General features: G+C 40.8%; 49 protein-coding genes and 1 tRNA gene (1 of these 50 running past the window's edge). 20 read left to right on the top strand and 30 right to left on the bottom strand.

What is annotated here, in order from left to right; translation table 11 throughout:
• The 3 genes from HMPREF9449_RS16755 to HMPREF9449_RS14830 all read left to right on the top strand — a co-directional run.
• On the top strand, window positions 1–249 hold a 249-nt coding region (locus HMPREF9449_RS16755), incomplete at its 5' end, for a hypothetical protein (protein ID WP_009138081.1).
• Window positions 250–309: 60 nt separating this feature from the next.
• Window positions 310–594, top strand: a complete 285-nt coding sequence (locus HMPREF9449_RS14825; RefSeq protein WP_009138082.1) for a class I lanthipeptide — start codon at window positions 310–312, stop codon at window positions 592–594.
• Between the two features lie 54 nt (window positions 595–648).
• Entirely contained in the window at window positions 649–951 is a 303-nt protein-coding gene (locus HMPREF9449_RS14830; protein WP_009138083.1) for a class I lanthipeptide, read from the top strand.
• A gap of 231 nt (window positions 952–1,182) precedes the next feature.
• On the opposite strand, the gene HMPREF9449_RS14835 is transcribed toward HMPREF9449_RS14830, so the two are convergent.
• On the bottom strand, window positions 1,183–3,714 hold the full coding sequence (locus tag HMPREF9449_RS14835) for a COR domain-containing protein (protein WP_009138084.1): 2,532 nt from the start codon (window positions 3,712–3,714) through the stop codon (window positions 1,183–1,185).
• A gap of 617 nt (window positions 3,715–4,331) precedes the next feature.
• Here HMPREF9449_RS14835 and idi point away from each other — a divergent pair.
• The 3 genes from idi to HMPREF9449_RS16635 all read left to right on the top strand — a co-directional run bounded on the left by idi (window position 4,332) and on the right by HMPREF9449_RS16635 (window position 6,145).
• The gene (gene idi, locus HMPREF9449_RS14840; protein WP_009138085.1) at window positions 4,332–4,871 is read left to right on the top strand and encodes an isopentenyl-diphosphate Delta-isomerase; all 540 of its coding nucleotides are present in this window, start codon (window positions 4,332–4,334) and stop codon (window positions 4,869–4,871) included.
• Window positions 4,872–5,099: 228 nt separating this feature from the next.
• Window positions 5,100–5,687: a hypothetical protein gene (locus HMPREF9449_RS14845; protein ID WP_009138086.1), complete on the top strand. Its 588-nt coding sequence runs from the start codon at window positions 5,100–5,102 to the stop codon at window positions 5,685–5,687.
• Between the two features lie 302 nt (window positions 5,688–5,989).
• Window positions 5,990–6,145 (top strand): hypothetical protein, encoded by a 156-nt coding sequence (locus HMPREF9449_RS16635; RefSeq protein ID WP_009138087.1) that lies wholly within the window; start codon window positions 5,990–5,992, stop codon window positions 6,143–6,145.
• A gap of 334 nt (window positions 6,146–6,479) precedes the next feature.
• Here HMPREF9449_RS16635 and HMPREF9449_RS14850 read toward each other — a convergent pair whose 3' ends face one another.
• Complete coding sequence (locus tag HMPREF9449_RS14850) at window positions 6,480–6,950, bottom strand: GNAT family N-acetyltransferase (RefSeq protein ID WP_083833181.1); 471 nt, start codon at window positions 6,948–6,950, stop codon at window positions 6,480–6,482.
• Window positions 6,951–7,183: 233 nt separating this feature from the next.
• Here HMPREF9449_RS14850 and HMPREF9449_RS14855 point away from each other — a divergent pair, with 233 nt between their 5' ends.
• Complete coding sequence (locus HMPREF9449_RS14855) at window positions 7,184–8,086, top strand: SDR family oxidoreductase (protein WP_009138090.1); 903 nt, start codon at window positions 7,184–7,186, stop codon at window positions 8,084–8,086.
• An 89-nt stretch (window positions 8,087–8,175) separates the two neighbouring features.
• Here the strand turns inward: HMPREF9449_RS14855 and HMPREF9449_RS16020 are convergent, their stop codons facing one another.
• Window positions 8,176–8,760 (bottom strand): lipocalin-like domain-containing protein, encoded by a 585-nt coding sequence (locus tag HMPREF9449_RS16020; protein ID WP_009138091.1) that lies wholly within the window; start codon window positions 8,758–8,760, stop codon window positions 8,176–8,178.
• Between the two features lie 410 nt (window positions 8,761–9,170).
• Here HMPREF9449_RS16020 and HMPREF9449_RS14865 point away from each other — a divergent pair, with 410 nt between their 5' ends.
• Together HMPREF9449_RS14865 and HMPREF9449_RS14870 are read left to right on the top strand one after the other, a co-directional pair.
• A complete protein-coding gene (locus tag HMPREF9449_RS14865; RefSeq protein ID WP_009138092.1) occupies window positions 9,171–10,313 on the top strand; it encodes a hypothetical protein in 1,143 nt (380 codons plus the stop codon).
• 21 nt (window positions 10,314–10,334) lie between these two features.
• Complete coding sequence (locus HMPREF9449_RS14870; protein ID WP_009138093.1) at window positions 10,335–11,450, top strand: serine protease; 1,116 nt, start codon at window positions 10,335–10,337, stop codon at window positions 11,448–11,450.
• A gap of 34 nt (window positions 11,451–11,484) precedes the next feature.
• Here the strand turns inward: HMPREF9449_RS14870 and msrB are convergent, their stop codons facing one another.
• On the bottom strand, window positions 11,485–12,600 hold the full coding sequence (gene msrB, locus HMPREF9449_RS14875; protein ID WP_009138094.1) for a peptide-methionine (R)-S-oxide reductase MsrB: 1,116 nt from the start codon (window positions 12,598–12,600) through the stop codon (window positions 11,485–11,487).
• A gap of 490 nt (window positions 12,601–13,090) precedes the next feature.
• Here msrB and HMPREF9449_RS16640 point away from each other — a divergent pair, with 490 nt between their 5' ends.
• The 3 genes from HMPREF9449_RS16640 to HMPREF9449_RS14885 all read left to right on the top strand — a co-directional run bounded on the left by HMPREF9449_RS16640 (window position 13,091) and on the right by HMPREF9449_RS14885 (window position 18,032).
• On the top strand, window positions 13,091–13,243 hold the full coding sequence (locus tag HMPREF9449_RS16640) for a hypothetical protein (protein WP_156793298.1): 153 nt from the start codon (window positions 13,091–13,093) through the stop codon (window positions 13,241–13,243).
• Window positions 13,244–13,696: 453 nt separating this feature from the next.
• Complete coding sequence (locus HMPREF9449_RS14880; protein ID WP_009138095.1) at window positions 13,697–16,279, top strand: leucine-rich repeat protein; 2,583 nt, start codon at window positions 13,697–13,699, stop codon at window positions 16,277–16,279.
• Between the two features lie 871 nt (window positions 16,280–17,150).
• Window positions 17,151–18,032, top strand: a complete 882-nt coding sequence (locus tag HMPREF9449_RS14885) for a DMT family transporter (RefSeq protein ID WP_009138096.1) — start codon at window positions 17,151–17,153, stop codon at window positions 18,030–18,032.
• Window positions 18,033–18,084: 52 nt separating this feature from the next.
• On the opposite strand, the gene HMPREF9449_RS14890 is transcribed toward HMPREF9449_RS14885, so the two are convergent.
• From HMPREF9449_RS14890 to HMPREF9449_RS15000, 23 genes are all read right to left on the bottom strand, one after another.
• Window positions 18,085–20,883, bottom strand: coding sequence for an FAD-binding and (Fe-S)-binding domain-containing protein (locus tag HMPREF9449_RS14890; protein WP_009138097.1), 2,799 nt, complete (start codon window positions 20,881–20,883; stop codon window positions 18,085–18,087).
• 180 nt (window positions 20,884–21,063) lie between these two features.
• Window positions 21,064–22,515 (bottom strand): hypothetical protein, encoded by a 1,452-nt coding sequence (locus tag HMPREF9449_RS14895; protein WP_009138098.1) that lies wholly within the window; start codon window positions 22,513–22,515, stop codon window positions 21,064–21,066.
• 31 nt (window positions 22,516–22,546) lie between these two features.
• Window positions 22,547–25,192: a BACON domain-containing protein gene (locus HMPREF9449_RS14900; protein WP_009138099.1), complete on the bottom strand. Its 2,646-nt coding sequence runs from the start codon at window positions 25,190–25,192 to the stop codon at window positions 22,547–22,549.
• Window positions 25,193–25,225: 33 nt separating this feature from the next.
• Window positions 25,226–26,386: a BACON domain-containing protein gene (locus HMPREF9449_RS14905; protein WP_009138100.1), complete on the bottom strand. Its 1,161-nt coding sequence runs from the start codon at window positions 26,384–26,386 to the stop codon at window positions 25,226–25,228.
• A 370-nt stretch (window positions 26,387–26,756) separates the two neighbouring features.
• Window positions 26,757–27,071, bottom strand: a complete 315-nt coding sequence (locus HMPREF9449_RS14910; RefSeq protein WP_009138101.1) for a DUF3467 domain-containing protein — start codon at window positions 27,069–27,071, stop codon at window positions 26,757–26,759.
• A 261-nt stretch (window positions 27,072–27,332) separates the two neighbouring features.
• Complete coding sequence (rpoC, locus tag HMPREF9449_RS14915; RefSeq protein ID WP_009138102.1) at window positions 27,333–31,586, bottom strand: DNA-directed RNA polymerase subunit beta'; 4,254 nt, start codon at window positions 31,584–31,586, stop codon at window positions 27,333–27,335.
• Between the two features lie 85 nt (window positions 31,587–31,671).
• Window positions 31,672–35,484 (bottom strand): DNA-directed RNA polymerase subunit beta, encoded by a 3,813-nt coding sequence (rpoB, locus tag HMPREF9449_RS14920; protein ID WP_040612094.1) that lies wholly within the window; start codon window positions 35,482–35,484, stop codon window positions 31,672–31,674.
• 92 nt (window positions 35,485–35,576) lie between these two features.
• Window positions 35,577–35,954, bottom strand: coding sequence for a 50S ribosomal protein L7/L12 (rplL, locus tag HMPREF9449_RS14925; RefSeq protein WP_009138104.1), 378 nt, complete (start codon window positions 35,952–35,954; stop codon window positions 35,577–35,579).
• A 44-nt stretch (window positions 35,955–35,998) separates the two neighbouring features.
• Complete coding sequence (gene rplJ / locus HMPREF9449_RS14930) at window positions 35,999–36,517, bottom strand: 50S ribosomal protein L10 (RefSeq protein ID WP_009138105.1); 519 nt, start codon at window positions 36,515–36,517, stop codon at window positions 35,999–36,001.
• 29 nt (window positions 36,518–36,546) lie between these two features.
• Complete coding sequence (rplA, locus tag HMPREF9449_RS14935) at window positions 36,547–37,242, bottom strand: 50S ribosomal protein L1 (RefSeq protein WP_009138106.1); 696 nt, start codon at window positions 37,240–37,242, stop codon at window positions 36,547–36,549.
• Window positions 37,243–37,266: 24 nt separating this feature from the next.
• Window positions 37,267–37,704: a 50S ribosomal protein L11 gene (rplK, locus tag HMPREF9449_RS14940; protein ID WP_009138107.1), complete on the bottom strand. Its 438-nt coding sequence runs from the start codon at window positions 37,702–37,704 to the stop codon at window positions 37,267–37,269.
• 25 nt (window positions 37,705–37,729) lie between these two features.
• Window positions 37,730–38,278, bottom strand: coding sequence for a transcription termination/antitermination protein NusG (nusG, locus tag HMPREF9449_RS14945; protein WP_009138108.1), 549 nt, complete (start codon window positions 38,276–38,278; stop codon window positions 37,730–37,732).
• Window positions 38,279–38,295: 17 nt separating this feature from the next.
• Window positions 38,296–38,487, bottom strand: coding sequence for a preprotein translocase subunit SecE (secE, locus tag HMPREF9449_RS14950; RefSeq protein ID WP_009138109.1), 192 nt, complete (start codon window positions 38,485–38,487; stop codon window positions 38,296–38,298).
• Between the two features lie 72 nt (window positions 38,488–38,559).
• A tRNA-Trp gene (locus HMPREF9449_RS14955) sits at window positions 38,560–38,632 on the bottom strand.
• 44 nt (window positions 38,633–38,676) lie between these two features.
• The gene (gene tuf / locus HMPREF9449_RS14960) at window positions 38,677–39,864 is read right to left on the bottom strand and encodes an elongation factor Tu (RefSeq protein WP_009138110.1); all 1,188 of its coding nucleotides are present in this window, start codon (window positions 39,862–39,864) and stop codon (window positions 38,677–38,679) included.
• 227 nt (window positions 39,865–40,091) lie between these two features.
• The gene (gene hpf / locus HMPREF9449_RS14965; RefSeq protein ID WP_009138111.1) at window positions 40,092–40,391 is read right to left on the bottom strand and encodes a ribosome hibernation-promoting factor, HPF/YfiA family; all 300 of its coding nucleotides are present in this window, start codon (window positions 40,389–40,391) and stop codon (window positions 40,092–40,094) included.
• Window positions 40,392–40,410: 19 nt separating this feature from the next.
• Entirely contained in the window at window positions 40,411–41,292 is an 882-nt protein-coding gene (locus HMPREF9449_RS14970) for a tyrosine-type recombinase/integrase (RefSeq protein WP_009138112.1), read from the bottom strand.
• A gap of 142 nt (window positions 41,293–41,434) precedes the next feature.
• Window positions 41,435–41,626 carry a 30S ribosomal protein S21 gene (gene rpsU, locus HMPREF9449_RS14975; protein ID WP_009138113.1) on the bottom strand — a complete coding sequence of 64 codons (192 nt, stop codon included), beginning with the start codon at window positions 41,624–41,626 and terminating at the stop codon, window positions 41,435–41,437.
• A 336-nt stretch (window positions 41,627–41,962) separates the two neighbouring features.
• A complete protein-coding gene (locus HMPREF9449_RS14980) occupies window positions 41,963–42,460 on the bottom strand; it encodes a hypothetical protein (protein ID WP_009138114.1) in 498 nt (165 codons plus the stop codon).
• Window positions 42,461–43,338: 878 nt separating this feature from the next.
• Complete coding sequence (locus tag HMPREF9449_RS14985; protein ID WP_009138115.1) at window positions 43,339–43,737, bottom strand: DUF3244 domain-containing protein; 399 nt, start codon at window positions 43,735–43,737, stop codon at window positions 43,339–43,341.
• Between the two features lie 159 nt (window positions 43,738–43,896).
• Window positions 43,897–45,480, bottom strand: a complete 1,584-nt coding sequence (locus HMPREF9449_RS14990; protein ID WP_187118609.1) for a tetratricopeptide repeat protein — start codon at window positions 45,478–45,480, stop codon at window positions 43,897–43,899.
• A 167-nt stretch (window positions 45,481–45,647) separates the two neighbouring features.
• Entirely contained in the window at window positions 45,648–45,914 is a 267-nt protein-coding gene (locus tag HMPREF9449_RS14995; RefSeq protein WP_009138117.1) for a tetratricopeptide repeat protein, read from the bottom strand.
• A gap of 91 nt (window positions 45,915–46,005) precedes the next feature.
• The gene (locus HMPREF9449_RS15000; protein WP_009138118.1) at window positions 46,006–47,643 is read right to left on the bottom strand and encodes a M23 family metallopeptidase; all 1,638 of its coding nucleotides are present in this window, start codon (window positions 47,641–47,643) and stop codon (window positions 46,006–46,008) included.
• Between the two features lie 162 nt (window positions 47,644–47,805).
• On the opposite strand from HMPREF9449_RS15000, the gene HMPREF9449_RS15005 reads away from it, so the two are divergent.
• The 3 genes from HMPREF9449_RS15005 to rny all read left to right on the top strand — a co-directional run bounded on the left by HMPREF9449_RS15005 (window position 47,806) and on the right by rny (window position 50,263).
• Window positions 47,806–48,099 carry a hypothetical protein gene (locus HMPREF9449_RS15005; protein ID WP_009138119.1) on the top strand — a complete coding sequence of 98 codons (294 nt, stop codon included), beginning with the start codon at window positions 47,806–47,808 and terminating at the stop codon, window positions 48,097–48,099.
• A gap of 1 nt (window position 48,100) precedes the next feature.
• Complete coding sequence (locus HMPREF9449_RS15010; protein WP_009138120.1) at window positions 48,101–48,403, top strand: cell division protein ZapA; 303 nt, start codon at window positions 48,101–48,103, stop codon at window positions 48,401–48,403.
• A 324-nt stretch (window positions 48,404–48,727) separates the two neighbouring features.
• Complete coding sequence (rny, locus tag HMPREF9449_RS15015; protein WP_009138121.1) at window positions 48,728–50,263, top strand: ribonuclease Y; 1,536 nt, start codon at window positions 48,728–48,730, stop codon at window positions 50,261–50,263.
• Between the two features lie 193 nt (window positions 50,264–50,456).
• Here the strand turns inward: rny and HMPREF9449_RS15020 are convergent, their stop codons facing one another.
• The 3 genes from HMPREF9449_RS15020 to HMPREF9449_RS15030 are packed head-to-tail and all read right to left on the bottom strand — an operon-like array spanning window position 50,457 to window position 52,685.
• Window positions 50,457–50,996, bottom strand: a complete 540-nt coding sequence (locus HMPREF9449_RS15020; RefSeq protein ID WP_009138122.1) for an IbrB-like domain-containing protein — start codon at window positions 50,994–50,996, stop codon at window positions 50,457–50,459.
• Window positions 50,980–52,278 carry a DUF3440 domain-containing protein gene (locus HMPREF9449_RS15025; protein WP_040612100.1) on the bottom strand — a complete coding sequence of 433 codons (1,299 nt, stop codon included), beginning with the start codon at window positions 52,276–52,278 and terminating at the stop codon, window positions 50,980–50,982. Before HMPREF9449_RS15025 ends, HMPREF9449_RS15020 begins: the two co-directional genes overlap by 17 nt.
• A complete protein-coding gene (locus HMPREF9449_RS15030) occupies window positions 52,266–52,685 on the bottom strand; it encodes a glycosyltransferase family protein (protein ID WP_009138124.1) in 420 nt (139 codons plus the stop codon). The genes HMPREF9449_RS15025 and HMPREF9449_RS15030 overlap by 13 nt, the downstream gene beginning before the upstream one ends.
• Before the next feature lie 263 nt (window positions 52,686–52,948).
• Here HMPREF9449_RS15030 and HMPREF9449_RS15035 point away from each other — a divergent pair, with 263 nt between their 5' ends.
• The 5 genes from HMPREF9449_RS15035 to HMPREF9449_RS15055 form a co-directional block, all read left to right on the top strand.
• Complete coding sequence (locus HMPREF9449_RS15035; RefSeq protein WP_009138125.1) at window positions 52,949–53,824, top strand: nucleoside phosphorylase; 876 nt, start codon at window positions 52,949–52,951, stop codon at window positions 53,822–53,824.
• 102 nt (window positions 53,825–53,926) lie between these two features.
• Window positions 53,927–54,400 carry a DUF4293 domain-containing protein gene (locus HMPREF9449_RS15040; protein ID WP_009138126.1) on the top strand — a complete coding sequence of 158 codons (474 nt, stop codon included), beginning with the start codon at window positions 53,927–53,929 and terminating at the stop codon, window positions 54,398–54,400.
• 41 nt (window positions 54,401–54,441) lie between these two features.
• Window positions 54,442–56,139 carry a C69 family dipeptidase gene (locus tag HMPREF9449_RS15045; RefSeq protein WP_009138127.1) on the top strand — a complete coding sequence of 566 codons (1,698 nt, stop codon included), beginning with the start codon at window positions 54,442–54,444 and terminating at the stop codon, window positions 56,137–56,139.
• A gap of 228 nt (window positions 56,140–56,367) precedes the next feature.
• The gene (gene rplS, locus HMPREF9449_RS15050) at window positions 56,368–56,721 is read left to right on the top strand and encodes a 50S ribosomal protein L19 (RefSeq protein WP_009138128.1); all 354 of its coding nucleotides are present in this window, start codon (window positions 56,368–56,370) and stop codon (window positions 56,719–56,721) included.
• 197 nt (window positions 56,722–56,918) lie between these two features.
• On the top strand, window positions 56,919–57,671 hold the 5' portion of the coding sequence (locus HMPREF9449_RS15055) for a phospho-sugar mutase (protein WP_009138129.1). Its footprint extends 993 nt past the window's final position; the window shows 753 of its 1,746 coding nt (coding positions 1–753); the start codon lies at window positions 56,919–56,921; its stop codon lies off the right edge, out of view.

The raw sequence follows: 57,671 nt of genomic DNA on the forward strand, positions 1-57,671 counted from the left end.
GGAGGGAATACAGCCTTCTCTTACAACAGTTGTCCAACCGTAGATGGTCCGTGCGGAGCGACAAATCAATGTACCGATCAGAATAGTATACAAGAAAAGTGTTTCAGTGACTTAGCCTGTGGAGGAGGCTCGACAGACCCCGTCGAGAGCCGCTATACCGACGCTATTCCTATTGTCGAAGATTCTTGTGGTTGTGCCACTTACGAAAGATGTGCAACCATTTTTACGCCCTGTGAAGTTCAGCTATAATCACACAAAACTTTATTCGGATTCCTATATACCCTTATAAATCTAACTAAAAATCAAGTTATGAAAAAAATCAAATTAGAATTCCGGAAAGAAGTAATATCCACTTTAAATGAAAGCGAACTGGCAAGAATACAGGGAGGAAATACAGCTTTTTCCTATAACAGCTGTCCGACAGTAGACGGCCCTTGTACAGCAACAAGCGAATGTACCGATCAGGATAGCTGGCAAGGTAAATGTTTTAGTGATCTGGCTTGTGGTAGTAGAAATACAGATCCCGTACTAGATCATGCAATGGATAAGCACCCTAGCGATTACTGTCTTTTAGTTTCCGACGACGATCATTAATATAAAGTAAAAGAAATAAGTATTTTACTTTTATTTACTTTAATATTCTAAAATATGAAAAAAATCAAATTAGAATTCCATAAAGAGGTGATATCTTCTTTGTCGGGCAACGAGCTTTCAAAAATCCGGGGAGGCATGACAGCTTCTTGTTATGGCAAATGTCCAACGGAAGATTATGCTTGTGCAGATTCCGGTAATTGTGATACCTGGCTGGAATGTACGATGGAACCCATATCAAAAGAATGTGAATCTGAAAAATGTGTAGAACCGCCGCATCCACCCGTAGGCCCTGTAATAAGTTGCGGTTGTGCCACTTTCGATTGCTCATCCTTTGGTGTTGCTTGTCAAGTTCAGTGAGCCTTCTATACAAGCTTACCTCAAAAGTCAAAATTTCGACTTTTTGAAAAGAAATGTTCCTGAAGGAATAAATTAGAGAAAGGCGGATTGGCGGAACGAAAGTCCTTGATGGATGTCTATTTATCAGAACTTTTGGTTCGCCAATCAAACGGTTAGATCTTGTCCCTCAGATTTGAAATGTCGTTTTCCTGTCTCCAAAAATTTTTTTAATTTTTCGTTCTCTCTGCATTTTTAGTCTAAACCCACCCAACGAGCCAAATCATTATAACCTTTTACAATGTCGCGGACAATATCCAATCCGGCTTTTACCCCACCGACTATTTTAGACAAATGAGAATCCGGATTCCCCAGCTCTTCTATCAAACGCTTCAACCGATTTAAAACACCTTTTTTCTTCATCTCTTCTGGCGTTTTGTATTGTTCCGCTTTTTCCAATATCCCCGCCAACGCCTCAAATTCCCGGGCTTCTTCTTTTTTCCCTTTTTCATTCAACAACTGGGCCAAATCGTTTAAACATCCTTGTACGCGAATATTACAATCATAAAAATTAAAATTATTCCGTACAGATTTATTGATCAATACTCCTTTTCCTCCGATAATATTTTCAGCGTTAATATTATAATTCACAACATATTTATCCATATCAATATTCTGCTGTCTGATATCATCATAATAAGGTACTTTATCCTGCGCATGATTGAATATTTTTTTATCCGTAAGCCATAAAATGTTGTTTTCTTTTCCGGAAATTTCTCCAAATATCTTAATTGCATACCGCAATTCGGGTTGCCGGGTTTTGTAAGAACTAAATATTTCATTTAAGGTTTTCCGGAGTGCAGTCAGATAAGCCGTTTTCTGGAATCCTTTTACGGAAACGCTAATTGTCCGGTCCTCTTCCCTCACCAAAGCAATCGTACCACTCCCGTCTTCTAAAATAGCCCCATACCTCCAAACCTGGTAAAATCCTTTTTCCTGTTTAATTTCCCGGTTATGTCTGACAATAAAACGCGAAACGGTATCGGGAGGCAAAGGTTGTTCTGAACGATACTGCAACATAAGACTATTTCCGATAGGAAAATCAGGCAAATGAGCAGGACGGTCTTCCTGTAAAAGATGAGGAATAATTAAACATCCTCCTTCTTTGGTTTCATAAGCCAACTCGTAAAATATCATCAATTTAAAAATAAACGAATGTTTTTCTATCGGATAACGGTCTGTCTCTTCCCGGAATACTTTTTCAAAATCTTTCAAAGTCAAAGAATACCGCTGTTCCTGATGTACCCAGTTGATAACTTTATACACCCCTTGACTGATCCATTCCGGATTCAGTACCAAGGTATCAAACTCTTCCATATCCTTGTACCACAGACTAATTCCCAAGGCATGTAAATTTTTCAATAATATCTCTGTATTCTGTACATTGTATTTCCTGGCAATTGCTTTAAACTCACTTTTGGTAATATGCTCCTTTTTCTTAACCGGATCACTTGGAATAAAATATTCCTCCAGCTCTTCTTTTACCTTATAATAATTCTGTGGAATTTCCTGATTGTTCCAGGAAGGATGACTATTGATATAATTAACGACAAATTCCCGAAAATCAGTCAAACCTGCCACATTATCCCGAATAGAAAAAGAGTAAAAAGCAGCTATCGGATATTGCTCTTTTAAAGAATTAATGGGAATATCTACTCTGTGCCGATCCCGTTCGTTCACCAATATAATTGCCTCCGAATCCTCTCCGTAATTTGTCATATGATTTAACCAATACTCGAGACGGTTTCTTCCTTCTGTACGTCCGTCATAAACGATAATATACAAACAATGCTCTGAAAGAAAAAATTGATGTACTGCATGAGTGACTGTATGACCAGCAAAATCCCAAATGTGTACATTTACATTTTGTTTTTCAATTTCCCACAGCAAGGTATCCACTCCAGCCGTACTTTCATTCTCTTCCGTCATGGGAGCCTTCGGGTCAATCAAGCGCCTGGCCAAACTGGTTTTTCCAGCCCCTTTATCTCCTAGAATGATAATACGGGCTTCGTTGAATTGGATTGCTCCTTGTTTTTCCAGTTCTTCCAGATAATGTCCGACGGCAGCAGCTCCCTGTTCCCGGATTTCTTTAGGGACACTCAAACGCCGTTTTAAAGCTTCAGGATCAAACGTAAATCCATTTCGATAAATATTCCGGTACAAACGTCCCCAATAAGCGCAATCTTCGTCCTGCAAGGCCTTCTCCCAAGTCACCCACAGTTTGTCATACCGCTTTTGTAATTCCTGTACTTTTACCGTCCCCGGAATTTTCAACCCCCTCAAATCCCGTAAAAGCAAAGAAGTAAAATCCGGTTGCATTCCCCAATAATTCTCAGCTGCATATATTAAATCGGTCGCAGCATAAACAGCATAATACCTATCCAATAAAGAATAAACAGCATCCGCAACGGCAAAAACAGCATAAGCAACCGTATTTCGGTGCACAGTAAAAGCTAATCCCTCTGTATCTTCTACAGCAATATCAGATAAATCCGAAAAACCTTCTTCCTTCCTCTGTAGAATAGCCCATATGTTTTTATCCAGAGTAGAAAAAATAGTATATAAAAATTGCTGCCGCTCTTGTTTTTCCCAATATGCAAAACTCCCCTCCACACTTAAAAAAGGCAAAGCCCGGACAGCACAATGCCAAGCAAAATACAAGACTTGCTCTTCTTTCGATTTTTTCAAATATTGACTTATTCTCTTTTCAAAAGCCTCCACATCCATAACGGTACGGTTTATCATTATCAAATACAGACACCCTTCCCCATAGAAAACAGAAGCAGATAAACACTTCTATTATTTCTTTCTATCGGAACACACCCGCTCCTACGATAAACCCATACTTATTCGATCACCTATGCTGCAAATTTATCTATTTCACTCTTTCTTTGCTCCTAAAAAGAATGCTATATTATGTTATTAAATCGAAAATAACTGTGAAAAAATGTTACAAATTCACGTTTGATAACTTTTAAGTCTTTTTAGAATTTGCTTATTATTTAAAATTATTCTTTCAAAAAATACGCTTATTCTCTAAAGGAGGTAACCAACTATCTTTCAATTCCGTAAACTACCTTTGGAGAGTAGATCTGCAGCAGAAAGGAGACATAGGAATAAAATAGGGAATCTATATGCTTATCCTCCTAAAAACGGAATCCTATTTTTATTCTTTCTGATCTTTCATCAGATAACTGTTATTTATCTTTCAGCTAAGGACTGTCGCTCGGCACAAGGATATCCATCGGATACGTTCCGACAGAGACATAGAAAAGATAGAAAAATAATTCACAAGGCATTATTGTCTTCCGAAATAGTGTTGAGGAATAAAATGTTGAATAATTATGGAATACAATACCCCTAACACCACGCAGGTTATACTGGTCGACACGAACGATCATCCCCTAGGTATTACAGACAAATTAGAAGCTCACCGACAGGGTCTTCTCCACCGGGCCATACTCGTCTTTATCTTTAATCATAAAGGAGAATGGCTTTTACAAAGGCGCACGGCTTTCAAATATCACTCTGGAGGACTATGGTCCAATACGTGCTGTACGCATGCTCATCCGGGAGAAATTCCACTGGAAGCAGCACAGCGGAAACTAAAAGAAGAAATGGGACTAAAATGCCCGCTTGAAAAATCATTCTGCTTTACCTACAAGGCAAAACTGGATCATGGAGTTACTGAACATGAATACGAACATGTATTTACAGGCTATACGGAATATATGCCGGACGTAAACCCTCTCGAAGTTTGGGATTGGAAGTATTTATCTTCAGACATTATCCGGTTGGACGAACGTCTTCACCCGGAAAGATACACGGTATGGTTCCGGCAAGTCTACCAAAAAGTACTTCAATATCAAAAACAAAAAGTGTAAATCCTTCCTTCCCGGCTTATACAACAGCCAAAGGAGGTCTTTACAGTTTATTCTTCCTACTGATGCCAGGGTAAAAACTTTCCTCCCGTTTCAGTAGAAACAGCCGGAACAAGACGAAAGCCCTTCTTTAACTATGTCAGCAAATTCATCTGCTTGCTTTGAAATCCCTTCTCTTTTTAATCGAGCATAATGGAAATATAGTTACCTTTACGCCCTCAAAAAACAACAATGAACGACATTTTAAGGCTGGCCCTTCAAAATCAGGAAAAAGCTCGGAAAATTATTGAAGAGCTCCAGCTAATTCCCATTTGGAAATCTGTCGGAGCTGACCCTCATTTAGTGGGTTCACTACGTATGGGTTTACTCATGAAACACCGTGATATCGATTTTCATATCTATTCAGATCCATTGGAGGTTTCCCAAAGTTTTGCTGCCATCCAAAAAATGGCGAAAAACCCTGCTATCCGACAAATCGAATACAAAAACCTTTCCGATACAGAGGAGAAATGTATCGAATGGCATGCCTGGTATACGGATCATACGAACGAATTGTGGCAAATAGACATGATTCACATTCTAAAAGGTTCTTTTTATGACGGATATTTCGAAAAAATGGCCGATCGCATTGTCGCCCTATTGACTCCCGAAACCAAACAGCTTATTCTGCAACTGAAAAATGATACCCCTGAAAGCGAAAAAATTATGGGAGTGGAATATTATCAAGCTGTACTCCGGGATGGAATCCGGAATTACGCCGATTTTGAAAAATGGAGAATACACCACCCCGTCAACGGTATTCTCCATTGGATTCCGTAATATTTAAGGTCATTTCTTCTTAGAATCACCGGAAAATCAGATATTCTGTTTTTACACTGTCGCTCAAAACATTTGGTTAAAAACGGCGAAAGGTTTTTCTCTTTTTGTCATTTTTCAGACTTTCCTCTTCCCTTCCGAAACGAAAATGCTTCCGAAAGAGAAACCCAATGGACTGAAAATTTTCCGGGAATTTACCCCAACTAAAATTTTCGGTTCTCTTCCAGAAAACACAACAACAGCAAATCTTTTTGCGTTATAAATACAGTCAATCTTATTTCTAACCGCGCAAATAAAAAAGAAATATGAACAAGAAAAAATATAGCGTAACAGCCTTTGCTATCGTTGCCGCCATTTGTGTTTTATTAATCATCATAATTTTATACAGAACAAGAAATGTAAAAGAAAATGAACTTGATTTAGGGGCAGTACCCGCTGAAGTCGAACAAGGTACCCCTTGATTTTGCACGTTTACGTATTATATTCCTCCTTTAAAAGCAGCTGCAAACAGCCCGGTCTTTCTGACGGACTCCCTGTTGAGGATTAATCCTCCGGATTTGGTAGACGAAACTTCCTTCCTGGAAAACGCCAAACCGGCTATCAAATGGAAAATTATTGCCTCCATGCAGAAGCTGGCCGTACCCAGCATTTTGATAAATTGATTTATATTTTAAAATACCTCACCTCCTACCTGAACAGAAAATCTACTAAGACTCTGTATCATCTCGAAATATCCCGTAATCACTTTGATTTTAGTGTCAAAACATTCTTGTTGTTTTACAGCAAAAGAAAAAATCAGAGCTGTTTTTCCATAGTGTAATTAATCATTGTCGTATTTTCAAAACTCACTTTATTTTCCCTTTTCAGGCAAAACCCCTGTTTCTCAAAAAAAGGAAGAGCCGTAATACTCACCTCAGCACTTAAAACGGTAGCACCATATCTACGTGCATATTCTTCTGCTTTAGTCAGTAATAAACGGGCAATTCCTTGCCGTTGATAACGGTAATCGACAAACATTGAATGGAGATAACCTTGGGAATTGATGGAAGTAAAACCGACAATTTTCTGATCCTCTGTTTCAGCTACCATAAATTGTAAAGAACTGGCAAATAATTCTTCCCAACGGGACTTATCCGCTTTTCGTCCCCAAGCCTCGATTTGTTGGGGGGTATAATCTCTGCTGTTCACCCGAAGCAATGTTTCCTGAAAAAGCCGGGTTAAAACGGCGAGTTCTTTATTTTCTGCATTCCGAATCCGATACATCATCTTTTCAAATAAAAGCTACATTTATGTCTTTCCTCTCCCAAAGAAAACATTTATTTGCTGTTTGGTCTTTAGGGAAATTTAAAAATAACTGTTTTATAAAAATCAAACAAGACCTTCCTTTATCCTTTCAAAAGTAAGAAATTATTTAAAATCCGAAGCATGCGTTAAACCTCTGAACAAAGCTTTCTCTCCTTGCGTTTCACTAGAAAGATCAATCCTTAAAATTTCTACATATGGAAAAGAAAAACACAAAAGAGCAATTAAAAAATCCGCTGACGGGTTATTATACCGGCGGATATAAAGAACAACCCCAGCCCTCTCCGGGTATACAACAAAAAATGCAACCCCGACCGGACTGCGGAGAAGAGAGTTACGAAGGGCATCAACGTCTGGCCGGACGTAAGGCATTAATTACGGGTGGAGACTCCGGCATAGGCCGGGCCGCAGCGATAGCCTATGCCCGGGAGGGAGCAGACATTGTCCTGAATTATTTACCGGAAGAACAGTGCGATGCAGAAGAAGTTGCCAGCTATATCGAGAAAGCCGGCCGAAAAGTATTCCTGATTCCCGGCAATTTGGAAGACGAAAACTTTTGTTGTCAATTGGTAGAAGAAGCCAATAAAAAATTAGGAGGTTTGGATATCCTAACCTTAGTTGCCGGCTACCAGAAATCGGTAGATGACATTGAAAAAATAAAAACGGAGGATATAAAAAAGACCTTTACGACCAATGTATTCAGTCTGTTTTGGCTCATCAAAGCCGCCATTCCGTATTTACCGGCTGGTTCTTCCATTATAACGACAAGTTCGATCCAGGCATTTCAACCTAATCCGGATTTACTCGATTATGCAGCAACCAAAGCAGCCATTATTGCTTTTACCCGGGGGTTAGGTAAACAACTGGCTTCAAAAGGAATACGCGTAAACTCCGTAGCCCCCGGTCCCATCTGGACTCCTTTACAGGTAACCGAAGCCCAGCCCAAAGGTAAACTGGCTCATTTTGGGCAATCAACCCCTTTGCAAAGAGCCGGGCAACCGGTAGAATTGGCCGGGACTTATGTATTGTTGGCCTCTAACGAATCGAGCTATACAACTGCAGAAGTATACGGGGTTACCGGTGGACATCATACGAATTAAATCCCTTTGAACAGAACCGGAGGTTCGTTCTTCAGCAGCTTAACAGGCACGCATCCGGCACAACCCACGTTTGCCAAAATAGAACGGACTTACCGGTTTTCTGTTTCCCGATGATATCTTATTGTATAGCCTCCAGCCGAAAGTATCAAAGAATCAGCCGAAAGGGTTTCAATATGTAAGGTGTCTGTAAAAATTATAGTTTGCCCATTCCCTAAACTCTTTCCTTTTAGCAACAATTTATTTCCTTCCTTTTGCCAATGTTCATACACCAGGGTAGCCATATTCACCGACTCTGCTATCCCTCCGTTTTCTATCCGGATCCCTTGCATTACTCCGGGCATTCCCTTAACAGCCTCCAACCAGGTTCCTATTATTTCCGGACACTCCCTTTGTCCCGGCACTACAATAATCTTGGTTGCCCTGATTATCCCCCCTTCCGGCTTTTCCGCATAATATATCGTCGCCGTATCTCCCAGCAAAATTCCCTCTTTCACCACTTTTTCTGCATCTGCAGTACTTATGGTCACGACATCTCCCCCAGCTGTCTTTATCATCAGAGTATTCATCGAAGCCTCGGTAATCACTCCTTTTAAAGATTGCTCTTTATGGGTTTGACAAGCACTCCATAAAAAAATCACCCCTATTATCCCCAATAGTAATTTTCCTTTTTTCATTGTCATCTGTTTTTAACTGTATTTCACAAATTTACACTCATCCGAATCCTATGTCGGCATTCCATATTTTCTCAAAATACTTACCAAATCCGTTTTCTCTTTTACAATCTTTCCTAATCTCTATTCCCCTAGTTTTTGAGCTATTCTACAAAACCGTTTTCAAAAGAAGCAATAAATTTCCATACTCCCAAACAAATTCTATCCGAATAAAAACACATTTTATTTTTCCTTTTTTATCTTATCCCCAAACATGCCCAGCCCTCAAATCTAAAGTTTACTTAATCAATTTTAAAGCAACTAATATATACATAAAAATACTAAAAACCAGATAGTTACATTTGCAAAATCTTTAGCGCTGATGTATTTTTGTATACGTGCTAAACATAAAATCTAAATAACAGTTTTATTACATGAAACAAACATTTACTTTTTATCCTTCTCTCATAGCCTCTACAGCTAGTACTGCTAATGCTGAAATCTTTGACTTAAGTATAGAAGCCTTTGAACAGGGAGAATATTTAAAATCTCTCCATTTATTACTGGATTCCATCAACAAAGATTTGAGAACTAGTTACAGTAATCCGCAAGGGAACGAATTTCACATTCCTCACGGCCCCCTTTTTATCCGCTTAAAGGAGGACGAGGAACAATTACATATTACGGCTCCGTTTTTAATTCTACCGGAGAAAAACCAAATTGCTATGCTAAGACAAGTGAGCAGCCTCAACTTCAACGATCTCGACTTGGCTCATCTGGTCCTAAAAGGGAATCAATTTTACTTTGAATACCACTGTCCTCTTTCTTTCAGTCATCCCCGTAAAATCCACTATGTTCTGAAAGAAATTTGTACCATAGGGAACAAATACGACTACGAATTTCAGGATTTGTTCGCAGTTCAAAGAATAAACCGGCCTTTCTTTACACCTTATACTCCGGAGGAAGTAGAATATGTATATGAAGCGATACAACAAAGTTGTAAAGAATGCCTGCAAGGTTTGAGGTATTTTGAGTCCTCCCGGAAATTCGGAGATATGTGGGATATTCTTTCGGCTACTTTCCTGAAAATAATGTACGTAGCTCATCCACAAGGTAGTTTGCGCGATACACTGGAAAAAGCCATCCGGGATATGAACCGGAATATTCCTTTGGCAGCCATCGTCACCAACGGCAGGCAGACGCTGGAAGAGATACAAGCTCTTTCTCCGGAAGAATTAGCTAAAAGCCTCTATTTTACAGCAACATTCATCTCTGACAAGCAGCGCTCTAATATGCAAAAGATACGGGAAGATTATGAGAAATGCTATAAGCAAGTTTCAGCTTGTCTGGAAGCCGGTGATTATAGAACAGTTTGTCTCCGGATTACACACAAATTTTATGAAACTTACTATCAAAATCACATGCAGGAAGATTTGAATTGCATTCTGGTAAAAGCTTTAACCCAAGCTTCGGCTTGTTCCTGGAGCAAAGCTGCTCCTATTTTGTATCAGACATTGGAAGCCATTATGCAAGGTCCGCAGAAAAATACCAAGTTTCAGAATCCGATTGCAGCCTAAACAAAATATAAAACATACGCTATGCAAGAATTGATTTACCATTCTATATATAAAGTCAGTCAAGCCCGGGGATCCGGCAGTTGCTTTTATTTAAAAGATTACAATTTGTTCGTTACGAACAGCCATGTCGTAGAAGGCTTTCGGCAGGTTGCCCTGGAAGATCACCACCGCAACCGTTATCCGGCACGGGTCATATTAGCCCATCCGGCCTTAGACGTAGCTTTTCTTAAAGCAGAATCCGATTTTTCCTTTTTGCCTGATTTACCGCTTGCAAAGGAAGAAGCAGCTATCGGCAGTAAAATCCGGGTAGCCGGCTACCCTTTCGGCATGCCGTTTACCCTTACGGAAGGTACTGTTTCCTCTCCCCATCAATACATGGACGGTTACTACCAGCTCCAAACGGATGCCGCTGTTAATCCAGGCAACAGTGGAGGTCCTATGCTAAACGAAAAAGGGGAAGTCATTGCCATTACGACCAGTAAATTCACGAATGCAGATAACATGGGATTCGGTATTCCTATTCATACCTTGTTTCCTTTACTGGAAAAAAGCCGTAATTTAAATTTAGAATACTTAAGTATTCAATGTAGTTGCTGCGATGAAATCATTACAGAAGAGGAGGATTATTGTCCCTGCTGTGGAAATAAAATTCCTTTCTATTTATTTCACGAACGCCCCCTAACCGATATTGCCGTATACTGTGAAAAAGCGATCGAAGATATGGGGGTCAATCCGCTCTTGACCCGTATAGGACAGGAAAATTGGACGTTCCATTCAGGCAAGTCTGAAATCCGTATGTTTATCTATCAGCAATCCTTCTTGTTTTGCACTTCTCCGATTAACACTTTACCCAAAAAAAATTTCGGACCTTTATTACATTATTTGTTGACGGTTCCTGACTTGGCTCCTTACCAAATCGGATTAAATGGGAATCAGATTTTCCTATCTTATCGGATCCATCTTTCTGATGTTTTATCGGACACAGACCGTATTATTCAGAAAAATATTACCCAAATGGCAGCCCGGGCAGACGAGTTGGCAGATTACTTGGCCGAAACCTATGGATGCGGATTTCCCCCTTGTACCCGTATTGATCAGCCGGTTAATAACTCCTCTTTTTCTATAAAAACGGAGTAAAACACGGAGGATAAATAGGTAAAACGGCCAATCTCTACTTTTCTAACAAAGGAAGATATTCCCCGTATCCTTGTGCTTCCATATCTTCTTTGGGTATAAATCGTAAAGCCGCACTGTTGATACAATATCGCAAACCTCCCTGTTCTCTGGGTCCATCATTAAAAACATGTCCGAGGTGGGCGTTCCCGGTCTTACTACGTACTTCAACTCTTCTCATTCCATGCGAGGTATCCATTCGCTCTTCGATCAATCCTTTTTGAATGGGTTTTGAAAAACTAGGCCAGCCGCATCCGGAATCGAATTTATCGGTAGAGATAAATAAAGGTTCCCCAGTCGTAATATCGACATAAATTCCTTCCCTGTATTCATTCCAATACTCATTCCGGAAAGGTGGCTCTGTTGCATTTTTTTGGGTGACAGCATATTGCTCCGGCGATAAACGGGCTTTCAAACGGGCATCGTCCGGTTTACGATAGACCGGATCTCCCGTCTTATCGGTTTTTACAGCTTCGGAAGGCTCTATTTCTTTCTTCTGCTCCGGATGTGCTTTCCGGGCCATTTCGAATAGTTCCGGAGAAATGTGACAATAACCTCCCGGATTTTTATCCAGGTAATCCTGATGATAACCTTCCGCAACATAAAAATTGGTCAACGGTTTTATTTCTATCGCCAACGGCTTCTTATATTCACGGGCCAAAGCGTAAACGGCCTTTTCTATCACAGGAAGATCGGCCTTGTCGGTATAATAAATACCCGTCCTGTACTGCGTCCCCCGGTCATTGCCCTGACGATTTAAACTCGTAGGATCTATCGTTTTAAAATACAATTCCAACAAAAACGGTAAATCCACTTCCTGCGAATCATATACGACTTTCACGGTTTCGGCAAAACCGGTATTCCCACGACATACCTGCTGATAAGTGGGATTGACGATATTTCCATTGGCATAACCGACCTGTGTATTTTTTACTCCCTGAATCTGTTTCATAAAATGCTCTGTTCCCCAAAAACAACCACCGGCTAAATAAATTTCTCTCTGATGATCCATGACATTCTTTTGCTTAGTTTCAATAGCAGGTATATTCCCTCCGGTCCGTCCAGAGAAATGACCCGCTATTAACAATGTAATTACAATAATTATACTTTTCATTTTTTCTCCGTCTTTTCTATTAATCGTAAATCCTTTCCTAAAAGTTATGTGTTTACGTTTTCTCTCCTTCTCTTTAACTTTTTTGTGTTCCCCCTAAACAAAAATACTTGAATATATGAACTTTCTGAACATTTATACCTCTTAATTTTTTTAATATTCTACCTATTACCAAAAGATAACTATTTATTATATTTATATATTTCGCTTGATTTGAGTTAGTCCATAGTCTGCAATTTATTGAAGATTTCAGAAATAGAAGTGCCTCAGGTTTCCATTTGTCAGCATGGGGATAGAAAACTGATTTTAGATTAACTATTATATTTTAAAAGCTTATGAAAACCCTTTTCAGGAAGTCTGCAATGCTCTTATTCCATCGCTATGTTTATTTGCCTGCGATAACGATGGCGAAACACCTGTCACCACTTTAAAACTTGATCCCGCAGAATGTACGATTAAAAACTGGAACTTCTCTTGCCTTAAAGGTGCTAAATTGGCTTCGACATGGTACAACAATGTCAACGGATATACCGAAACGCAAACCGTAAAAGCCTGCATTATGAATATCGGGCAGACTGGTCCCGCCGAGTGCATGACCGAATGGTATAAGGGCAACTGTATAGCCCGTCCTATTCTGGCATTTTAATGCTGTAACCGAAAAATAAAAAGCTGTACAAAAAGTTCTTTTGTATAGCTTTTTTAGTTTCTCCTATCAATTTGTTCTTTTTCCTTCCCCGCCTTCTTATAGATAAAATTAAAATATTTTTTCAATTCTTCTTAAAATTAACTAAAAAAAATGCATTCTATATAAATATAATTGTATTTTTATGCAGTTATAATTTCAATTTAAAATATTCTAGGGTATTATATGAATCAAATCCTTCCTTTTTTTTCTTTTTGAAAAAATCCGAACAAAAGAATTGCATAAATATACAAAACGCTATCCTACTGAAATAATCGTTAATTGATTTTATAAAAAGAAAAACTTATGAAAAACAACATAAGATCTAGGGGAAGATTTCTTCCCTGGATTATCCTTCTTATGTGAATATCTATCAATTTCCTGCTGGAGGATGGCAGGGCTTATAATCTCATTGGGATGAAAAAAATTTATTTATTGTGGGTGATTTCAATTTTTGCGATTTCAACATTTTCATGTAAAGACGACGATGACAACAAGGTTGTTCCGCCTCCTGTAGAAAAAGGAGCTGTCGTTATCAATGCTGTAATCGGTCTGGAAGGCAGAGCAAATCCAGAGGATGCACAAGGAACAAAATGGGCGGCAGGCGATCAGATCTGTGTTTTGACAAACGACAGTAGTTTTCTTTATCGTTATACGAATAATACGTGGGCAGCTACAGACACCAGTATGTATTTAGTATGGGGAGAAGAAAGTCTGGAATTAAGTGGTTATTATCCAGGAACAAGCGGCGTATCCATGAAAACCTTTTCACTGCCGGTCGATCAGAAAGAGCAGAAGAATCTGGCAGCTGCAGATTATATGATTTGCGATCCCTTTATGCTATCGGAATGTCCGGCCGATAAAACAGCCACGCTTCATTTTTCCCGTCTGACGACAAAAGTTACTTTCCGTATCCCAGCATATGAAGGCGTCATTACGGACGTGAAAATCACTTCTCCTTGTAAAGGAATTACCAATGGTACTCCTGTAGAAGAAGCGGTTACGATCCTTCCCTATCAAACCGGAGAAAACCAGTCTGCTATTTATTCTGCACTGCTTATCACCGGCGAAAAAGAGGTTTCTACTGAAAATTTTATCACTTTTATGGCCGACGATAAGGAAATGATGTTGCAGGGAATTCCAGCCATGACAGCCGGTTATGCTTATCAATATACGTTGAGTATAGAAGGGGAATCCGTTATTGTCACTCGGGTAGAAATCGGAGAATGGGGAGATTCCGGCAAAGACGAACCTCTGCCTGTAGACACTATACTTACTATTGAAGGCCAAGCCTTAGCGACATATTCAGAAGTGACCGCTCCTTATATCAAAGAATTGATTGTCACCGGAGAAATGAGTCCGGAAGCCTGGACAGCTCTGCTGAAATTCCCGCGTATTTCTTCCATTACCATTCAGGATTATACAGGAACCCTCCCGGAAAATTGTTTTTACAATCTGGACACCAAAAAAACAACTTTACCGACTTCTCTGACAACTTTTAAAGCATTAAAGGTAACAGCTATCGGAGAAAGTGCTTTTAGGGCCTGTCAATCGCTGCAAACGATAGAATTTCCAGAAGCACGAATTGTCGGTGACCATACTTTCTACAATTGCTACAATTTATCCACTATATCCTGCGAAAAAGTCGAAAAACTGGAAGCTTATGCTTTCGCCAACTGTAAAGCTGTCGTCTCCATAAACTTTCCGGTTTTACAGGAAGCCGGAAAATCTTCTCTCTATACCTGTTCTGCTTTACAGAATGTATCTCTTCCTCAAGTTAAGAAATTAGATTATGGCACTTTCTATTATTGTAAGGCCCTGACTTCTATTACCCTTCCGGAAGTCACAGAATTCGATGATTATACGTTTGCCCATTGTACGGCACTTGTCTCAGCAGAATTTCCGAAATTAAAAAAAACCGGAACTTATACGTTTGCCCAATGTACGGCTTTTGAAACTTTATCCGCCCCGGTTTTAAAGGAGATTACCGACTTTATGTTTACGAACACAGCCATAAAGAAAATCCCGGATTGCCTTCAAAACGTCACAAAGGTCGGACAAAAAGCATTTTATACCTGTAAGGAGTTGACAGAAGTAACTTTAACTGAAATTGACACAGTAGGCGTAGGCGCTTTTTATCAATGTGCAGCCTTGAAGCAGGTTACCCTGGAATCAACCCGCTATATAGATGCAGATGCATTCCGCTCCTGCGCAGCCTTGGAAAGGCTGTCTTTACCTAAAGTGGAATTCATCGGCAATTTTGCTTTCAACAGTTGTACTAAATTAGAATCCATCGATTTACCTCAGGCTTTGTCAATAGGAAACTATACTTTTGCCAAATGTGAAAATATAAAAGAGGTGTCTGTGCCCAAAGTAGAATGGTTAGGCATGGAATGCTTCGAATATTGTTCTTCGCTGAAAAGTTTCAAATCTACTACCGTAAAGACAATTGATCCCCGTTGCTTTGCCGATTGCAGCGCGATGACAGAAGTGGACCTCCCGCTTCTCACCAATCTCTCCAGCTATATGTTTTATCGTTGCTATGCCCTGACTCAGGTAAATTTACCAAATGTAAAACGAGTAGGAAATTTTGTCTTCCATACCAATAAAGCACTCGAATCTATCTCCTTACCGGAAGTGACTTTCTTTGGGACAAATACGTTTAACGGATGTGCCAACCTACGGGAAGTAAATATCCCGAAAGCTGATACATTGGGATTTCAAATGTTTTCGTCTTGTACAAATTTATCTGAAATTTCCCTCCCAAGGGTCAACTATATCGATTCTAAAGCATTCCTGAAATGTTCCGGCCTAAACACCGTCAAATTCGGAGCCACCGGCGAAATTAAATTCAATGGTGCCGAGGTATTTTCAGAAGCTTCTTATTCAACTTGCGACCTCTATCTGAATGCAAACGGTATCGAAATACAAAACGTAACCGGTACCAGTTGGAAAGATTATGTCTGGAAATCAGTCACTCCTTACCAACCTGAAAATTAATTCAAAATGGTGACAAAAGGACGGTTCTTTTGTCACCATTTTCATTTTCTCTCCTTCCCCACAACCAGCATACAAAACCACAAAAAGTCCACGGGCTTATTAAAAGAATCAACACAAATAATGTGGATAGATTCACATTTAGGACCTTTCCTCCTTATCTATTTTTCCATTTGTTTTTCATTTCTCTTTCGTTCCTCTTTCTTTCTCTTCGCTGATTATACCAGTAACATACAAGCCCCGGAATCAAAAAGACGACTATACTCATGATGATTGTTTCCATATGATTATATTGATTTTTTGTTCTACTTATCCTCCCTAGCAAATATGGCGCCCAACATAATTATCCTTCCGATGTCGGTGGTGTTAAATTAAATATTGGCCGTTAAAGTAACAAATATAACTAATAAGAGGGACACAGTAATGATTGTCAATTTAAAAAAATTTCATAGAGTTGGGGGTATATGCCATAGCGGCTCCTTTGGGTCTATTCAATCAAAGAGAAGTGCAGGGAGCCAATGTGTTTATCGAATAGAAAGTTGTAGGGAATCCGAATCGGCTAAACGATACAAAAACCCCACCTTGATAGGTAAAGGGTACAGATACATGGGATATGTACCTTTATTCTATGCTAACAAGAAAGGAGTGCTGCTCGTTGTCTTTGATTCAGCAGAAAATACTCCTTTTATCCCCTGTAAAACAAGTATAAGTTACCCGGCAGGAAAGATAGTTTTATAATCGGTAATAAAAGAAACGTCCCCTATCCCCTTTTTACTATCTTTGCAACAAGGGTAAAAGTGTAAAAAACAAATCCGGTTCTCTGCTTCTCTGATGGAAGTAACAGCAACCGATTCCTTCCTAGGACTATAAATACATGAAAGAAGCATTTATTAAATTACATATTTCCATTTTACTGGCAGGAATTACCGGTTTATTTGGAAAATTGATCAGTCTCAATGAAGGACTATTGGTATGGTATCGAATGATGTTCGCCTCCCTTCTTTTTATATCCTTTCTTGCTCTGCAAAAAAGGTTAAAACTCCCCCCGCTGAAAGAAATTTTAAAAATAAGCGGTATCGGTTTACTTTTAGGACTACACTGGATATTTTTTTACGGGAGCATTAAAGCCTCCAATATATCTATAGGGGTAGTCTGTTTTTCACTTACCGGCTTTTTCACTGCTTTCTTAGAACCGCTCTTGAATCGTCATTCCGTTTCCTTTAAGGAAGTATTGTTCAGTTTATTGACATTAGCCGGAATTATCCTGATCTTTCATTTCGACACCCGATATCGTCTCGGAATCGGTTTAGGTATTATCTCCTCTGCTTTAGCCGCTCTATTCACCATCACCAACAAAAAAATAAGGGGACGGGAGGATGCCAATACGTTGTTATTATTCGAGATGGGAGGTGGCTTTATCGGCTTGAGTTTTATTTTACCGTTTTATCTCTATTATTTTCCTGTGCATACCATTTTTCCGGACAGATCCGATTTTATATATTTACTTTTCTTGGCTTCCTTCTGTACGATCGGGCTCTATCTTTTACAAATACAGGTATTGAACAGAATTTCCGCTTTTACAGTCAACCTCAGTTATAATCTGGAACCTCTTTACAGTATTTTATTGGCAATGCTCTTTTTTCACGAAGCCCAGGAATTAAACACAAGTTTTTATCTAGGTTTAGGGTTGATTCTGCTTTCTGTACTTTTGCAGACCTATCACGTTCTGCACACCAATCGTTCCGGGGCACTATAAACAATTTCCCGCATCCTTTTTCCAGGATATTTTCTATCATTAAAAGCTTCCCTTAAAAGATAGCGGTTTCGTCTACCAGATAGGCTATCGACTCATAAGGCTGCTTCATATGGTCCTGCATAACGATTTCACAGGTACGAGCTAAAGAGTAACAGCCATCAAATTTTTGAGAAGTAATTTCGTGACTTTCTTCCCGGGTAGCAGACTCCGAAAGTTCGGGGAAAATAAATCCCCTGTCGCCGGAAGCCCCGCAACATCCCCAATTTTCCGGTAACACGACGTCTTTAGCACATTGATGGGCAATTTCCAGCATAGCCGGTACCAATTCCATAATCCGGCAAGCACAAGTCGGGTGTAAAAGGATTCTGTTTTTGGGACGTATCTGTTCGGCTTTCGGTAAGATATAATCTTTCAACCATTCGGTAATATCCAGTATTTTCAACTTTTGGTATTTCTCAAAATTTCCAGGTGTCAGTATTTTTTCTCCGGTCTCATATAAGAGCGTATGAGTACAGGAAGTAGTGTCGCAAAAAACAGGGATCCGTCCCTGATCTGTCCATTTGTAAAAAGATTCAATTGTACAGTTTGCCATCCATTTTTGTCCTTCCGGATTCCCTTTATGTCCCCAGATCTGCGAACAACACAGGCCCTGGACTTTTTCCGGCAGTCGGACTTTTATACCGGCCTTATCGGCAAGTCTCAGAATAACGGATATTAAATCTTCTTTTTTCAAGGTAGAAGCTCCGAATATACGGGTGACGCAGGAAGGGAAATAAATAAAATCCGGTTCGGCTTCTTCCCGGAAAGATAATTTCCGGGGCATAGGAAAATGTTCTGACCAATGGGGAAATTGCTGAATAAGTTTATGCAAAAAGTCGGTAGCCCAAATGAAAGGATAGGGAGACAATACCTTCTCCGTACCGACGGCCAATTTTAAAGCTCCCCGTATTTCTTTTTCCGTAGCTTCGAAATGTTCCGCTGCATACAGCATTATTTTAGTCTCTTCTTTTCCGGCTTTCTTTACCCTCAGCGCATCCGTTACAATCCCTGTATTGATTCCCATAGGGCAAGGCAGCTGGCACATTCCGTCCACGGCACAAGTCTTCTCTCCGATATAATCGTATTGTTTTTCCAGTTCCTTATCTCCTTCCCGCTTGATAATCCGACGGGCTTGTAAACGCTGCCGCGGAGTAAGAGTGACATTTCTGGAAGGGCAAACATGTTCACAGTATCCACATTCAATACAAGTATCTGCTTTTTCGTAATCAAAATCTGCCCCGAAAAGTGTCATCTCTTTTAAGGGATGCAAATGGGCTTCCGGATCGGAATTTATAATTACCCCTTTGTTCAAAATTCCTTGGGGGTCAGCCAGTTTTTTCAATCGTTGCATCATCCCATATATTTCGCTTCCCCATTCCCTTTCCACAAAAGGCGCAACGGCACGGCCGGTTCCATGTTCTCCCTTGAGCGAACCGTTTAATGATAACACCAGCTCCACCATCCCCTCCATAAAATAAGCAAAATTTCCCACTTCTTTCCGATCCCGCATCCCGGAAGTAATCAGGGGATGCAAATTTCCATCGCGGGCATGCCCGAATACGGCCCCTTCGTAACCGTATTTCCGAAACAATTGTTGTAATCCGTCTACCAATAAATCCAAACGATCGACAGGAGCAGCCACATCTTCCAGAATAACAGCATCTCCCGGAATGCGAGCACCTGCTACACATGGAAATATCCCATCCCGAATTTCCCATAAACGCTCCCGCTCTGCCACCGTATGGGTAAAATCTTTCATTTGTACCATTCCTTTCAACCGGCGAAGAGCCGGATTCAATTCTGCGATTTTACCCCGCATTTCTTCTGAACCGGAAGCCCCATAGTCGATTAAAAGAGCTGTTGTGCCGCTCGGGAAATCCATTTTTCCAGGCCCCAGGCTTGCCAGAGAAGCATAATCCATCATCTCGACGGCTACGGCTCCACTATCCCCGATAAGCGGGGCTGCCGCCGCCGCCAAGGTCGCGTTTTCAAAATACAACATAGCCGAGCTGTATACCGGTAATAAAGGCAACGTATTCAATTCTGCAGAAATAATAAACCCCAAAGTACCTTCGGCTCCAATCAGCAGATGGGCAAAAATATCCATAGGGTGTTCGAAATCGACAAAAGCATTGACACTATAGCCTGTTACATTCTTAATTTTGTATTTTTCCACAATACGATTCCGGAGGACTTCTTTATTTAATATTTCCCTCCGGATTTCTGTCAATCCCTGACAAAGTTCCCGTTCCGTTTCTTCAAATCTCGTCCGGTCCTCTACCGACCCGCTATTATACCAATGTCCGTTTGCCAGCATAAATTCAATAGAATTCAAGGTATGATAAGCGTTATAACGCGTGCCCGTCTGCATCCCGCTGCTGTTATTCGACAGGATTCCTCCCATCATGGCGGCAACGGCAGAAGCCGGATCCGGCCCTATTTTCGTCTGATAAGTACGTAACAACTTATTTACCTGAGCAGCCGTCAATCCCGGTTCAAACCAAATCTTCTTTCCGTTTTCCCTTACTTCGTTTCTTTTCCAAGCCGTACGTAATTCACAGATAATTCCGTCATTCACGGTTTGCCCGGAAAGAGAAGTTCCCCCCGTCCGGAAGGTTATACCCACTTGATGAGAACGGGCAATTGCTAACAATTGCTGTACCTCTGCAGCATTCTCCGGACGTACAATCACTTCCGGCTTTATGTTGAAATAGGAACCATCCCTGGAGTAGATCTCCCGATATAAATCGGATGTCAGTATCTGGTTTTTCTCAAATACTTTCGACAGATCTTGTATCAACCGCTCTTTCATAATTTTCCTTGTTAAAGCCTCTCTAAAAATTTCAGTCTATCTTTTGCCTAAAGGTTAAACAACAAGCCTATTAATTTTGTTTCGAAAAGGATTTAAAAAGTTATGTCTTCTTCTTTTTAAAGTAAAAAGACCGTCAAAAGTAATTTCTGACGGTCTTTACAGGTCTCTATTTCTAAAAATTTATTCTTTTACACAACGTACATTACATCCGTAGGCATGTCCTGCCCGGAATATGGCGGCGCGCCCTGATGCCAGATAGAGATTCCGGCTGTAAACGTCATCGGGTACCATTGTCGTCGTCCAATAATAAGCGCGCGTGCCCGTATCATTGATTCCGTCGAAAATAAAAATCATACCCGAGAACGGAAAGAAATCGCCATTTCCTCCGGTCCAATAGCGGCCGAAAGATTCGGCTTTGCCCCAATTAGCAGCATATTCGGTTTCCGTTTGGTTGAGATCGCCGAAGGCTTGAGCCGGAGGCACTCTATACCCTACAGGACAAGGATCAAAAATACTTTTCCGTCTACCTTCGGCATTTTCATCCTTACCCCAGAGATCGTTATTGCACGCCAAACTATTTTTAATAGCCATATACCAGGAATAAACCCCCGAAGTATACGAGCCGAAAAAGGTCATAGGATGTTGAATCGAATGAGGGATATTGCCCGGCGCAGTAGACACAGGAAGAGGGGCTTGCCCTTCAACTATCCATTTTCCACTACCATCCCCTACCTGACGGTTCGCTTCATTCTGTTTCGATGCGTAAGAAGAACCGGAAGGCAGGAAAGGATCTTTCCGGCCCCATTGGTACAACAATCCCCGGTTATTGACATCCCCCGGTGTATTATTCAACGCTCCCAGGTTACGATCCATAAATTCATAACCATTGGCCGCCGAAGCCTCTATGGGTTCGTTGCAAACCCAGATATGCCAACTCCAGAGGATATTGCCCGCGCCATCTTTAAGAGCAATGACAGCATTCCCCTGATAGGTACCAGTTGAAAAATAGATATTCCCATTGTCATAATAGGGGATATCCTGAATCACATTGGCACAAGACGAGCGATTGAACTCAAAAGTACTTTCCCACAACAGGTCGGCATAAGCAGCTTTCAACGTATCGATTTGTAAACCGCAGGTTTCAATATAACCTGAAGTGCCGTCTCCCAACTCATTACCATTGCCCTTGACTGTTGCATCAAATCGATAAGTGTTACCTGTCGATACGATATAACAATTGGCCGTACCGTCAGCCGAAAGGTTTTGCGCATTATAAGGAGCCTGAGCGAGAAGGATATGTTCCTCCACGGCATTCCCTTCTTGTTGTGCGACAACAGTAAGCGTAGCCGTGAGTATCTCAGAAACAGCGTTCGCCTCTGCCCGAATAATGAGTACATCTCCCTCCCGGGTCACCGTTGCCCAGGAGCCGGTTGTCTCATACGTCCAATCTTCCGTATTGGACAGGACGATGATCTCTTTTCGACCGCCATCGGGACCAAATATCACCTTTACAGAAGATACCGATAGTGCCGGCGCCATCACAGGACCTTCTCCATATATGTCTTTGTTCTCGGTGCAAGCTGTCATTGCAAATAACAGCAAAACCAAAACCGAATAAATTATCTTTTTCATTTTCGAATTGTTTTAAATCGTCGTTTTTAGTTTATTTCCATGCCGTAGGTATAGCCTCATAATCGGTCAGGCCCGTACAACCGTTGAAACACTTCGTCCGGGAAGTAATAGCCTTTGTAAAACCATTCGTTGTCGTCCGTTCATAGAGATGTATTTTCACCCCCTCCACAAGCGTATAAGGCGATTCACCAGTCAGGCCTGAACAACCGGCAAAAAGGAAATTTACCGCCGTAATGCCTTTTGAGGCATCAAACAGGCTGACAGGTATGCTTTTAAGAGCCGTACAATTCTGAAAGGTATAAGCGTAAGTCGTCACCTGTTCAAAAGCATCGAACAGTCCTTCCGGTACACTTTCAAGAGCCTCACACCCCTGGAACATATAGGTAGCCGTTTTCACTCCTGTACAGCCGGAGAAAAGATCGGCCGGAACAGCCGCCAGCTGAGTACAACCGTCGAAAACATTAGCAAATGTCGTCACTCGATTTTTGTCTGCAAACAGTCCCGAGGGAACATTTTTCAGAGCCGTACAATTCTGAAAAGTCTTCTCAAAAGTCGTCGCATCAGCCGTTGCAAAGAGTTCTGCCGGAATATCCGTCAAGGCCACGCAATTGTTGAATGTCTTGAGGAAACTGACCGAGCCGGTTCCATTACTTGCATGAGCAAAGAGATCGGCGGGAATCGTCTCCAAAGCACTACAATCGGCAAACGCACTTCCATAAGTCGAACATTTCGTAAAGTTTGCAAACAAAGCGTTCGGAATCCGCTTTAAAACAGAGCAGCCTTGAAACGCATAATCGAAACGAGAACATTCGACAAGCGGATCAAAAAGGTGAGCCGGAATAGTTTCCAATTTAGGACATAAAGCAAAAATATACCCCATATTTGTACACTTTGTGGTTTTCTGGAACAATCCCTCTGGAATGGACGTAATTTCCAATCCGCGGAAGGCCCCGTTGAGTGTCGTAATTTCAGGGCAGTTATCCAAAAGACCGGCGGGAATAGCCGTCAATTTAGTATTGGAGAACAAACTACTGGCCGTCACTAATTTTGTCTGGTTTTTAAACAAATTTGCCGGAAGCGTCACGAGAGAGGTGGAAGAAAATACGGAATTAAATGAGATGACCTCGGGACAGTTATCAAATAATCCGGCGGGAATAGCCGTAATACCTGCAGCCTGGTAAAAGGTCGAAGCAAAGGAGGTCGCCAGCCTGCAATTATCAAATAATCCGGCAGGGATTTCCAGTATCGATTTATTAGCAGAGAATGTATAATCGAAATTCATGGCTTGTGAAGCAGAAACAAACAGTCCGGCAGGAATCGATTCCAGATCACAGTTGCGGAAGGCTCCGGAAAAGGTAGTCACTTGTGCAAACGAATTATCGGTATCCGCAGGAATCCGCCTGAGGGCTGCACAATTGTAAAATGCATTGTTGAGACTAGTCAGTCCGGTCGTCCCCCACTGGCGTACCTCCGTAATGTATTTACGGATTGCAGCTGTGATGGGAGAAGTCGAAGAGGGGAAAGTCAAAGCCGTCACTTTGCCTTTCACCGTAACAATATATTCCCCGGCAAATTCATACGTATGAGAAGGATTCACTGTGGTAACTTCTTCAACATTCGTATCCCCCCAGTAAACCGTACAGTTAATATTACCGGCCAATGGCAGATAAGCTTTCGCTCCGTCTGTTGCCACATTGAGCACAAATACCATAGCCGTAGGGTCATGACCAAGCTGAGTCACGGCAATAGGATAGGTCGTGAGGTTTTCCTTCCCGTCTCCAGCTGTAATAACAATTGCAGCTTCCCGGTTTACCAGCTCGTCATAGTCTGAAGCCTTGACCTGAAGCAAGTCGCCCTCGCGGGTAATAGTAAGCCAATCGGCAGTACAATTATAACTCCATTCGTAATTCGATACGACAGTTACCTGATTTTGTCCTCCTGTATTCATAAAAGAGAGGGCCGGAGGATCCACAGCAATGTTGGCGGCTGGCTGTTGGGCGACATCAATAGTACTGGAAACGGTATGCTCTCCGGAACCTGCCGTCAACGTAATGGTGATAGACCGTTCTTCGAAAGCAGCATTCTCTTCAGCCGTTATAAGGAGTTTATCGTTATCTTGTTTTTCGACCAGCAACCAAGCGCAGGGGCAGTCAAACGACCACTCATCGGTACCACAATCGATCACAAATTCCGCGATAGTATTGCCACGAGCCGGCAAAAGGGCCGTATCGGGCACAGAGCCAATTTCCAACGAACCAAAAGCATTTTGAGCAATGCTGACCGTAGCCGTAGCCGCTAGGGCATCCTTCTCTCCTCCAGCTCGTAAAGTAATCACAGCACGACGCGCTTCCCGTTCTGTATTGGCTTCGGCAATAATATGCAATTCGTCCAACGCGTTCTTTTCAAACGTTAACCAAGTAGCTTCATCTGTCTCATACGCCCAACTTTCCTGGTTAGTACTGACGTTTAAAACCAGCTCACCACCACGACTTCTGAAGGTCGCACTACCCGTATGCTCGTCCTCCGATACATAAATTTTATTCTTCGACGAAATCAGCAGGGTCGCCGCATCCTCCGGAGCTTGAGGACCTTCGGGATAAGTATACGTCACAGTATGCTTCTCACAGGAACAGAGTGCTATACAGCACATCAGCAGAGAAAAAACAGTATATTTCATAAAGTATTTAGTATTTTACAGTTAATGACTCCGTTATTCACGTATTTCGAAAGTCGCATTCCCCCTTTTACGGCTGTTATTACTCCCCGTAGCCGGAATGATTTGTTCGTATTCAATAGCCGATACAGAACGTTGATCAGCATTCTTTTCCAATACAGAGCCTTCGATAACGGCATAGCAAAGATTATTGAAAAGCGTATAAACCTGCCCGTTGTATCCGACAATTCCGACATAAGGATATTGATCACTTACGGAACTTTTGACAAGAAGCTTACCGGCATCGGGCACAAGCGTCAACGCCCCTTCAAACGTCAGATTTCTCGAGTTTACATCTACCCCGCATAAATAAAACATATAGGAATCATTGTAGCCGACGCTCCAGCCGAGTGGAATCGTCACTTCACCCGTCTCCGGACTGTAAGTGACATACAGACCGATTCCATTGAGAAATAAGTCCCATAATTTATATTGTTGGTTGTATATATAAGCCTCAAGCCGACACGAAGTATTTATACCACCACCCAATATCTCATTTCCGTAAAACCATGCCGGAGCACTCCAGTTCCATGAACCCTCCAGCGCATAAAAACCATTTTCAGAACGGGTTTGTTGAGTCAACTCAATCTGCCGTGTAGCATAACCAGCAGTCACAGTCAATACGGTCCGCTGTTGCTGGGATCCTTCATTTCGCGGTACTGTCACCGTAAAACGATTGGCCTCCTTCTGCTTATCCACCGTGAACCAAACATTGTCGGCCACAACTTCCCAATCCATATCGGCCATTACCGTGACCGTAAATTCGTCCCCCTCGGAATCCAACAGACAACCCTCCTCATCGTAGAAAAGCTTAAGTGACGATTCTGTATCCCAACCTTCCTGTTTAACCTGTATTGTTTCGCTTACCGTAGAAGTTGCAACAAAAATTTCCGCAGCCCGAACGGAATCTTCTACATTAGGTCCCGCTTTAATTATCAAACAATTCTCATCCGGTATGCACTCTATCCATTCGGCCGTCGTCGTTGCTTTCCACTGCGACGATGAAGTAATAGCGATGGTGGTACGCCCACCGTTTGAAGCCATAGCGACACGATTGCTGGAAAGAAGCAATGTGTCTACCATAATCGACTCTTCTGTTTCTTTGCACCCGATACAGATCAGCAGCGAGAACAATAACATTGGATAAAAACATTTCATATTTTTAATATTATTTTTAAAATTGAAACAAAATTAACGTTCCATTATAATATTGCAAATAATTTTTAAAAAATAATCTTTAATAATATTAAAATACAGCAGAGGAAGAGGTGGAAAATCCGATTTCCCCTCCTACACCTACATAAGGCTAGAAGGCAAATTTTTAACTATAGAAATACGAAAAGCCCATACAAAAGGGAGGTTGTGAACTCTTGAAGAAATATACGGAAAGTACTATTGAAAGAGAGAGTTTATAAAAATAGAAACGTCCGGAAAACCGGACGAATAACGAACGAAAACTTTAGTATGCGAACTGAACTGAGGAGTAGCTGACAACATTCCGTGACAAAAGAACCGTCCTCTGTCGGATTCAGGCTTGCCCGTGAGGCTCCAGATCCAAGGGGAATACCGGAGGATTCTGGGGTTCTTCCGGAAGGGTAATTTTCCGATAGGTCTGTTCGTATTTTCGGATATTATCCTGCAATGCCCACAGGAGGCGTTTGGCATGTTCAGGCGACATGATGATACGACTTTTCACTTCTGCTTTTGGTACACCGGGCACTACCCGCACAAAATCCAGGATAAATTCAGAACTGGAATGAGTGATAATCGCCAGGTTGGCATAAATTCCCTGAGCAATATCGTGACTCAATTCTATATCTATTTGTTGTTTATTTTCTTCCATAAAAATTGGTTTAAATGTGAAAAGGTAAAAGCGTTTAAAAAGTACAAATGTTCTGTTATAAGAATGGTATTTTCAGCAAAAGCCGCTAGATGCTTTGTCGCTTAATGGAACGAAAGCCCTGGTCTTCCGAATGTTCCCTCTTTCTTGTGAACATTTTTACTTTTATCTTTCAAAATTACAGATTTTTCTCCGGATTTTCAAGAAGAGGTTGAGGAGATTCCGGGGATCATAAAAAAACGCCTCATTGCTGAGGCGTTTCTTTTATTTGGTCATTTTTTCCATTTCTTCTTTCGAACCGACAACTAAGCCCTTGAACTCTTTCATTCCGGTTCCTACCGGTATCAAGTGACCGCAAATGACGTTTTCTTTCAATCCTTCGAGCGGATCGACTTTTCCGTAGATTGCAGCTTCATTCAATACTTTCGTCGTCTCCTGGAAGGATGCAGCCGATATAAAGCTGGACGTCTGCAAAGCTGCCCGGGTAATTCCCTGCAATACTTGTGCAGAAGTAGCGGGTACAGCATCTCTGGCTTGCACGATTTTCATATCGCGGCGTTTCAGCTGCGAGTTGATATCCCGTAGCGTACGGGCGGAAATGATTTGTCCCGGTTTTACCCGATCAGAATCTCCAGCCTCCAAAACCACCTTTTTGCCGAACATTTCATCGTTTTCTTCCATGAATTCATTTTTGTCGACAATCTGATTTTCCAAGAAACGAGTATCGCCGGAATCCTGAATGAGCACTTTACGCATCATTTGATGAACGATGATCTCAAAATGCTTATCGTTGATCTTCACACCCTGCATCCGGTATACATCCTGTACTTCATTTACGATATATTCCTGTACTTTTATCGGACCCTCGATATTCAAAATATCCGTCGGCGTAATCGCACCGTCGGACAAAGGCGTACCGGCACGAACGTAGTCATTCTCTTGCACCAAGATCTGTTTGGTCAAGGAAACCAGATATTTCTTCACTTCTCCGGCTTTAGAAGTTATGATAATCTCCCGGTTACCTCGTTTGATCTTACCATAAGTAACTTCTCCGTCGATTTCAGAAACCACAGCCGGGTTTGACGGGTTACGGGCTTCAAACAATTCGGTTACCCGAGGCAGACCTCCCGTAATATCCCCTGCCTTACCTACTGCTCTCGGAATTTTCACAATTGTATTACCTGCTACCACAGCGTCTCCTTCTTTCACAACAATATGTGCTCCTACCGGTAAGTTATAGCTCTTCAGGACTTCTTTTTTAGCATCCAGAATTAAAATAGCCGGCGCTTTGGTTCTATCCCTAAATTCGGTAATCACTTTTTCCCGGAAACCGGTTGTTTCGTCCGATTCCTCTTTATAGGTTTCTCCTTCAATCAAATTTTCCGTACCGATTGTACCTGTAAATTCGGTGATGATCAAAGCATTGAACGGATCCCATTCGCAAATCAAATCGCCTTTCTTTACCTCAGCCCCATTTTTTACAAATACCTTGGCACCATAAGGAATATTATGCGTTACCAATACAATATTGGTATTCTTATCAATCATGCGCAGTTCTGTCAAACGCCCGACAACCACATCACATTTCTGTCCGTTCTCCTGTACATATTCTACGGAACGCATTTCCTCGAATTCTACCACTCCGTCGTACTTCGCCCGCAGAGAGTTTTCCGTAGAAATATTACCTGCAGTACCTCCCACGTGGAATGTTCTCAAGGTCAACTGTGTTCCCGGCTCACCGATAGACTGAGCAGCAATGGTCCCTACAGCTTCTCCTTTCTCGACAAGCCGCCCCGTTGCTAAATTACGTCCGTAACATTTTGCACAAACTCCTTTCTTCGCCTCACAAGTCAGCACAGAACGAACTTCTACCCGTTCTATCGGAGAATTTTCAATAGCTTCGGCAATACTTTCGGTAATTTCCTCTCCGGATCTCACCAGTAATTCACCCGAATGCGGATGATAAATATCGTGTACAGACACGCGTCCCAAAATTCTCTCATACAGAGAAGATACGACTTCTTCATTATTCTTAATGGCAGCAATCGTCACTCCTCTCAACGTACCGCAATCTTCCTCGGTAATGGTGATATCATTGGCCACATCGACCAAACGACGGGTCAAATAACCGGCATCAGCCGTTTTCAAGGCAGTATCGGCCAAACCTTTACGGGCACCGTGAGTAGAAATAAAATATTCCAATACCGACAATCCTTCCTTAAAGTTTGCCAGAATCGGGTTCTCGATGATCTGTCCTCCCGTAGCTCCGGATTTTTGCGGTTTAGCCATCAATCCACGCATTCCCCCTAACTGCCGGATCTGTTCCCGGGAACCACGGGCTCCCGAATCCAACATCATATAAATGGAGTTAAATCCCTGCTTGTCGGCAGCTAACTGCTTCATCAACGTAGAGGTCAAATTAGCATTTACATGCGTCCAGATATCAATTATCTGGTTGTATCTTTCATTGTTGGTGATGAAACCCATATTATAGTTATTCATCACCTCTTCTACCTGTTCATACCCTTCTTTTAAAAGAGCATCTTTTTCCACAGGAATAATGACATCTTCCAGATTGAACGACAGACCACCTTCGAAAGCCTTCAGGTATCCTAAATCCTTAATATCATCCAAAAACTTGGCCGTAACATCTACTCCGCATTTTTTAAATACATCCCCGATGATATCCCTCAACGCTTTCTTCGTAATTAAAGTATTGATAAAGGGGAAATTCTTCGGGGTATATTGATTCAGAATCACCCGTCCCACAGTCGTTTCCACCATATGCCGGATCGGGTTCCCGTCCTTATCGATATCGTCAATCTTCACACTGATCAGAGCGTGCAGATCCACCGCATTCTCATTCAAGGCGATAATGACTTCCTCCGGAGAATAAAATTTCAATCCTTCTCCCTTGGCGCCTTTTTTGGGCTTGGTGATATAATACAATCCCAATACCATATCCTGGGAAGGCACGGTAATCGGAGCTCCGTTAGCCGGATTTAAAATATTATGCGCACAAAGCATCAGAATCTGAGCTTCCAAAATGGCCTCATTCCCTAAGGGCAAATGCACAGCCATCTGGTCGCCGTCGAAGTCGGCATTAAAACCGGTACAAGCCAGTGGATGCAAACGGATGGCTTTCCCTTCTATCAGCTTCGGCTGAAAAGCCTGAATACCCAAACGGTGCAAAGTCGGAGCACGGTTTAATAATACCGGATGCCCTTTCAGTACATTTTCCAGAATATCCCATACCACCGGATCACGGCGGTCAACAATTTTCTTGGCACTCTTCACCGTTTTTACAATTCCGCGTTCAATCAACTTACGGATAATAAACGGCATATATAATTCGGCTGCCATATCTTTCGGCAAACCGCATTCGTGCATTTTCAAATCAGGTCCTACGACAATAACCGAACGGGCGGAATAGTCGACACGTTTACCCAACAAATTCTGACGAAAACGTCCTTGTTTTCCTTTTAAACTGTCGGACAACGACTTTAAGGGCCGGTTATTTTCAATTTTTACTGCATTGGATTTACGGGAATTGTCGAAAAGAGAATCGACAGCCTCCTGCAGCATACGTTTTTCATTTCGTAAAATAACATCCGGAGCTTTGATTTCTATCAATCGTTTCAAACGGTTATTCCGGATAATTACCCGCCGATACAAATCATTCAGATCGGAAGTAGCAAAACGGCCACCGTCCAGCGGCACCAAAGGACGCAGTTCCGGCGGAATAACAGCCAACACTTTAACGATCATCCATTCCGGTTTATTCACTTCTTTGCTTTCCCGGAAAGCCTCTACCACCTGCAAACGCTTCAATGCTTCGTTTTTACGCTGTTGGGAAGTCTCCGTATTTGCCTTGTGACGCAATTCATACGACAGATCATCCAGATTCAATCTTTCCAGCAACATACCGATCGCTTCAGCTCCCATTTTGGCAATGAACTTATTCGGATCATCGTCGTCCAAATGCTGATTATCTGCCGGTAAAGCATCCACCAAATCGATGTATTCCTCTTCCGTCAGAAAATCCAGCTGATTGATTCCTTTTTCAGCTAAAATACCGGGCTGAACAACTACATACCGCTCATAATAAATCACGGAATCCAGTTTCTTAGACGGCAATCCTAAAAGATAACCGATCTTATTGGGCAAAGACTTGAAATACCAGATGTGAGCAACAGGTACAACCAATTGAATATGCCCCATGCGTTCCCTACGTACTTTTTTCTCCGTCACTTCTACCCCACAACGGTCGCAAACAATCCCTTTATAACGAATGCGTTTATACTTTCCGCAATGACATTCGTAATCTTTTACCGGACCGAAAATCCGTTCACAGAATAAACCGTCGCGTTCCGGTTTATACGTACGGTAGTTGATTGTCTCCGGTTTGAGTACCTGTCCGCTGGAATGTTCCAGAATCTCTTCCGGAGATGCCAAACCGATTGCTATTTTTGTAAAGCTTTTAGGCTTATTTGTATTACTATCTTTTCTAAAGGCCATATTATAACTTCGTTATATGTCGAAAGCCGAAAGTTGAAAGGGCCCCGGAATATCCTTCGCCCTTTAACTTTTGCCCTTTAACTTTTTATATCAAATTAACGCTTAATCCGAGTCCTCTTAACTCATGCAACAACACATTGAAAGATTCGGGCAATCCCGGTGTAGGCATAGGTTCCCCCTTCACAATATGTTCATAAGTCTTGGTTCTTCCGACTACATCATCCGACTTCACCGTCAGGATTTCCTGCAGGATATGCGATGCACCGAATGCTTCCAGGGCCCAAACCTCCATTTCTCCGAAACGCTGACCACCGAATTGGGCTTTACCTCCCAAAGGTTGCTGGGTAATCAATGAATACGGTCCGATGGAACGGGCATGCATCTTATCATCTACCATATGTCCCAGTTTCAGCATATAGGTCACCCCTACAGTTGCCGGCTGGTCGAAACGCTCTCCCGTACCTCCGTCATACAAATAAGTGGTCCCGAATCTCGGTACACCGGCTTTATCTGTATAAGCGTTGATATCTTCCAGACTGGCTCCGTCAAAAATCGGAGTAGCAAACTTCAATCCCAATTCCTTACCGGCCCAGCCCAATACAGCTTCGAATACCTGTCCCAAGTTCATACGGGAAGGTACACCCAACGGATTCAGACAAATGTCTACTGGCGTTCCATCTGCTAGGAACGGCATATCTTCTACCCTTACCACACGGGAAACAATACCTTTGTTCCCATGACGTCCGGCCATCTTATCCCCGATCTGCAATTTACGCTTCTTCGCTACATAAACTTTCGCCATCTTAATAATACCGGCAGGCAATTCGTCCCCTACAGTAGCATTATATTTCTTACGCTTCATCTGTCCCTCGATTTCCTTGTATTTGATGACATAATTATGCAGCAAATCGCGGACCATATCATTTTTCTGCTTATCGGTCGTCCATTTGTTCGGATTCACTTCCAGGTAGTTCAGATTTTGCAAATTCTTCATTGTAAACTTCACTCCCTTGCCTATGACATCTTCGTTCAGGTAGTTCTTAACCCCTTGAGAAGTCTTTCCGTTCACCAATTCAAATACTTTATCAATCAATAAAGTATTCAAATCGCCGACTTTGCGTTCAAATTGTTCGTCAATCTCATTCAATATGGTTTTCCCGGCAGCCTTCGACTTCCGGTCGCCAATCGTACGCTGGAATAATTTCTTATCGATAATCACTCCTCTCAGCGAAGGAGAAGCTTTCAGAGAAGCATCTTTCACATCTCCGGCCTTATCTCCGAAAATCGCCCTCAGCAATTTTTCCTCCGGACTAGGATCAGACTCTCCTTTCGGAGTAATCTTTCCGATCAGGATGTCTCCCGGTTCTACACGGGCACCAATCCGGATCATTCCGTTTTCGTCCAGGTCCTTGGTGGCATCTTCACTTACATTCGGAATATCTGCCGTCAATTCTTCCAATCCCCGCTTTGTCTCCCGCACTTCCAAAGAATATTCATCCACATGTACGGAAGTAAATACATCATTCCGCACAATGTTCTCGGAGATCACGATAGCATCCTCATAATTATAACCTTTCCAAGGCATATAAGCCACCTTCAGGTTACGCCCCAGCGCCAATTCCCCGCCTTCTGAAGAATACCCCTCTGTCAGGATTTGTCCTTCTTCCACCCGTTGTCCTCTCTTGACAATAGGACGCAGCGTAATTGTCGTACTCTGGTTGGTTCGTTTATATTTCGGTAAAATATATTCCTTTGTATCTCCGTCAAAGCAGACAAAGCGTTCTTCTTCCGTTTGGTCGTATTTGATCACAATCCGGCGACCATCCACAGCTTCTACCACTCCATTCCCCTCAGCAACGATCTGCGTACGGGAATCTTTGATCAGATTTCCCTCCAAGCCGGTTCCGACAATCGGAGCCTCCGGTTTGATAATGGGCACAGCCTGACGCATCATGTTAGAACCCATCAAGGCCCGGTTGGCATCGTCATGCTCCAGGAAAGGAATCAAAGAGGCGGCGATAGAAGCAATCTGGTTCGGTGCTACGTCTATCAAATCCACCTTTTCCACTTCTTCCACCGGGAAATCTCCGTCCTTACGGGATTTGGCCCGTTTATTTACGAAATGACCGTTTTCCCCCACCTTAGCATTTGCCTGTGCAATGACCAGCCCTTCTTCTTCTTCTGCCGACAAATATTTCACTCCTTCCGCAGAAAGATCCACCACAGCATTTTCTACCTTCCGGTAAGGGGTCTCGATAAATCCAAGTTCATTAATCTTTGCATATACACAAAGAGAAGAAATCAAACCGATATTCGGACCTTCCGGAGTTTCGATCGGACACAGACGGCCGTAATGCGTATAATGCACGTCACGTACTTCGAAACCGGCCCGGTCCCGGGACAAACCGCCAGGTCCCAATGCCGACATACGGCGTTTATGGGTTATCTCAGCCAGCGGATTCGTCTGGTCCATAAACTGAGACAAAGCATTTGTTCCGAAGAAAGAATTAATGACAGAAGAAAGAATCTTCGAATTAATCAGGTCTACCGGAGTAAACACTTCATTATCCCTCACATTCATACGTTCCCGTATCGTACGGGCCATTCGGGCCAATCCGACGCCGAACTGATTGTACAATTGTTCCCCTACAGTACGTACGCGCCGATTACTCAAGTGGTCGATATCATCCACATCTGTCCTTGCATTCAGCAATTTGATCAGGTATTTGATAATTTCGATAATATCCTCTTTCGTCAGTATCCGGACAGATGGGTCGGTAGCAAGCCCTAATTTTTTATTCAGCTTATAACGTCCCACATCTCCGAGGTCGTAACGTTTATCGGAGAAAAACAACTTATCGATAACGTCCCGGGCTGTCGCTTCATCAGGCGGCTCGGAACTACGTAGTTGTCTATAAATATGGAGCACTGCTTCTTTTTCCGAATTACACGGATCTTTTTGCAGCGTATTATATATAATGGCATAATCTGCCAGATTTTGTTTTTCTTTATGCAACAGAATCGTTTTAGCTCCCGATTCTACAATTGCATCGATATGTTCATTTTCCAGTACCGTTTCCCGGTCCACGATGATTTCATTTCGTTCGATAGAAACCACTTCACCGGTATCTTCATCCACAAAATCCTCCACCCACGTCTTCAAAACACGAGCAGCCAAGCGTCGGCCAACGACTTTTTTCAATCCCGATTTAGAAACATTCACTTCGTCTGCCAGATCAAAAATCTGCAGGATATCCTTATCTGTTTCAAAGCCGATAGCTCTCAAAAGAGTAGTTACAGGCAACTTCTTTTTCCGGTCGATATAGGCATACATCACATTGTTGATGTCTGTAGCGAATTCGATCCAGGAACCTTTGAAAGGGATAATTCTGGCAGAATAAAGTTTAGTCCCATTCGCGTGAACGCTTTGTCCGAAAAACACGCCGGGAGATCGGTGTAACTGAGACACAATCACCCGCTCGGCTCCATTGATAACAAATGTTCCTTTAGGGGTCATATAAGGAACATTTCCGAGGTATACATCCTCGATGACTGTATCAAAATCCTCGTGTTCAGGATCCGTACAATACAGCTTCAGTTTTGCCTTCAACGGCGCACCGTATGTCAATCCCTGTTCCAGACATTCGTCAATGGTATAGCGGGGAGGGTCAATAAAATAATCCAAAAATTCCAACACGAAATTATTCCGGGTGTCGGTAATGGGAAAATTTTCTTTAAAAACGGTGTAAAGGCCTTCGTTTTTTCTATTTTCGGGAGTAGTACCCAATTGAAAAAAGTCCTTGAATGACTTTAGTTGTATCTCAAGAAAATCAGGGTATTCCAACTGATTTTTTATGGATGCAAAGCTTATTCTTTTATTTGAATGATTTGAAGACATCTATTAATTTTTTGGAACCTAAACAATAATAACAACAAAACGGTTTAGAGTCAAAAATGACTCTAAACCTTTAAAACCCGAGGGTCCTATAACTATTTAAGTTCAACTTCAGCTCCTGCTTCTTCCAGTTGAGCTTTCAATTGTGCAGCTTCTTCTTTAGAAACTTTTTCTTTCAAAGGAGCCGGAGCTTTGTCTACTAATTCCTTAGCTTCCTTCAGTCCAAGACCGGTGAGTTCTTTTACTAATTTAACCACACCTAATTTAGCAGCACCAGCTGATTTCAGGATTACATCGAACTCTGTTTGTTCAGCAGCAGCTCCACCAGCAGCGCCGGCAGCAGGAGCAGCAACAACAGCAGCAGCAGCTGCAGGTTCGATACCATATTCTTCTTTTAAGATGTCAGCTAATTCTTTTACGTCTTTTACAGTCAGGTTTACTAATTCCTCTGCAAGTTTTTTCAAATCTGCCATTTCGATAATTATTTAAATTGTTTCTTACTCTGATAAAAATAAAATTATGCTCTATCTTCCAGCGTTTTCAACACGCCTCCGATAGTATTCTTCCCTGATTCCAAAGAAGAGATAAGTTTTTGCATCGGCGATTGCAACAGTAAGATAATATCTCCCAGCAATTCTTCTTTAGATTTAATGCTAACAAGAGTATCCAACTGGTCTTCACCTACATAGACACATTCTTCCACAAAAGCAGCCTTAAGCACAGGTTTGTCGTGGCTCTTACGGAACTCTTTAATCAATTTCGCAGGAGCGTTTCCTGTTTCAGAAAGCATAACAGCGCTGGAACCAGCCAGAGAACCGTAGAGTTCTTCATAATTGTTTTCCAGTCCGTCGAGGGCTACTCTTAACAAAGTATTTTTTACTTGTATTAATTTGATCCCTGCTTTAAAACATTCTTTACGCAAATCCTGAGTCGCAGCGGCATCCAATTCTGAAATGTCACTTACATACAAATGTTTGTATGATTTAATCTGCTCGGTTAAACTGTCTATGATTACTTGTTTTTCTTCCCTTTTCATTCTACAAAGGTCCTTTTAAAGGTTAATAATTAATCAAGTAATGACTTAAGGTCTAATTTAATACCGGGACTCATTGTACTTGACAGGAACACACTCTTCACATAGGTACCTTTTGCAGAAGACGGTTTCAGTTTCTGGATAACGTTCATGAATTCACGAGCATTATCTTTAATTTTATCTGCATCAAAGTTCACTTTCCCAATAGAAGTGTGTACTATACCAAACTTGTCAACTTTAAAATCAATTTTTCCCTGCTTCACCTCTGTTACGGCTTTCGCAATATCCATTGTTACTGTTCCGCTTTTCGGGTTAGGCATCAATCCACGCGGACCTAAAATTCGTCCTAAAGCACCAATTTTACCCATGATAGAAGGCATAGTGATAATGATGTCGATATCGGTCCAACCTGATTTCAACTTTTCAATATACTCATCCAAGCCTACATAATCGGCTCCGGCAGCCTTAGCTTCTTCTGCCTTATCCGGCGTACAAAGTACTAAAACCCGGACTTCTTTACCGGTACCGTGAGGTAAGGTAACGACTCCACGCACCATTTGATTGGCCTTACGCGGGTCTACTCCCAGACGAACGTCCATGTCAACTGACGCATCAAACTTAGTAAAAGTAATCTCTTTCACAAGTTTAGCAGCTTCTTCAATGGTATATACTTTACCATTTTCGATTTTTTCTAAAGCTAACTTCTTATTTTTTGTCAGTTTACTCATTACGTTTGAAGTATTACAAATTCATTAAAAAGGTTTCTCACCTTCAACGGTGATCCCCATACTTCTGGCAGTTCCAGCTACCATGCTCATTGCTTTTTCAATTTGGAAAGCATTCAAATCGCTCATTTTCCCTTCTGCAATCTGTTTTACCTGTTCCCAGGAAATAGAAGCCACCTTTTTACGGTTGGGCTCTGCAGAACCGGATTTGAGTTTTGTCACTTCCAAAAGTTGAACAGCAACAGGAGGTTGTTTGGTTATAAAATCAAAAGACTTATCACCATAAACCTGAATAATTACCGGAATAATCTTTCCTGCCTGATCCTGAGTCCTTGCATTAAACTGTTTACAGAAGTCCATGATGTTGACTCCTTTAGAACCCAATGCAGGGCCCACAGGGGGAGAAGGATTAGCGGCACCAGCTTTAATCTGTAGCTTTATAAGAGCTTCAACTTCTTTTGCCATGATTTTTTTCTTCTCAAAAAATTAATTATTCTTTTTCTACCTGCATGAAACTCAATTCGAGTGGTGTTTTACGACCGAAAATCTTGACAATTACTTTCAATCTCTTCTTATCGCTATTTACCTCCTCTATCACACCGGTAAAACCGTTGAACGGTCCGTCCGTAACTTTTACGGATTCGCCCACGAAATAAGGAATACTTACTTCTTCCGGTTGTTCCGCAAGCTCGTCTACTTTCCCAAGAATTCGGTTTACTTCTGCTAAACGCATAGGCACCGGATCACCTCCTTTGGTCTCCCCCAGGAAGCCAATTACATTCGTGATATCACGAAGCATGTGGGGAATTTCACCAACTAAGGCAGCCTCAATCATAACGTATCCCGGAAAGAAATTCCGCTCTTTGCTGATTTTTTTTCCGTTACGCACCTGATAAATCTTCTCGGTAGGTATCAAAACCTGAGAAACGTAATCCTGAAGCCCCAAACTGGCAATTTCACTTTCGATATATTCCTTCACCTTCTTCTCTTTTCCACCAATTACCCGAAGGACATACCATTTCTTTACAATTTCTGCCATCTTAGTTTTTCGGATTATTAATAAAACAACTGATAAATAAAAGTCAGTATGTGTCTGAATACGACATCCATGATAAAAATGCCAATCGCTATAATGACGGAAGCAATCATTACAATCGTAGCACTACTCTGGAGTTCTGACCAAGTTGGCCAAGACACTTTATTGACCAATTCGCTGTATACGTCTGCGAAATAACCTTTAATATTCATTTTAGACTCTAGATTGTAGATTTCAAATTGTATTTGACAGACAATTCAAAATTTAAAATTTAATACTTTTTGCACGGATGGAGAGACTCGAACTCCCGACACTCGGTTTTGGAGACCGATGCTCTACCGACTGAGCTACATCCGTAAACGGAGGTCGGCACCTGCCGACCTCAAATTTCTATAGAAGGATCATTCTATGATTTCGGTAATCTGACCAGCACCTACGGTACGTCCACCTTCACGGATAGCGAAACGCAAACCCAGTGAACAAGCTACCGGAGTCAACAACTCAACAGTGATGGTTACGTTATCTCCCGGCATTACCATTTCAGTTCCTTCCGGTAAGGTAATTTCTCCCGTTACGTCCATTGTACGTAAATAGAACTGCGGTCTGTATTTGTTGTGGAACGGAGTGTGACGGCCCCCTTCTTCTTTCTTCAGGATATAAACCTCAGCTTTGAATTTGCTGTGCGGTTTAACAGAACCCGGTTTTGCCAGCACCATACCCCGTTTGATTTCGTTCTTATCGATACCACGAAGTAATAAACCAACGTTATCTCCAGCTTCTCCTTCATCCAACAATTTACGGAACATTTCTACTCCGGTACAAACAGTTTTCTTACCGTCAGCACCCAAACCGATAATTTCCAATTCGTCACCTACATGTACGATACCTGTTTCAATACGACCTGTAGCAACCGTACCACGACCTGTAATAGAGAATACGTCTTCAACCGGCATCAAGAACGGTTTTTCATTGTCACGCGGAGGCAGCGGAATCCATTCGTCAACAGCGTTCATCAACTCCATTACTTTTTCTACCCATTTTGCTTCTCCATTCAATGCACCCAAAGCAGAACCTAAAATAACCGGAGTATTGTCACCGTCATACTGATAGAAAGACAATAATTCACGAACTTCCATCTCTACCAATTCCAACATTTCAGGATCATCCACCATGTCCACTTTATTCAAGAAAACAACGATTCTCGGAACGTTTACCTGACGAGCTAAAAGAATGTGTTCACGGGTCTGAGGCATCGGACCATCAGTTGCAGCACAAACCAAAATAGCACCATCCATCTGAGCAGCACCAGTAACCATGTTCTTTACATAGTCTGCGTGGCCCGGACAGTCAACGTGAGCATAGTGACGATTCTCCGTTGAATATTCAACGTGTGAAGTATTAATCGTAATACCCCTTTCTTTTTCTTCCGGAGCATTATCAATCTGATCGAAAGATTTTATTTCTGAAAGACCCTTTTCAGCCAATACTTTCGTAATTGCTGCTGTCAAAGTTGTTTTACCGTGGTCAACGTGACCGATAGTACCGATATTTACGTGTGGTTTTGACCTGTCAAACTTTTCTTTAGCCATAACTCAAAAACAATTTTATTATTAAACAATTTATTACAAAAAATCTGTGTCTTATTCTCAATGTTCTGTCTATCAATTTTTTAAATAAGATACGACAGAGAAGCCCGATTATCGAGCGTGCAAATATAGAAAAATAATTTTGTGTGACAAAATTATTTTCAGTTAAAGTTTATGGTTTAGAGTTTAATAGACCCTTTCTTTTTGAATCTCCCTCTAAACTTTATTCTTTATTTTTCTCTTTCTTTTTCTTTTATTTTTACAAGCTGACGCTTTAAAACATCATACAGTTCGTCAACGGCTTCCTCGAATTTTTTGGCATTTTTCTTTGCAAAAACATCCTGGCCTTTAATCGGAATACTCACCTCAACGACTTTGTTTTCCAAATGATCATCCTTTTCCAATTTCAAGGTAACTTCAATACCCAATATACCGTCGTAATATTTTTCTAACTTGGAGAATTTTTTCTGAATGAAATCTTCCAGTTGCGAACTCGCAGAAAAACCGACAGGATTAATTTTAACTTCCATAGTATTTCCTCCTTTAATTTTAAGCCCTTGGATGAGCCTGGTTAAACACCTTAATTAAATTTTCAAAAGAATTATGAGTATAAACCTGCGTAGCAGACAAATCGGAATGACCCAGCAAAGCCCGGATAGCTTCAATACAAGCCCCGTTATTCAACAACTGTGTCGCAAAAGTATGACGCAGGACGTGCGGACTACGTTTGGACGATGTCGTAACCTTTCCCAGACAGCGGACCACCAAGCGGTAAATGAATTTATCATAGACAGGAGCTCCTTTATCCGTAATAAAAAAATAACCGTGCTCCCGGGTTATCTGCTTTTTCCTGAACTCCAGATAAACCTGCATATCCGCTATGAGTTCATTTGCCAAAGGTATCAAGCGTTGCTTATTCCCTTTTCCGGTAATCACCAGACTCTTCCCCGCAAAATCGATATCCCTGATCTTCAATCCCACTAACTCTGACCGCCTCATCCCCGTACAATAAGCCATTAACAATACCAACCTGTCCCTCACTTCCGGAAAACCTCCCTGCAAATCTTCACTGTCCAATATTTCATCCATCTGATAATCGGGTACAAATACCGGCAAACGGCGTCCTGTCTTCGGCAAGATAATCGTCTCCGTCGGATCTTCAGCCAATCGCCCCTCCCTCATCAGATATTTAAATAAAGTACGTAAGACACTCAACTTTCGCCGAGTCGTAGTAGCCTTACGTCCTTTGGACATTTCTATCACCATCCATTCCCGTACCATTTTCGATGTAACATCCGGAAAATCGCTCACCTCATTGATCGTAGCACAGTAGTCCAGAAATTGCCCCAAATCTTCCTTATAAGCAAGCAGCGTGTGAGGCGAATACCTCTTCACATTTTCCAGATAACTCAGAAAGGGTGCAATATCCATAATTTTATACTACTGTCACTCAAAAATCTTTCCCATTCCCGGAAAGCCCATCGCTTTCCTTCACAGCCTCCGATTTCTGATTAAAAATCGTACCTAAATATAAAACTTTCGTCCGGAATAAACAAATCCCGTTTATAAAATTTTAATCTTCGGCGATCTGTAAAGACTGTTTGTAAACAGCTTTTAAATGCTGCTGACGATTCCGGATAGAAGGTTTGGTGAATGCCTGACGGTCTCTTAATTCTTTTACAATTCCGGTTTTCTCAAATTTTCTTTTAAATTTTTTTAAGGCTCTTTCAATATTTTCGCCTTCTTTTAAAGGTACTATAATCATGATTTTTTCAATTTTATTAATAATACATATTTATATACAACACACTTTCCTCCCCTCTCACTTATTCCTAAATAGATCAAAAACGGTTTTATAAACCGTTATCCGCTGCATAGGAATCCCCCACAGCGAAAATCCTTACTGGATCAAACATCCTTTTCAATTCTCTATATTTCCCCGGAATAAGCCCACCTCCTTTCAAAGCGGATTGATTTATAATACATTATATTTTAAAAAATAGAATGACAAAGGTAAACGTTTTTTTCTTATTTCTGAAATATCGAAATAAGAAAAGTTTAAAAAGTTTGAATGTTTGAAAACAGGAAAGCATTTCAATCTTTAATCGATCAGAACGGACTCAAATTCGTAAGGATCGTATTTCAGTTCTTCCACACTGATTGCCTCGTTCCGCTTGATCATACCGGTGATATCGAAATGAAGAGTCAGCAAAATGTAATAAACCCGACGCATAATTTCATTCGAAAAGATACAACTTGCAGAATCTTCAAAGTAACCGGTAATCGCTTTGATAATCCACGAAGTATCCTCACCTTCTAACGACAAGTGCATACTTTCAGCGATGATTTTGCAAATCAAATCCGATGCCTTCACTATTACATCTTTTACTTTGAGAGGTTTCGTCAGATGTGACAAAGGATGCAATACGATTTTGTATTCTTCCGAATCGTATGGAACCGTCACATATTTGTCCCAACGACTCTTCGCCTCATAATCGTGTTCATTCAACTTTGTAATAATAAAATCTTCACTCAAACTTTTCACACATACGATTCTCAATCCATAAGGATAATGGATCAACAACATTTTAGCATTCATAACAAAAAGAATTTTTATTTCGGATTTAAATAGTCACACACAATGTTTTTTCACTGCATGAATAAAACTAAATGTTTAATTTTGTTATAGAACGCTGATTTTGTTGCGCAAAAATGCCTTGTTTAGTTAAAATGTAAAGTACAAATGTTAATAGATACAAAACAATTAACAGAAATTTACTTATTTTGCATTTAACAAATAATAAATTAACATATACAAAATTATGTATGTGCGTCTTTTCAAGACAAAATAAAAAAGGCAATCCCTCTTTCAAATTTAATTTTCACCTTTCCTACCACAATAAATTTTACGCTTCAAGTACTATAACAACTATTAAAACTGTTTTTTTCAGACATTACACTTATTGGATCGTTCTTAAACGTTCCAATATTTAAAGCTTTTTAAAGGGAATTTTATGAATAGAGAAAGTAAAATAGCAGCTATACCACCATACTATATTTATCTATATACATAATATTGTAATATTTTCTTAATATTACCTACAATGTACATAAATCCCTTTTATAATGCGTCAATTTTGGTAGAGAATAAAGGTAAATGGAAATATTGCAAATAGGATAGATCAATTTAAAAACAATTATCACACCTCATTTCGTAATCCACAGACTATCAATTGTCATTTTTTCAAATTTATCACAATCTGTTCGGAGCGTTTCTAGTACCCTCATAAATTAGGGATAAGAGGTATTATTCCTGGGAATGATTTTACTCTCACAGATTAAAATAAATTCTTCTTATAAACTTACTTCTCTTAGGGAATTTATTATTCCATAAAAAAGAAAAGGCTGATAACGAATGATCAGCCTTTTTAAAATTTTAATATAATTGTTTCTCCTCACGAAAGGTCTCACTTATGCCTATTCATCATTCCCCGCTACATCAAAACAACCTTCGTAAGTGTTATCAGATGCTTTAACCTCTGTAAAGCGAATTGTATAAGTTCCGTTAGGAAGATCTTCAATGTTAATTTCAACAGGATTCAAAGGATCACCTTTTACCACCTTTTTTAATACAACAGTCTCTTTGCTATCCAAGAACTCAATTAATACTTCATCCATCTGTACTAAAAACATTACAGAAATGTCCGAAGCAGTTTTGATAACGGTAATAGGGACAGGAACTTGATCTACTGGTATAGGAATTTCAGGTTGACCTATTATCAATATCTCATCATAAGTAGGAGGATCATCATCATCCTGTGCATAACTCCATGCGACTAAGCAACTAAACAATACAAATAATACAATTTTTTTCATAAACATAATTTTTTTACAGCCTGAAATTAAACAAAAAAAATGAAAAAACTAAGTATTATGAAAAAATTAATTATCATTTACAAAAATATTATACATTAAGTGTAAAATTTGTTTATAAAAATCTGATAATATATTTCTGATAATAAGAAAATACAAAAATTACATCCTAAGAGAACATTTATTAGCAACCTCTTTTATAAAATCCTTAAATTTTAGTTTCCGGCTATTCTCTATTTTCTTCATAATTTCGCAACGCCGATTATTGATCGTACAATCCATAACTTGCATAAAAGAAGCGATTTCTTTAGTTGTAAATCCGGCACAGGTTAAACAGCATAATTTCAAATCCGTATCTGTCAACATCGGATAATTTATTTTTAATTCCTCTACAAAACCGTCATATAAAATATTTATTCCTTCACAAAACTCCTCCCATTTCTCTACCGCTAATAAATCTGTTAGTATTTTTTTATAATCAACTTCTTGTCGACCATTTAATGTTGTCGCCACAATGATTTTTTTCGTTATTTCAATTCGCCTTTGTACAATTTCTTTCAGTTTTTGATCTCTTTCATTAAGTAATAATAAGTTACACTTTTGTGCAGTTAACTTATGTTCGAAAGTCATCAATCTTAATCTATACGTTATCAATTCCCTTTTACGCTTGTCAACAATATATTGATACAAGGCCACAATAATAATTATCAAAGAACCCAAACTAATTACAATTACCCACAACCACGCTTCTTTCGCTTTTAATAAAGCAGCCTCTCTCTGTAATTGCTCATAACGATATTTTTGTTCAAACTCCCATACAGACTTTCTTTTAAAATCCCTATACATGGAATCTGTTAAAGCACTCACTTTTTTAGCAAATGCCAAAGCTTGATAAAAATTTCCCTTTTTTTCATTAATTTTTTGCAATCGTACATAAACCCCTGGCTTAATTTTTTCTTGCAAAACGTTATCTAGACATTTCTTTATATAATATTCTGCACTATCCAACTTATTCTCTTTCAAATAAATATCTCCTAATAAAATATAATAATCAGAAGATGATTTTTCTTGTAATAAACAAAGAGATGCCAAAGCTTCTTGCTTTGCTAAACGAATATCCCCTGTATACATATAAATATATCCTTTCAAATTATGCCCTAATGCTAGTAAAGAAGTATCATTTCCCTCCTGCGCCATCCATAAAGCTTTATCTAAATAATAAATACAGCTATCATATTGTTTGGTATATCTAAAAATATTCCCCTTTCCTAAAAGTGCTATATTTTCATTTTTTAGATTCTTAGCTTTATGAAAATAATAAACAGAATTGGAAAAAGACTTTTGGGCTTGCTTGATACGAAATTGATTCTCTTGTAAAATGGCAATTCGATTATAGATTAATCCTAACAAATTATTAGCTTCTACGGATAAAGCGATCTTTTCAGCATCCAAAAATACTTTTATCGCCTCCTCCTTTTGCCCTTCATCCATATAATAACATCCCCAGTAATACTTGGCTTCAGCCAATTTTTGTACCTCCCGGTGATGTGAATAATAATCAACCGCAATACGAATTAAAGAATCATTGGGAATGACTTTATGATTTTTATCCAAAGCCTGAGTATACAATAAAGCATACCAAGCATTTTCTTTCGAAGTCAACTGACGAGTATCGATTGTTTCTAACAAGCACAAGGCACTATCCGGATACGTTTCCATAAATTGATCGGCTTTCTGCAACACCATACACGTATCTTTTGAACAACACCAAATACAAAAGGTAATAAAAAACACACCCAAGATTTTCATATTTATAGAAAAATTTTCATTTCCGATAAACTTCTAATTTTCTATAAACCGGAAAATTTGTAATACGATAAATCACCTATAGGAAAGCCGGTATGCGAAAAGCATTAAGGATTGAGCAAATCTTTACAAAAAAAGTCTAACACTCCATTTATCATTTCTACATAAGCCAAGGCCTTTGCATTTTCCGGATTTATACGCAGTACGGCATTGAATCTGTTCAAAGCCTCCGTACTTTTTCCCAATTTGTAATATAATTCACCTATATATAATAACCAAGCTTCTCCTTGTTGCTCTACAGGATATTTTTCCAATTCAGCCAAAGCTTCTGTAATCTGTCCCTCTGCAACCAAACCTTCGATCCTTTCATTCATAATGACAATCTTAAAATGATGAGGTCTAAAAATAAGAAATATATTTAAACCGAAAAAGAGAACGGACTTCTTTCCACTACCTTTTTCTGAATTATATCTTTAAAAACAACTTTTTTTCTGTACAATTCCCTACCCGGTCTATCACTTTTAGCACGATTTGATTCAAGTGCCCTCTCACAAAAGCAGGTTCACTTTTCCGACAACTTAAAATTTTACTCTTCGCATCGTATTCAAACAGACACCAACGACCATTTACTTCTCCCCGATACGACTGAATACCGGAAAATTCATCCTGGATTTTAAATTTTATCCGGCCCTCGATCACGCCCAGGTATTCGATTACAGGCGGACAGGTATCTTCGGCTACCGTATATTTCCCCAAGAGACTTACAAAACTATATAATCCGGCACTATCCCGTTGAGTAACTAAAGCTTCCCGCTTTCCTTTATCACTGATCCGACACAGGATAACTTTTTCTCCAAAATTTCCGGCAACATGCAAACGGGCTTTTTGGTATAAGGGTTCCTCCTCGTAAGAGGTGATAAAACACCCGGCCGAGTCGATTTGCTGTAATGGGTCGACAGAATGAAACAAAGACTTTTCTCCCAATTGCAACGAATAACTCCCGGCCTTTAACCAATGGGGCTGACCCGCTGTCAATACCGGTCCAGCTTTTTCTCTTTTCGCCACTCCTCCTGTCAGTTGAAAGTTTAATTGAGTCTCATTTCCGTATATATCAGCTGCCGTAACTTCCAATTCTACAGTTTCACCTTGTTGCAAAAGAATAGATCCTCCTTCTTCCAATTGTACGCCCATCAAAGACGATAGATGGCTCCCGAAACACCGATAGACCGTCTCACGCCTATCCCGATACAGCCGGAAATCTTTCAATCCGTTAATCAAATTCCCCTGATCAAACGCAGCCGAATCTACCGTTAACCGAAACCTTTCCCTGTCATTGACACGAAGTTGTAACCTATAAACGCCCAACTTATTCCAAGAACCGTTCATTGCATCTGTTATATACAATCCTATTCCGATTTTTCCGGCAGGCAGCTGCGCCTTCGCTACCATACACTTATTGTCCCCCAGATTCTTCACTTCGCACCTGCGTATTACCCCTACCCGACCTTGCTGATCTATACCATATATATAAAGAACCCGAATCCGGGGAGCAATATGATCCCGGATTTTCAGATAATGTAAAGGATTAAGCGTATGTTCTGTGGCCGTATTCCGGTATTCAAAATGCAAATGCGGACCACCGGAGGAACCTGTATTTCCACTATAGGCAATGGTATCCCCCTTGCGAAAAGTCAACTGATAGTCCGACAGGTTTTCATCGATCTCAAAAGACTCTTTGGCATACTGAATCCTTCGTACCACTTCTGTTACTTCGCGGTTAAATTTTTGTAAATGTCCGTATACCGTAGTGGTCCCATCGGGATGCTCTATATACAAAGCATTTCCATACCCTACAGCGGATACTTTTACCCGAGCTACTTTCCCATCCTTCACACAAAGCACCGGCAACCCGACAATTCCTTTTGTCTTCAAATCCACCCCCGAATGGAAATGAGTAGCCCGCAATTCCCCAAAATTCCCACTCAACAAAAGAGGTATCCGGAGGGGAGTTATCTCTTCTTTCGTTTGTGCCGATAACGAAATTAATAACAAATGATTAAACAAAATTAAAACAATAATACGGTACAGATAAAAATATTTCATGGATTAAAAACATCATAAATTCTCCTGCAAATATATCAACACTCTTGATAATATAAAGAAAAAAAATTATCTTTGTCATGAAAAGAACATCGGAGGATTTCTTTTTGTGAATACTTTAAAATAAGCGCTGTTTACAAGGCAGCCATTCAAGTTATTGAAAATATGACGGAGAGACAAGATGCCGTTTTAAACGAGCTGAAATTTAAAGTTGAACGATTAATAAAATTATATATATCCTCACTGGAAAAGAATAGAGATCAGGAAAACAGGATACAACAACTGTTATCGGAAATCGAAAATTTGAAAAGTGAGAACCAGATTTTAAATGAAGAATTAAAAACAGCCAGAGTGGCGAATGCAATTTCAGGCAGTAGTGACGGCAGTTACGAGGCGAAAATGCGAATTAACCAACTGGTGCGGGAGATTGACAAGTGTATTGCTCTTTTGAACAATTGATATGAGTGAAAAAGATACGACGGTTTCGATAAATGTCAGCATCGCGAATAAGAAATTCCCGATCATCGCAAAAAGTCAGGAAGAGGAAGAGATTTACCGGACAGCATCGAAGCGTATTAACGATATGATTTCTAAATTTCAGGCAAAATATGGTACCCAGGCCGATCCTTTGGATTTTCTGTACTTGACGGCTTTTCAGCATACAGTAGCGCTGATACAGGCAGAAAAGAGGAACGATACCGAACCATTGATCCGTGAAATTGAAAAAATTAATTTAAAAATTGATGAATTCGTCAAAGAGTAATTAAATAGGCGTTCTTTGAATTATTCGTAAAGGTATTCCCGCATTATTTCGAATTTAAGCGAAAAACTCAACACTCAAACAATTAGAGCGGATGCTTTATTTGCCGAAAACAGGCCTCAACTCTTCGGAGTTCCTTCGGGACAGTGGAAGTTTGAATCAAATGGCAGCTCTACCCGTGTCATACAGGGGTTTTATTAAATGAAATAGTGCGGGTTTTTTTATGCTGTTCTGGCAGAAGAAGAAGGTGATAAAAGAATAATTGAAGAAAAAGGTTGCATTAATGACTTAATATATACTAATTATAAATAAATTAATTTCAATAATATGACAAATATAATTATAGCAGGGGTGGTGGCCCTGATTGCTGGTTTTGTAATCGGTTTTGTGGTGATCCGGCTCTCCCTAAAGCGCAGGAGCGCTAATATTATCAAAGAAGCCGAAGCTGAAGCCGAAGTCATCAAAAAGGATAAAATTCTTCAGGCCAAAGAAAAGTTCCTCCAAATTAAAGCGGAACATGAAAAACAAGCTGCCGCCCGCAATAACAAATTGCTCATAGCGGAAAACAAGCTGAAGCAACAGGAAACGTTCACCTCTCAGAAGATGGAGGAAATACAACGCAAATCCAAAGATTTACAAGTATTACAAGCTAACATCGACGTTCAGAAGGAATTACTGGAAAAGAAAGTGGCAGAACTGGACAAATTAAAAAAACAGCAGATTGAACAGTTGGAAGCTATCTCAGGCATGTCTGGTGAACAAGCCAAAGAAAAGTTGATCAACTCCCTGAAAGAAGAAGCCGAAGCTGAAGCCGTTTCTTACGTAAATGAAATTATGGAAGAAGCCAAAATGACAGCCAATACGGAAGCTAAAAAAATTGTCATCAAAACCATACAACGCGTAGCTACCGAAACAGCTACCGAAAATGCTGTTTCAATTTTCCATATTGATTCCGATGAAATCAAAGGACGCATTATCGGAAGGGAAGGACGCAATATCCGGGCTTTGGAAGCAGCAACGGGCGTAGAAATTATTGTAGACGATACCCCGGAAGCCATTGTTCTTTCAGGATTCGATCCGGTAAGAAGGGAAATCGCCCGCTTATCTTTACACCAACTGGTGACGGATGGACGTATTCATCCCGCCCGTATTGAGGAAGTTGTAAATAAGGTAAAAAAACAAATTGAAGAAGAAATTATCGAAACCGGGAAACGCACGACGATCGATCTGGGAATACACGGTTTACACCCTGAACTCATCCGCCTTATCGGTAAAATGAAATACCGTTCTTCTTACGGACAGAATTTACTTCAGCATGCCCGGGAAACAGCTAATTTATGCGCTATCATGGCTGCAGAATTAGGACTAAATGTAAAAAAAGCCAAAAGAGCCGGATTATTACACGATATCGGGAAAGTGCCGGATGATGAACCGGAATTACCACATGCTATTTTAGGAATGCAATTGGCAGAAAAATACAAAGAAAAACCGGATATCTGCAACGCCATTGGAGCTCATCACGAAGAAATCGAAATGACTACTCTGATCGCCCCCATCGTACAGGCCTGCGATGCGATTTCCGGCGCTCGCCCGGGCGCTCGCCGGGAAGTGGTCGAATCCTATATCAAACGCCTGAAAGATATGGAAGATCTGGCCCTCTCTTATAACGGAGTAGTAAAAACGTATGCAATTCAAGCCGGACGTGAACTTCGCGTAGTGGTAGGAAGTGAAAAAATTTCGGACAACGAAGCCGAAAAAATCTCCTTTGATATCGCTAAACGTATCCAGGATGAAATGACTTATCCGGGACAGGTAAAAGTCACCGTTATCCGGGAAACCCGTGCCATTGCCTACGCCAAATAGATAAATTTGTAGAGTTTGAATGTTCTCTCTCAGACCGTTTCAACTCTTTTCTCTAACAAAAGGCGGATATATCCTAACAGATGTATCCGCCTTTCTTTATTAGCCAAACAGATAAAAACAACAGAACTCTCCGGAAAAACATCCGAAGTTAAAGTAACAGGAAAGACTATTATTTTTTGGGAAATCAATGCGTTTAAAAAAAATTTTCTTGTTCTTCCTGCTCCTCTTCCGACAAACTGAATTCCTTTCTGGCAAATAATGCCGCCAGTCCGGAAACCTGTTTAAGGCGGACTAATTCGTCCCGGTCCATTCCGATATTACGCATGATCCAATTGTCGGACATTCCCGAGCGGACCAATTCCGTCACAATCCCCGACATCAATTCTACAGAATGCATCCCGCGTGCCCGATTGTGGCGAATCGTAGATGCCATTCTTTGGGATATATCTTTATCGATTACGACTACCGGTAACAGTCCCTTTTCTCTCTCGTAAATACGCCGGGAGGTTTTCATCACCATATAACGATGATAGCCATCCACAATTTCATACTGATCCTCCTCTTTAAGATAATAACAAACGCAAGGCATTGTATACCCATCCTCCCAGATCGATATTTCCAGTAACCGCATTTCAGGCGGAGCTACTACATTGGGATTATAACTGTTGGCAACGACTTTCTCCACCGGTACGGCTTTCACAGTATACACAGGGCTTTCAAATTTTTTTACCATTTTCAAAAGCTTTATATTTATTCATCGCATACTTTTTCATACCCTTATCCCGCTTGGTTTGAGAAAATCCCATATACCTGCAAGTATGGTCGTTCTTCATTATACAGATACACACTCGTTTATAAGTGGGGATCTCTCTAAATTCAGGAATGTCGATATCATCCAGATATTCCATTCGTACAGGTCTTTTCTTCGTCCGGTACGCACTCGTTTCTTCTATAGATATCGGGATATTGGCCGCCTTCAGTTTTTCTATCGTTTTTTCTGCGAGACACCCGCCCCTTTCCCGCCAGAACCGGATACTTACCGCCAGTTTATCCAAATAATTCTGCCGGATCTCTTCCGGAAGGGTGCTCAGCAGAAAATACATATATTCTTTCCATGAAAAACCAGGCGGACAAGTGATGCTTCTCCACCCCATAGCTACGGTACTTCCGTATATTCCCGCACAACCTACACCATTGACACGCCCTATCATCCGTCCCCAGGTATCGGGATCAATGGCTTTATACACCGCCAGAGTCGGAATCGCCTGAGAAATAAACGGACTGGCCACCCGCTGGCGGGAAAGCGGAATCCCTGCCTGATAATACAAGTCGTACAAAGAATTATAGGTCCAGTTAAACCGGCTATTAGCTACCCATACATCCGTAATTTTCCAATCATATATAGGATAAGCATTATATTCCTGCCGGCTAATACGGTGTGTCCACTTGTATTCCTTCAACCGCTGGTAATTCTTCCCACTATGTATAGCCCGCCAGCGATTGAAACTTTCTTGGGTCCGAATGCCCACCAAACAACAAATCCGCCGACATTTTTTCTGCTGCCGTAACCACTCGGGAAACAATTTTTGGAATTCATAATCCCAAAGATTTGTATGAAAAAATTTAAAATCCTTTTCCGTAAGGCTGCCCACCGGCCTCTCTCTGACCCATATATTCCGATAATCCTCGTCCCAAGGACGCCAATACGGCTGAAACATTGAAGTGCAGGTAGGCACTTTAAAAGGAACACAACAATGAAAAACCTCCAGAACATCCCTATTTTCCGACAAGGTACGTTCGACGTATTCGATTGTCTGCCGGTACTGAATTTCATAATCCATATGAAACACCCCCAATTTACGTCCGGGAGCATATTTCCGGATATAATCCACACAGAGATTCAGGAGCACACCGCTGTCTTTTCCTCCTGAAAAAGAAACGTACACATAATCAAAATAATCGAAGATAATCTTCAGTCTTTCCTGCGCTGCTTCATACACATTTAATCTGTACATATGGCTCTTTCCTCCCAATAATACCGCATTTTATTGTAGTTTTTCCACTCAATATGGATTCGAAAACCATTTTGTAAGAACTGCTTTACATGGCGTTTATGAACAATAGCCCAAAGATCCGCCCTTCTCGCCTCCTCTTTAATCACTTCTACCAATAATTTGTTCAAGACCACTCCATCATCTCCTTTTACATAATAATTATCAATTACATAATTACCAGTAGTCGTTTTCCTTACCGGTATAAATCCAATTACCTGTTCGCCTCCGGCAGCTATATACCACACATACCGAGGTCCCGTTTTAAACGGATAGTTGTTGTTTTGCCGCAAAATAGCCGGGTTCATCACCAATGGACAGACAAATTCGTACAATTTTCTGTCCGTTCCTTGAAGTTTAACAATATCCATAACACACATTACTATATATCCCCTCGCGAATTTAACAAAAATTACAAATAAATGTACAGCAATCTTTCTAAAATCTGAAGGGAACATTTTACATCCTCCCGCAACATTTTATCCGAAGGCGGGAACATTCAAACTTTTAAACATTTATCGGAAGTTTATTTTGTTTATCTGTCAAACCTTTTTATTTTTGAGCAGCAAATAAAAAAGAGGAGAAAAACAGGGAAGAGTACATTGCTTTTAGGATTAAAAACCAAATAATAACCATGTCTATACAATCTTCAGAACTCATAACGAACGATGATGGAAGTATATTCCATCTGCATTTATTGCCGGAAGACCTGGCAGATACGGTCATCCTGGTAGGAGACCCGGGCCGGGTAGAAACAATTGCAACCTATTTCGATTCCGTTGAACTGAAAAAAAGTAACCGGGAATTCTATACCCTCACCGGAACGTATAAAAACCGCCGTTTATCGGTATTATCGACCGGTATCGGACCAGATAATATCGACATTGTGATAAACGAATTGGATGCACTGGTGAATATTGATCTGAAAACAAAAGAAATCCGGAAAGAAAAACGCAGTTTGAATATCGTGCGCATCGGTACCTCGGGATCCGTACAAGCAGATGTCCCCGTCAATTCTTTTGTTATCTCAGAAAAAAGTATCGGATGCGATGGTGTACTTCGTTTTTACGGAAATGCCCCACAGGTGTGTGACCAGGATTTCGAAAAAGCTTTTGCAGCACATTGCCAATGGACTCCGGAAGCTGCACATCCTTACGTGGTAAATGCCTCCCCGTTGTTAGTATCCCGCCTGCATACAGAGGGAATAACAATCAAAGGCGTCACCCTGACCGCCGTAGGATTTTATGGTCCTCAAGGACGAGTACTGCGTTTGCCTCTGGCTATGCCGGGAATCAACGACCGAATTACAGCCTTCCGGTATAAAGATTACAAAGTAACCAATTATGAAATGGAAAGCGCTGCCATTACCGGACTCTGTAATCTGTTAGGCCACCACGCAGCAACGATTTGCCTGATTATTGCAAACAGAATGACAGGGGCAGCTTCTGCTGATTATCACGGTTACATGAACAAATTGATCACTTATACATTAGACAGATTAGCCTTATAAAAAAGATATTGGATAAATATATACAAAACTGAAGAAAGATGGGCGGAATCCCTTTATGTTTCTGAATCTTTCCTTGCAGAAAGCGATTAAACTTTTACGATTATGATACAAAGATTACAATCCGTTTTTTTATTTCTAACCTTCATTATTACCGGACTTCTATTTTTTTTACCGGTTATTCAATTAGAAATTCCACAGAATAATACAGATCTCAATCCGTTCTTTCTGTTCTACACCTCTAAATATGTACAAGCCGGAAATCCTTCTGTTTTTATCACTTACAATTGGTTTTCCATGATACTCAATATTATTATCACAGGGCTTGCTTTTTTTACCATTTTCTTATACAAAAAACAATTACTACAATTGCGCATGTGTCTGGTAAATATAATTTTAATGATCGGTTTGGTCATTCTTGTCTCTATTCAGGCTTATAATATTGTAAAACCGACAGGTATATGGCATATCGAATTGGGATTTTGTTTCCCAATTATCGGCATTATCCTGACCTGGCTGGCGATGCGGGGCATTATAAAAGATATTTCGATCTTGAAATCATACGACAGAATCCGCTAAAGTATAAATGTATAAATCCTAAATTATAAATCATCTAAATCATGACTAAATTAAGTTTTTTGATATTTTTTATATTCATCGGAAGCGCGTCCCAAGTATGGGCTTGCACCAACTTTTTATTTACGAAATCGACAACAAAAGACGGTTCTACGGCCATCACCTATTCCGCCGATTCCCATGTATTATACGGGGAACTTTACCACTGGCCGGCAACGGATTGGCCGGAAGGCAGTCTGGTGGATATTTACGAATGGGATACCGGGAAATACCTGGGAAAAATTCCTCAGGTACGTCATACCTATAATGTAGTCGGTAATATGAACGAACACCAGCTGGCTATAGGAGAAACCACCTATGGAGGCCGGCACGAACTTTCTTCTCAGCAAGGAGCAATTATAGATTACGGTAGTTTAATTTATTTAACCCTTCAAAGAGCCAAAAATGCCCGGGAAGCGATTCTGGTAATGACGGATCTGGTCGAGGAATACGGCTATGCCAGTGAAGGGGAATCCTTTTCAATCAGCGACCCGAATGAAGTATGGATCATGGAAATGATCGGCAAAGGAGAAGGTGAAAAAGGAGCGGTCTGGGTGGCCCGGATGGTACCGGACGGCTATATTTGTGCTCACGCCAATCAAGCTCGTATTACGACATTTCCGTTAGAAGGCCGTACCTCTATTTCCTCTGAAAAAATAAAGGACATTTTCAACAAAGAAATTACGACAGTATATGCTAAAGACGTTATTTCATTTGCCAAACAAAAAGGCTTTTATCCGCAAACGGCTAAAAATACAGATTTCAGTTTTTCCGATACTTATGCTCCGGTAGACTTCAGCGGAGCAAGGGCTTGTGAAATTCGGGTATGGGCATTTTTCAACGAATTAAACCCGGATATGGCACAATATTGGGAGTATGCCAAAGGGACAAATATTCAAAAGGACGAAAAAGGCTATGCTCTAAATCGGATGCCGCTTTGGATAAAACCCAACAGGAAAGTCGACGTATTGGAAATCATGGATTTTATGCGAAATCACCTCGAAGGAACAGAGCTGGATATGCGAAAAGATCCAGGAGCCGGTCCGTATGAATGCCCTTACCGTTGGAGACCCATGAACTATAAAGTAGACTCTGTCACTTACGTAAACGAACGGGCAACAGCTACCCAACAAACAGGATTTACCTTCGTCAGCCAAAGCCGCAGCTGGCTGCCAGACGAAGTAGGAGGAATCCTTTGGTTCGGTGTAGACGACGCTGCCAGCACAGTCTACTTCCCGATGTATACTGCCGCTACCCAGGTTCCTTACGCTTATGCCGTAGGCAATGGTAGTATGATGGAATTCACTAACAAAGCCGCCTTCTGGGTATTCAATCAGGTAACCAACCTGGCTTATACCCGCTACAATGTCATTCACCCGGATATCCGGGCCAAACAAAAAGCTTTGGAAACACAATACAAAGCTTATGTACAGATGACAGATGCAGCAGCCATGAGTATCATAGCACAAGATCAGAAACTGGCTGTAGCTTACCTGACAGATTTTTCCTGCAATACAGGCAATCAACTGGTAGCTACCTGGAGAGATTTCTATGCGTATCTCTTCCCCCGTTATATGGACGGCAATATAAAAACAGCTCTCCCGGGACAGAAAAATCCGAAAGTAGAAAATCCTCCGCTTCCGGACTGGTATTTACGCACGATTATCAACCACATGGGAGATAAACAGAAAGTGGTAGAATAACCGCTCATGAGGGAAACGTTCGAAAGTTCAAAGGAATAAAGCTTTTAAACTTTTATTCTGAGAAATGTTTTGCATTCCGAAATTATTTCTCTACTTTTGTTGCCCGATTGAGTAATATAAGGGTTCCTGGAGACCCGCTAGAATATTAAAAACAGACAACGTACGTAATCTCTTACAAAAAGCTCAGGTAGTAATATTGCGTTCGGTAAATTATTAAAAACGAAAAAGATGGACTTAATTAAAATTGCAGAACAATCATTTGCAAACGAAAATCAAGTTGAGCATCCTTCATTTGCCCCCGGTGATACGATTAGCGTACACTACAAAATCATTGAAGGAAACAAAGAAAGAATCCAGATTTTCCGGGGAGTTGTTCTCCAGATCAAAGGAGCAGCCGGAAACAAAACTTTTACGGTAAGAAAAATGTCTGGTAACGTAGGAGTGGAAAGAATTTTCCCTTTGAATTCTCCCTACATCAAACAGATTGAAATAAACAAAACCGGAAAAGTCAGAAGAGCCAGAATCTACTACTTCCGCGATCTTACTGGTAAAAAGGCCAGAATCAAAGAAAAGAGATCTTAACGGTTTCATTGAAATAAAAGCTCTACAAAAAAGTAGAGCTTTTTTTATTTTTCTTAAATTTGTGACAAGTTCAGTTTTTTATGTTCAGGATGCAGATAAGAAAAATTTGAAGCTTAGTGATTTTTGCCTTATTTTTTACAGCATCCGTATAAGCGGAATGACATACAAACTATTTATCAATATAAAACGAAGGAATTATGGAGAATACTGAAATTATCAAGACTGCCAAAGCTAAGGCTGAAGCCTGGCTGAACGATGCTTATGACCAGAAAACCCGGGAAGCTGTAAAAAAAATGCTGGATGCAGCAGATTCCACAGAATTGGTTGACTCCTTTTACAATGATCTTGAATTCGGTACCGGAGGATTAAGGGGAATCATGGGAGCCGGCACCAACCGGATGAATATTTACACGGTCGGAGCGGCCACTCAAGGTTTTGCCAATTATATCAATAAAGTATTCCCCGATGCTCCGCACAAAGCTGTATGTATCGGACACGACTGTCGTCATAATTCCAGGTATTTTGCAGAAACAGTAGCGGCTATTTTCTCTGCCAACGGAATCACGGCCTATCTATTCGAAGACCTACGTCCTACCCCGGAAATGTCTTTCGCTATCCGGGAATTGGGATGTAAAGGAGGAGTGATCATCACCGCCTCTCACAACCCCAAAGAATACAACGGTTACAAAGCTTACTGGGAAGACGGTTCCCAGCTTGTGCCCCCCCACGATAAAAATGTCATCGAGGAAGTAAAAAAAATAAAAGTTACGGATATTAAATTTACTCCGGTAAAAGATAAAATTGTCATCCTCGGAAAAGATATCGATCAAAAATTTTTAGCAAAAGTAAAAACCTTGAGTCTTTCTCCGGAAGCTATTCAACATCAGCACGACTTAAAAATCGTATTTACTCCTTTGCATGGAACCACCTACGAACTCGTACCGGCTTCT

It is taken from the genome of Odoribacter laneus YIT 12061 (genome assembly GCF_000243215.1).
In the GTDB taxonomy this organism is placed as follows: domain Bacteria; phylum Bacteroidota; class Bacteroidia; order Bacteroidales; family Marinifilaceae; genus Culturomica; species Culturomica lanea.

Bases quoted from the DNA above. Each gene is read 5' to 3' on its own strand.
- HMPREF9449_RS14825 (WP_009138082.1), top strand. From the start codon at position 310: ATGAAAAAAATCAAATTAGAATTCCGGAAAGAAGTAATATCCACTTTA.
- HMPREF9449_RS14830 (WP_009138083.1), top strand. From the start codon at position 649: ATGAAAAAAATCAAATTAGAATTCCATAAAGAGGTGATATCTTCTTTG.
- HMPREF9449_RS14835 (WP_009138084.1), bottom strand. From the start codon at position 3,714: ATGGATGTGGAGGCTTTTGAAAAGAGAATAAGTCAATATTTGAAAAAA.
- idi (WP_009138085.1), top strand. From the start codon at position 4,332: ATGGAATACAATACCCCTAACACCACGCAGGTTATACTGGTCGACACG.
- HMPREF9449_RS14845 (WP_009138086.1), top strand. From the start codon at position 5,100: ATGAACGACATTTTAAGGCTGGCCCTTCAAAATCAGGAAAAAGCTCGG.
- HMPREF9449_RS16635 (WP_009138087.1), top strand. From the start codon at position 5,990: ATGAACAAGAAAAAATATAGCGTAACAGCCTTTGCTATCGTTGCCGCC.
- HMPREF9449_RS14850 (WP_083833181.1), bottom strand. From the start codon at position 6,950: ATGATGTATCGGATTCGGAATGCAGAAAATAAAGAACTCGCCGTTTTA.
- HMPREF9449_RS14855 (WP_009138090.1), top strand. From the start codon at position 7,184: ATGGAAAAGAAAAACACAAAAGAGCAATTAAAAAATCCGCTGACGGGT.
- HMPREF9449_RS16020 (WP_009138091.1), bottom strand. From the start codon at position 8,760: ATGAAAAAAGGAAAATTACTATTGGGGATAATAGGGGTGATTTTTTTA.
- HMPREF9449_RS14865 (WP_009138092.1), top strand. From the start codon at position 9,171: ATGAAACAAACATTTACTTTTTATCCTTCTCTCATAGCCTCTACAGCT.
- HMPREF9449_RS14870 (WP_009138093.1), top strand. From the start codon at position 10,335: ATGCAAGAATTGATTTACCATTCTATATATAAAGTCAGTCAAGCCCGG.
- msrB (WP_009138094.1), bottom strand. From the start codon at position 12,600: ATGAAAAGTATAATTATTGTAATTACATTGTTAATAGCGGGTCATTTC.
- HMPREF9449_RS14880 (WP_009138095.1), top strand. From the start codon at position 13,697: ATGAAAAAAATTTATTTATTGTGGGTGATTTCAATTTTTGCGATTTCA.
- HMPREF9449_RS14885 (WP_009138096.1), top strand. From the start codon at position 17,151: ATGAAAGAAGCATTTATTAAATTACATATTTCCATTTTACTGGCAGGA.
- HMPREF9449_RS14890 (WP_009138097.1), bottom strand. From the start codon at position 20,883: ATGAAAGAGCGGTTGATACAAGATCTGTCGAAAGTATTTGAGAAAAAC.
- HMPREF9449_RS14895 (WP_009138098.1), bottom strand. From the start codon at position 22,515: ATGAAAAAGATAATTTATTCGGTTTTGGTTTTGCTGTTATTTGCAATG.
- HMPREF9449_RS14900 (WP_009138099.1), bottom strand. From the start codon at position 25,192: ATGAAATATACTGTTTTTTCTCTGCTGATGTGCTGTATAGCACTCTGT.
- HMPREF9449_RS14905 (WP_009138100.1), bottom strand. From the start codon at position 26,386: ATGAAATGTTTTTATCCAATGTTATTGTTCTCGCTGCTGATCTGTATC.
- HMPREF9449_RS14910 (WP_009138101.1), bottom strand. From the start codon at position 27,071: ATGGAAGAAAATAAACAACAAATAGATATAGAATTGAGTCACGATATT.
- rpoC (WP_009138102.1), bottom strand. From the start codon at position 31,586: ATGGCCTTTAGAAAAGATAGTAATACAAATAAGCCTAAAAGCTTTACA.
- rpoB (WP_040612094.1), bottom strand. From the start codon at position 35,484: ATGTCTTCAAATCATTCAAATAAAAGAATAAGCTTTGCATCCATAAAA.
- rplL (WP_009138104.1), bottom strand. From the start codon at position 35,954: ATGGCAGATTTGAAAAAACTTGCAGAGGAATTAGTAAACCTGACTGTA.
- rplJ (WP_009138105.1), bottom strand. From the start codon at position 36,517: ATGAAAAGGGAAGAAAAACAAGTAATCATAGACAGTTTAACCGAGCAG.
- rplA (WP_009138106.1), bottom strand. From the start codon at position 37,242: ATGAGTAAACTGACAAAAAATAAGAAGTTAGCTTTAGAAAAAATCGAA.
- rplK (WP_009138107.1), bottom strand. From the start codon at position 37,704: ATGGCAAAAGAAGTTGAAGCTCTTATAAAGCTACAGATTAAAGCTGGT.
- nusG (WP_009138108.1), bottom strand. From the start codon at position 38,278: ATGGCAGAAATTGTAAAGAAATGGTATGTCCTTCGGGTAATTGGTGGA.
- secE (WP_009138109.1), bottom strand. From the start codon at position 38,487: ATGAATATTAAAGGTTATTTCGCAGACGTATACAGCGAATTGGTCAAT.
- tuf (WP_009138110.1), bottom strand. From the start codon at position 39,864: ATGGCTAAAGAAAAGTTTGACAGGTCAAAACCACACGTAAATATCGGT.
- hpf (WP_009138111.1), bottom strand. From the start codon at position 40,391: ATGGAAGTTAAAATTAATCCTGTCGGTTTTTCTGCGAGTTCGCAACTG.
- HMPREF9449_RS14970 (WP_009138112.1), bottom strand. From the start codon at position 41,292: ATGGATATTGCACCCTTTCTGAGTTATCTGGAAAATGTGAAGAGGTAT.
- rpsU (WP_009138113.1), bottom strand. From the start codon at position 41,626: ATGATTATAGTACCTTTAAAAGAAGGCGAAAATATTGAAAGAGCCTTA.
- HMPREF9449_RS14980 (WP_009138114.1), bottom strand. From the start codon at position 42,460: ATGAATGCTAAAATGTTGTTGATCCATTATCCTTATGGATTGAGAATC.
- HMPREF9449_RS14985 (WP_009138115.1), bottom strand. From the start codon at position 43,737: ATGAAAAAAATTGTATTATTTGTATTGTTTAGTTGCTTAGTCGCATGG.
- HMPREF9449_RS14990 (WP_187118609.1), bottom strand. From the start codon at position 45,480: ATGGTGTTGCAGAAAGCCGATCAATTTATGGAAACGTATCCGGATAGT.
- HMPREF9449_RS14995 (WP_009138117.1), bottom strand. From the start codon at position 45,914: ATGAATGAAAGGATCGAAGGTTTGGTTGCAGAGGGACAGATTACAGAA.
- HMPREF9449_RS15000 (WP_009138118.1), bottom strand. From the start codon at position 47,643: ATGAAATATTTTTATCTGTACCGTATTATTGTTTTAATTTTGTTTAAT.
- HMPREF9449_RS15005 (WP_009138119.1), top strand. From the start codon at position 47,806: ATGACGGAGAGACAAGATGCCGTTTTAAACGAGCTGAAATTTAAAGTT.
- HMPREF9449_RS15010 (WP_009138120.1), top strand. From the start codon at position 48,101: ATGAGTGAAAAAGATACGACGGTTTCGATAAATGTCAGCATCGCGAAT.
- rny (WP_009138121.1), top strand. From the start codon at position 48,728: ATGACAAATATAATTATAGCAGGGGTGGTGGCCCTGATTGCTGGTTTT.
- HMPREF9449_RS15020 (WP_009138122.1), bottom strand. From the start codon at position 50,996: ATGGTAAAAAAATTTGAAAGCCCTGTGTATACTGTGAAAGCCGTACCG.
- HMPREF9449_RS15025 (WP_040612100.1), bottom strand. From the start codon at position 52,278: ATGTACAGATTAAATGTGTATGAAGCAGCGCAGGAAAGACTGAAGATT.
- HMPREF9449_RS15030 (WP_009138124.1), bottom strand. From the start codon at position 52,685: ATGGATATTGTTAAACTTCAAGGAACGGACAGAAAATTGTACGAATTT.
- HMPREF9449_RS15035 (WP_009138125.1), top strand. From the start codon at position 52,949: ATGTCTATACAATCTTCAGAACTCATAACGAACGATGATGGAAGTATA.
- HMPREF9449_RS15040 (WP_009138126.1), top strand. From the start codon at position 53,927: ATGATACAAAGATTACAATCCGTTTTTTTATTTCTAACCTTCATTATT.
- HMPREF9449_RS15045 (WP_009138127.1), top strand. From the start codon at position 54,442: ATGACTAAATTAAGTTTTTTGATATTTTTTATATTCATCGGAAGCGCG.
- rplS (WP_009138128.1), top strand. From the start codon at position 56,368: ATGGACTTAATTAAAATTGCAGAACAATCATTTGCAAACGAAAATCAA.